A 57497-nucleotide genomic window follows, 5' to 3' on the forward strand; every position below is an offset into this window, starting at 1 on the left:
ACAGGTTTGCCGTTACATTCCACCAGCTTGATCACAATATTGAGCGGCTTAACCTGGGGAATATCACAGGTTAAACGTGTGCCAATACCAAAACTCAACTGCACACGAGAAGAGAAGTGGCGGTAGAGCTCAATCGCTTTTTTCAAATCGAGGTTATCTGAAAACACCAGCGTTTTGCTCAGCGGATCAATGCCCAGTTTTTCATAATGGGCGATGGCTTTTTCACCCCATTCCACCGGGTCGCCTGAGTCATGGCGTAAACCCTGATAGCGGGTCGCAAACTCGACGCCAAAGTCACGTAAAAACGCATCCATGGTGATGCAATCGGTCAGCGCAATGCCGAGTTGGTCAGGATATTCATTTAACCAGGCGGCCAGGGCAACGCGCTGGCTGGTGGCAAGCTCAGGGCTGATTTGCTGATGAGCCTGGAACCACTCATGCGCCTGCGTGCCCATTGGGGTTAATGACAGGCGGCGGGCCAGATCGTAGTTACTGGTGCCGACAAACCAGGGCTCTCGCTGCAGGCGTTTAACAATAGCCTGCTGTACTTCACGTGAAAAACGACGACGCGTACCGAAATCCATCAGATGGAAGCGGGACATATCGACATCTTTCGTTAAAGCAGAGAATTCTACTAGTTTGCTTTCCAGCTCATCGAGTGCCTGCGGGACGCCTGATGCGGGCGAACGGTAACGGTGTACCATCTCACTGATAACCGCTAGCAGCGGGACTTCCCACATGATCACTTCACGCCACGGCCCGGTTAAGCGGATGTTCAGCTTACCGTTATCATTGGTGACGCAAACCTGTTCCGGGTTATAGCGGAAATCACGTAACCAGGTGAGGTAATCAGCTTTAAAGAAAGGCAGGTCGGAGAGCCACTGGTACTCGTCCTCCTGCAGTCGCAGGTGTTGCATAGCATTCACCTGCTCACGAATAGAATCGGCATAAATACCGAGCAGGTCATCGCCACGGCAACGAAATTCAGCCGCTACTTGTACATCATAGTAGTGGTGAAAAACGGCTTGCTGCATATGCAACTTATAAGCGTCTGTATCCAGCAGCGAGTGCAGAACAGGAGAAGCGAATTGTGTCATAGGTGCGCAGTAGCATCCTCTCACGGGAGCGTTTAGTACAATAAACAACTAAGAAAACCGCTGGAGTATACCTTGTTTAGCGATTTATTGAACCCCGATCACACCATAAGCTGTCTTTCTGGTCGAGGGCAATTCGTGCCGCGTGTTATAAAAATGTAGCAAAAAGGGTGTTTGTGCCTGAAAAGATGAACATTCTGCGTAGCGCGATTTACGCAACAGGAATAGACTGAAGCCGAGACTCTACCAAAGATGCTAAAGGTTTTTTATGACACAACAGCCACAAGCCAAATACCGTCACGACTATCGTGCGCCGGATTACCAGATTACTGATATTGACTTGACCTTTGACCTGGATGCTGAAAAAACCGTGGTCACCGCCGTGAGCCAGGCTGTCCGTCATGGCGCGTCCGATGCGCCCCTGCGCCTGAATGGTGAAGATCTGACCCTGGTGTCGATCCACGTGAACGACGAGCCGTGGGCAGAGTATAAAGAAGAAGAGGGCGCTCTGGTCATCAGTCAACTGCCGGAACGTTTTACGCTGCGTATCGTGAATGAAATTAGCCCGGCGGCCAATACCGCGCTGGAAGGACTGTACAAGTCCGGCGACGCGCTGTGCACCCAGTGTGAAGCGGAAGGGTTCCGCCATATTACCTGGTATCTCGACAGGCCGGATGTTCTGGCGCGTTTTACCACCAAAATTATCGCCGATAAAACCCAATATCCGTTCCTGCTCTCCAACGGTAACCGTGTGGCGCAGGGGGAACTGGAAAATGGTCGTCACTGGGTACAGTGGCAGGATCCGTTCCCGAAACCGTGTTATCTGTTTGCGCTGGTAGCCGGTGATTTCGACGTCCTGCGCGACACCTTTACCACCCGTTCCGGGCGTGAAGTGGCGCTGGAACTGTACGTCGATCGCGGCAACCTGGACCGCGCGCCGTGGGCGATGACCTCGCTGAAAAACTCCATGAAATGGGATGAAGAGCGCTTTGGCCTCGAATATGACCTCGACATTTATATGATTGTCGCGGTCGATTTCTTCAACATGGGGGCGATGGAGAATAAAGGTCTGAACATCTTTAACTCCAAATATGTGCTGGCACGTACCGATACCGCCACCGACAAAGACTACCTCGATATTGAGCGCGTCATCGGTCACGAATATTTCCACAACTGGACCGGCAACCGCGTGACCTGTCGCGACTGGTTCCAGTTGAGCCTGAAAGAGGGGCTAACCGTGTTCCGCGATCAGGAGTTCAGTTCCGATCTCGGCTCACGCGCGGTAAACCGGATCAGCAATGTGCGCACCATGCGCGGCCTGCAGTTTGCCGAAGATGCCAGCCCAATGGCGCATCCTATCCGTCCGGATATGGTCATTGAAATGAACAACTTCTATACCCTGACCGTGTACGAAAAGGGCGCTGAAGTTATTCGTATGATCCACACCCTGCTCGGTGAGGCTAACTTCCAGAAAGGGATGCAGTTGTACTTTGAGCGTCATGACGGCAGCGCTGCAACCTGTGATGATTTCGTGCAGGCGATGGAAGATGCGTCCAACGTCGATCTATCGCATTTCCGCCGCTGGTACAGTCAGTCCGGTACGCCGATTCTGACCGTGCGTGATGACTACAATCCATCCACTGAGCAGTACACGCTGACTATCAGCCAGCGCACGCCGGCCACGCCGGATCAGGCCGAAAAACAGCCGCTGCATATTCCTTTCGCCCTCGAGTTGTATGACAACGAAGGGAAAGTGATCCCGCTGCAAAAAGGCGGGCACCCGGTGAATTCCGTACTCAATGTCACTCAGGCTGAGCAGACGTTTGTCTTCGATAACGTCTACTTCCAGCCGGTTCCGGCACTGCTGTGCGAATTCTCCGCACCGGTAAAACTGGAATACAAATGGAGCGATCAGCAACTGACCTTCCTGATGCGTCATGCGCGTAACGATTTCTCTCGTTGGGACGCGGCGCAAAGCTTGCTGGCGACCTATATTAAGCTCAACGTAGCCCGCCATCAGCAGGGACAGCCGCTGTCGCTGCCGGTACACGTGGCCGATGCATTCCGGGCGATTTTGCTGGATGAGAAAATCGATCCGGCACTGGCGGCAGAGATTCTGACGCTGCCTTCGGTGAATGAAATTGCTGAACTGTTCGACATCATCGATCCGGTGGCGATAACGGAAGTACGTGAAGCGTTAACTCGCACGCTGGCGGCCGAACTGGCGGATGAATTCCTCGCCATCTATAACGCTAATCATCTTGATGAGTACCGCGTTGAGCATGCCGATATTGGCAAGCGTACGCTACGTAATGCCTGCCTGCGTTTCCTGGCCTTTGGCGAAACCCATCTGGCCGACACGCTGGTCAGCAAGCAGTACCGTGAAGCAAACAATATGACCGATGCGCTGGCGGCGCTGTCCGCGGCAGTCGCGGCGCAACTGCCTTGCCGCGACACGCTAATGCAGGAGTATGACGATAAGTGGCATCATGACGGTCTGGTGATGGACAAATGGTTTATCCTGCAATCCACCAGCCCGGCGAGAAACGTGCTGGAAACGGTACGTGGCTTACTGAAGCACCGTTCCTTCAGTATGAGTAACCCGAACCGAATCCGATCTCTGATTGGCGCCTTTGCGGGCAGCAACCCGGCGGCATTCCATGCGGAAGATGGCAGCGGCTATCAGTTCCTGGTCGACATGCTGACTGAACTCAATAGCCGTAACCCGCAGGTGGCGTCACGTCTGATTGAGCCGCTGATTCGCTTAAAACGGTATGATGCAAAACGTCAGACGCAGATGCGCGCGGCGCTGGAACAGCTGAAAGGTCTGGAGAATCTCTCCGGCGATCTGTTCGAGAAGGTAACCAAAGCGTTAGCCTGAAACGTTGACCTGTCGTTTTGTAAGCCGGATTAGGCGGTAACGCCGCCATCCAGCAAAAGGCCCGGTGGCGCTTGCGCTTACTGGGCCTGATTTTTCTAAATGCTTATCCATGCCGGCGGATCGGCTGTTCCGTTTCGCTACGCTGCATTACCCGGTTCAACACTTCTGTTTCCAGCTCTGCCAGACGCACCGAACCAATCCGGCGTGGTCGCGCAATATCCACTGTTAAATCCAGTCCGATTTTTCCATCTTCAATAAGCAACACGCGATCGGCCATTGCCACCGCTTCACTGACGTCATGGGTGACCAGCAGTACGGTAAAGCCGTGCTCTTGCCATAAAGAGACAATCAGCTCCTGCATTTCAAGGCGGGTTAAGGCATCCAGCGCACCGAGGGGTTCATCCAGCAGCAGCAGACCGGGACGATGAATTAATGCCCGCGCCAGGGCCACGCGCTGTTTTTGTCCACCGGACAGGGCGGCAGGCCATTCCTGAGCACGATTCTCCAGCCCAACTGCGGCCAGCGCGTCCCGGGCCGCATCGCGCCAGTGACCTTTCAGACCCAGACCCACATTATCGATAACCGTCTTCCAGGGTAGCAGACGCGCATCCTGAAACATCATTCGCGTATCCTCCTGAATTTCTGCCAGCGGGGTGGTTCCGGCAAGTAATGCACCTGAGGTAGGAGACTCCAGCCCAGCCAGCAGACGCAGCAGAGTGCTTTTACCTCCTCCGCTGCGGCCAACCACGGCAACAAACTGTCCGGCCTGAATGTGCAAATCTAACTGATTGAGCACCGTATTGGCGGCGTATTGTTTCGTCACGGCACTCAGTAAAAGCGGCGTGCCTTGGTTCAAACGAGCGGTATTCATACGGTAGCCTCCTTCACATGGTAAGCCGGCTTCCAGCGCAGCCAGATCCGCTCCAGCCATTGGGCGCTGACGTCGGCAAGTTTGCCGAGCAGGGCGTAGAGAATAATGGCCACCACGACCACATCGGTTTGCAGAAATTCGCGGGCGTTCATTGCCAGGTAACCAATGCCGGCATTGGCTGAAATGGTTTCCGCGACAATAAGCGTCAACCACATCAGCCCGAGAGCAAAACGCACGCCAACCATAATCGAGGGCAGGGCGCCGGGGAGGATCACATGAATAAATAGTGAAAAACCAGACAACCCATAGCTGCGAGCCATCTCTACCAGACCGCGATCGATATTGCGGATCCCATGCCAGGTGTTGATGTAAATCGGAAAAAGCGTGCCCAGCGCGACGAGAAAGATCTTGGCGGATTCATCAATGCCGAACCACAAAATCACCAGTGGGATCAGCGCCAGATGCGGCACGTTACGCAGCATCTGCACCGAAGTATCCAGCAGGCGTTCTCCCCACCGCGAAAGACCGCTAATCAGTCCCAGCGTCAGGCCAATCGATCCGCCGATGGAGAAGCCTACCAGCGCGCGCCAGGAGCTGATCGCCAGATGCTGCCAAAGCTCGCCGCTGGCGGAAAGCGTCCAGAAGGCTTCGACAACGCCCTCCGGAGAGGGCAGGATGCGGGTGGACAACCAGCCCATTGATGATGCGAGCTGCCAGAGCGCGACCAACCCAACCGGTAAAAACCAGGGCGCGAGGCGCAGTAACCACCTGTTTTTCGGCGTTGCCATCAGCAGGCTCCTTAGCTTTGCGCGATTTTGCGTGGGATAAATTCGTTTGCCACCGCTTCGCCTTGTTGATGCTGGCGCTGCGGCTGTGGAATTTCTGGTATAGCGACATCCAGATGTGGGAACAGCAGCTCGCCAACCTTGTATGCCTCTTCCAGATGTGGATACCCGGACAACACAAAACTGTCGATTCCCAGTGCGGCATACTCGTTGATACGCGCCGCGACCGTTGGACCATCTCCGACCAGCGCGGTACCCGCGCCACCGCGCACCAGTCCTACTCCTGCCCACAAGTTCGGGCTGATTTCCAGTTTGTCGCGTTTACCGTTGTGCAGCGCAGCCATTCGCTGCTGACCAACCGAATCCGTTCTTGAGAAGGCGGCCTGGGCTTTGGTAATGGTGTCGTCATCCAGATGGGCTATCAGACGATCCGCTGCCTGCCACGCCTCTTGTGTTGTCTCCCGGACGATCACATGCAGACGAATACCAAAGCGGATCTTGCGCCCGAGCGCCGCCGCTTTGGCCCGCACCTGTTCAATCTTCTCTTTCACCTGTTCAGGTGGCTCGCCCCAGGTCAGATAGAGATCAACCTGCTCGGCAGCAAGATCTTGTGCAACATCAGACGAACCGCCGAAATAAAGCGGTGGCCGGGGTTGTTGTACAGGAGGGAAAAACAGTTTCGCGCCGCGGACATGAATGTGTTTGCCGTTGAAATCCACGGTTTCACCTTGCAGCAAACGCCGCCAGACCTGAGTGAATTCAGCAGAGGCTTCATAGCGCTCGGTGTGATCAAGGAACACGCCGTCACCCGCTAGCTCTTGTGGATCGCTGCCGGTTACCAGGTTGAATAACGCCCGGCCGTTAGAGAGTCTGTCGAGCGTCGCAGCCTGGCGGGCGGCGACCGTCGGCGAGGTTACGCTTGGACGAAGCGCGACCAGAAACTTTAATCGCTGGGTGACCGGGATCATCGACGCTGCGATCAGCCAGGCATCTTCACAGGAGCGACCGGTTGGGATCAGAACGCCAGTAAATCCCAGACGATCGGCTGTTTGCGCAATTTGTTGCAAATAACCGTGATCGACCGGGCGCGAACCTTCTTCCGTCCCCAGATAATGACCGTCACCGTGGGTGGGTAAAAACCAGAACATGTTCAGACTCATAATTTTTCTCCTGCCTGCTGAGTGGGTTGCCAGATACGCTGGCGAATATCGATTTTTTTCGGCACCAGACGGTTGTCATAAAACAGATCCGCGGTTTGTTGTTGTAGGGCGGCAACCGAGGCGCTGACGGGCGTAATGGTGGTTGGCGGACGGTGATCCAGATAAGACGCAATTACCGGCTCGGGCAGACCCATGGTTTTAGCCAGCAGAGTAATACTTTGCTGGCGTTGGCTGAGAGTTAACGCATCCGCCTGGCTAAAGGTATCCAGTACGCCAAGAACAAAAGCGCTATTTTTTTCGGCATAAGGACGTGCAGCGAGATAAAACGAACCGGTCTGCTTGAGGTCTGAGCCGTCTTTCAGCACGCGCACATCACCTTGCAGTAATGCGGCCGAATAGTAGGGATCCCAGATAGCCCACGCATCGACGTTTCCTTGCTGGAAGGCCGCTCGCGCATCGGCGGGGGTCAGATAAGTCGGTTGAATATCGGTAAATTTCAACCCTGCCTGTTGCAGCGCCCGGAGCAGTAAATTGTGGGCGCTGGAACCTTTCTGGAAGGCGACTTTATGCCCTTTGAGCTGCGCAACGCTCTGGATCGGGCTATTTTTCGGCACCAGAATCACTTCGGCTTTCGGTTTGGGCGGTTCGACGCCCACATAAACCAGATCGGCTCCGGCGGCCTGGGCGAAAATTGGCGGAATGTCACCGGTACTGCCGAGATCGATACTGCCGATATTGAGTGCTTCCAGCATTTGCGGTCCAGCCGGGAACTCAATCCACGAGATTTTGGTCTGTGGGTAGCGTTTCTCCAGTAGCTGATGACTTTTTGCCAGCACCATGCTGACGCTTCCTTTCTGATACCCAATGCGCAGGGCATCCGGAGCCGATTCTGCGGCATGCACCAAGGATGACAGTGACAGCAGCCCGGTTAATGCCAGCCATGAGGTATGACGCTTGAGCAGATTAAGCATGGGCGGCACCTCGCAGGGCGTTCAGTTGCGGGAGTTGGAGATCGCGACGATGCAACGCCAGCCAGAAAGTGTCGAGCGCACTGTCCAGGCGCTGCTGCAGGTTGGGCGTAAACTGCGGTTTATGCTGATAGTCGATGACCTGTGAATCATCGGCAAACACGCCGTGCAGGATCTCCTGAGCCTTTAGCGCGCTCAGCACCGGTTTCAGCGCGTAATCGACGGCCAGTAAATGCGCCACGCTGCCGCCGGTCGCCAGCGGCAAAACCACTTTTCCTTCCAGCGCCCGCTCGGGGAGCAGATCGAGCAGCGTTTTCAGTGCGCCAGAGTAAGCTGCTTTGTAGACCGGCGTTGCGACAATCAGCCCGTCAGCATCCTGTAGTTGTTCGATAAATGTCTTCAGCGCCGGACTGTCAAAACGGGCATAGATCAGGTCTTCCGGGGCAAAGTTGTGCAGGTTCCAGTGAAAGACTTCGACATCCTGGCCGTTCAATTTTTCTCGGGCATATTCCAGCAACGCGCTGGAGCGAGAGGGAAAGCGTGGGCTTCCCGCCAGAGTGATGACGCGCATAATGTTATTCTCCCCTTATAACCAATTGTTTGCTTTTGATTAACATTGATAACAATTTGTGCAGTCTGGCAGAGAGACTTTGTTTATCGAAATGATTTATACGGGATAGAAAAGTTGAAAAATGAATAAAAAGGAGGAAGCAGGAAAACGATTGCTATTTATTGCCGCAGGTCAATTCCCTTTTTGCTCGCGATCGCACATAATACGCCCCCGGTTTGCACACCGGGAATCCAGGAGAGTTCATGTACTACCCCTTCGTTCGTAAAGCCCTTTTCCAGCTCGATCCAGAGCGCGCTCATGAATTGACATTCCAGCAATTACGTCGCATTACCGGCACGCCGCTCGAAGCGCTTGTCCGCCAGAAAGTACCCGCAAAACCGGTTACCTGTATGGGGCTGACGTTTAAAAATCCACTCGGGCTTGCTGCCGGACTGGATAAAGACGGGGAGTGCATTGATGCGCTCGGCGCGATGGGATTTGGTTCCATTGAGATTGGTACCGTGACGCCGCGTCCTCAGCCGGGTAATGATAAACCACGTCTGTTTCGTCTGGTCGATGCAGAAGGTTTGATCAACCGCATGGGGTTTAATAACCTGGGGGTTGATAACCTGGTTGAGAACGTTAAAAAATCGCATTTTGACGGTATTCTGGGGATTAATATTGGTAAGAATAAAGATACTCCGGTAGAGAACGGCAAAGATGACTATCTGATTTGTATGGAAAAAGTCTATGCTTATGCTGGTTATATCGCGATTAATATCTCTTCACCGAATACGCCGGGATTACGTACGCTGCAATATGGTGAGGCGCTGGATGATCTTCTGACGGCAATTAAAAATAAGCAAAATGATCTGCAAGAGATCCATCATAAATATGTTCCAGTGGCGGTTAAGATCGCACCGGATCTTTCTGTGGAAGAACTGATCCAGGTTGCTGACAGTTTAGTTCGTCATAATATTGATGGCGTAATTGCGACTAACACCACTCTCGATCGTTCTCTCGTTCAGGGAATGAAAAATTGCGATCAAATGGGTGGCCTGAGCGGTCGACCGTTACAATTAAAAAGTACAGAAATTATTCGCCAGTTGTCTCAGGAATTAAAAGGTCAGCTGCCGATTATTGGGGTTGGTGGTATCGACTCAGTAATCGCCGCGCGTGAGAAAATAGCTGCCGGTGCTTCTCTGGTACAGATTTATTCGGGCTTTATTTTTAAAGGCCCACCGTTGATTAAAGAAATCGTCACCAATATCTGAATGCTACCTTAATCACAATCCAGGGCTTTATTTCTGGCCCTGGTTGTTTTATATTCCTTTACTGTTGCTTATTTAAACATTCTGAGCTTTTATTATTAAGGCAATAAACGAAGCGGCAAAAGGATACAGTCGTAATGGTGATGATTAAGGAAAGGAGAGAAACTGATGCGAATTAAACCCGACGATAACTGGCGCTGGTATTATGATGAAGAGCACGATCGTATGATGCTCGATTTAGCCAATGGCATGTTATTCCGTTCGCGTTTTGCTCGTAAAATGCTCACTCCGGATGCATTTTCTCCGTCGGGTTTTTGTGTTGATGACGCCGCGCTTTATTTTTCCTTTGAAGAAAAATGTCGCTACCTGGATTTAGCCAAAGAGCAAAAGGCGGAACTGGTGCTTAATGCGCTGGTGGCGATTCGTTACCTTAAACCGCAAATGCCAAAAAGCTGGCACTTTGTCGCACACGGTATTAACTGGTCGCCAGTCGTGGGGGATGCTGCTTGTGTGGATTTAAGCGATACGGATGAACAGGTAAACCTGTTAGTGGTTGAACCGGGTGAAAATGCCGCGCTTTGTCTGCTTGCACAACCTGGTGTGGTTATTGCCGGGCGCACAATGCAGCTTGGCGACGCGATTAAAATAATGAATGACCGACTGAAACCGCAGGTTATTGCCGACAGTTTCAGCCTTGAACAGGCGGTTTAACTCTCCAGCCTGATTGTCGTTTTGGGAACGCAACTGCAGCACAGAATCGTCCCGTCATCCCCAATCGCTGATTTTTTCAGCGGACTAACTTCGCCTTCCAACAGTCGAATTCGACAGCATCCGCAAATTCCTGCCCGGCATGAATAGGGCACCCGGATACCCTGGTTTTCCAGTTGTTCAAGCAATACCTGCTGATTATTTCCGCGAAAGGTCTGGCCCTGCCAGTCAATAAGTACCGTGGCATCGGGCTGTTGTTCCAGTGCGGTATCGTCTGGCTCCGCCGCACCGTAAGCTCTGGCGGGACCGGTTGCCAAAATTTCTACCTCATCGCCGACGCGAATAACGCCACTGTTGCGTGCGATAAGATTCTGGCCGAAATCGACGTCGCCGTTATCCACCGCTGTCCGGAAGGTTTGCAGCGTGGCGAGCGGCTCGCCAGACGGATGTTTCTGGCCTTTTTCTGGACTAACGGTAGTGAAAATGCAGCGGCTACAGGGTTTTGCCACATCAAAAATGACGTCGCCAATGCGAATCACTTTCCACGTGTCTTCTGCCCAGGCGTCAGCCCCCGAAACCACCAGGTTGGGGCGAAACTGTTCCATTTTGACGCTTGCTGGACAGCGCTGTTGCACATCGCGCAGAGATGCTTCGTTGGCCAACAGGTAGGGATAACCATCGGCGAAGGACAAAGGAACATCAGCGTGGCGCTTCACCCGGCGTGTCAGTTGCGGACCCACCCAGCGCAACTGCACGTCACGGGAGAAAAAGCCGCTCAGCCACAGGTTGATAGCCGCTGGGGCAATACGCGCGGTAAAATGGTTTCCCCACACCTCTGTTGGCGAATCCTGGGTAGCGAAGTCTGCGAATCGCACGAGCGCGCTGCTGCCGTCTGGAGCCGTGAGATGAAGTCCATCGTGGAAAGGGGAAGGGGTAAAGCGGACCATTTGCGGGAACTGTCGGGCGGTAATGAACGTCCCGTCGGGTTCGGTAATCATAAATATACGATCCAGGGCGAGACCGCTCACGTCTGCCAGGGCGTGCGTGAGTCCAATTCCACGCATTGATTTAACCGGATGAATAAAAAGTCGGGTCAACGTTACCACTGCACAGCCCCTTGAACGAAAATAAGCCTTCAACTTTATGACATACAGCCCATATTAGCTATAATGCGCAGCAATTTTCTAGGAGTAAAAGTGACATTATGAATTCTCTGTTTGCCAGTACGGCCCGCGGGCTGGAAGAGCTGTTAAAAACTGAACTGGAAAACCTCGGCGCGCTGGAGTGTCAGGTCGTTCAGGGTGGGGTCCATTTTAAGGGCGACACGCGGCTTGTTTACCAGAGCCTGATGTGGAGCCGCCTGGCCTCGCGCATTATCCTGCCGATGGGAGAGTGCAAGGTCTACAGCGATCTTGATCTGTACCTCGGCGTTCAGGCAATCGACTGGACAGAGATATTTAATCCTGGTGCTACGTTTGCCGTCCATTTTAGCGGCCTGAACGAGACCATTCGTAACAGCCAGTACGGCGCGCTGAAGGTCAAGGATGCGATTGTCGATGCCTTTACCCGCAAAAATCTTCCGCGTCCGAATGTGGATCGTGAATCTCCGGATCTGCGAATCAACGTCTGGTTGAACAAAGATACCGCCAGCATTGCGCTCGATCTGAGCGGAGACGGTTTGCATCAGCGCGGTTATCGCGATCGCGCGGGCCAGGCGCCGATTAAAGAGACGCTGGCCGCCGCTATTGTTATGCGTTCTGGCTGGCAGCCGGGCACACCGTTACTCGATCCGATGTGCGGCTCCGGCACGCTGCTGATTGAAGCGGCGATGTGGGCAACCGATCGCGCGCCGGGCCTGCACCGCGGGTACTGGGGCTTTAGCGGTTGGGCACAGCACGATGAAGCCGTCTGGCAAGAGGTTAAAGCCGAAGCTCAGGTGCGTGCGCGTAAGGGACTAGCTGACTATACTTCGCACTTCTATGGCTCCGACAGCGATGCGCGCGTGATTGAAAAAGCGCGTAGTAACGCCCGCCGCGCAGGTATTGCCGATCTGATGACATTTGACGTTAAAGATGTCGCCAAACTGAGCAATCCACTGCCGAAGGGACCGTATGGTACGGTGATCAGTAACCCACCCTACGGCGAACGTCTGGATAGCGAACCGGCGCTGATTGCCCTGCATAGCTTGCTGGGCCGTACGATGAAAAACCAGTTTGGCGGCTGGAACTTGTCGCTGTTCAGCGCCTCTCCGGATTTGCTCAGCAGCCTGCAATTACGTGCTGACAAGCAGTTCAAAGCGAAAAACGGTCCGCTGGATTGCGTACAGAAAAACTATCACGTTGCAGAGACCACTGCGGACAGCAAGCCAGCCACGGTCGCTGAAGATTATGCCAACCGCCTGCGCAAGAATATCAAGAAGCTGGAAAAATGGGCGCGTCAGGAAGGAATTGAATGCTATCGCCTGTATGATGCTGACCTGCCGGAATACAACGTTGCAGTGGACCGTTACGGTGAGTGGGTCGTGGTTCAGGAATACGCTCCGCCGAAGACGGTCGATGCGCAAAAAGCACGTCAACGCCTGTTCGATATCATTGCCGCAACGTTGTCTGTCCTGGAAATCGCGCCAAATAAACTGGTGCTGAAAACCCGTGAGCGGCAGAAAGGGAAGAACCAGTATCAGAAGATGAATGAGAAGGGTGAATTCATTGAGGTAAGTGAGTACAACGCCCGCCTGTGGGTCAACCTGACAGACTATCTTGATACCGGTTTGTTCCTCGATCACCGTATTGCGCGCCGCATGCTGGGCCAGATGAGTAAAGGTAAGGATTTCCTTAACCTGTTTTCCTACACCGGCAGTGCCAGCGTTCATGCCGGGCTGGGCGGTGCACGTAGCACCACGACGGTTGATATGTCGCGTACCTACCTGGAGTGGGCTGAGCGTAACCTGCGCCTGAACGGCCTGAGTGGTCGCGCTCACCGTTTAATTCAGGCCGATTGCCTGGGCTGGCTGCGCGATGCCAATGAACAGTTTGATCTGATTTTCATCGATCCGCCGACGTTCTCTAACTCAAAACGTATGGAAGACTCGTTTGATGTACAGCGCGATCATCTGGCGCTGATGAAAGATCTGAAACGTCTGCTGCGTAAAGACGGCACGATCATGTTCTCCAACAACAAGCGTGGGTTCCGTATGGATCTCGACGGTCTGGCTGAACTGGGATTAAAAGCACAAGAAATCACCCAAAAAACGCTTTCCCAGGATTTTGCCCGTAACCGTCAGATCCACAATTGCTGGCTGATTACCGCAGCCTGAAAGGATAAATAAATGTCATTGATCAGTATGCATGGTGCATGGCTGTCGTTCAGCGATGCGCCGCTTCTTGATAATGCAGAACTGCATATCGAAGATAACGAACGCGTCTGTCTGGTTGGCCGTAATGGCGCAGGTAAGTCGACGCTGATGAAGATCCTCAACCGTGAACAGGGTCTTGACGACGGGCGTATTATTTATGAGCAGGACCTGGTTGTGGCGCGTCTGCAGCAGGATCCGCCGCGTAATGTTGAGGGCAGCGTCTATGACTTCGTTGCCGAAGGTATTGAGGAACAGGCTGAATATCTGAAGCGTTATCACGATATTTCGCGCCTGGTGATGACCGATCCCAGCGACAGAAACCTGAATGAAATGGCGCGGGTTCAGGAAATGCTCGATCACCATAATCTGTGGCAGCTCGAAAGCCGCATTAATGAAGTGCTGGCACAACTGGGACTGGATCCTAACGCCGCGCTTTCTTCGCTTTCGGGCGGCTGGCTGCGTAAGGCGGCGCTGGGCCGCGCGTTAGTGAGCAACCCGCGCGTACTGCTGCTGGATGAACCAACTAACCACCTGGATATTGAAACTATCGACTGGCTGGAAGGGTTCCTGAAATCCTTCAATGGGACAATTATTTTCATTTCCCACGACCGTTCATTTATTCGCAATATGGCGACGCGTATTGTCGATCTCGACCGCGGCAAGCTGGTGACCTATCCGGGGAACTACGATCAGTATCTGCTGGATAAAGAAGAAGCGCTGCGGGTGGAAGATCTCCAAAACGCGGAATTTGATCGCAAGCTGGCTCAGGAAGAAGTCTGGATCCGTCAGGGCATCAAAGCGCGTCGTACCCGTAATGAAGGCCGCGTGCGGGCGCTGAAAGCCATGCGTCGCGAGCGTGGCGAACGTCGCGAAGTGATGGGCACGGCGAAGATGCAGGTCGAAGAGGCGAGCCGCTCTGGCAAGATTGTCTTCGAAATGGAGAATGTTGATTACCAGGTTGATGGAAAGCAACTGGTAAAAGATTTCTCCGCGCAGGTGCAACGTAGCGACAAGATTGCGCTAATTGGACCTAACGGCTGCGGTAAAACAACGCTGCTGAAGCTGATGTTAGGTCAGCTTCAGGCTGACAGCGGACGCATTCACGTCGGCACGAAGCTGGAAGTGGCGTATTTCGATCAGCACCGCGCCGAACTGGATCCGGATAAAACCGTGATGGACAACCTTGCTGAGGGTAAGCAAGAGGTGCTGGTTAACGGTAAACCTCGCCATGTGCTGGGCTATCTCCAGGATTTCCTGTTCCATCCGAAACGGGCGATGACGCCAGTACGTGCGCTCTCTGGTGGGGAACGCAATCGCCTACTGCTGGCGCGTCTTTTTCTCAAACCCAGTAATCTTTTGATTCTCGATGAACCAACGAACGATCTGGACGTCGAAACGCTGGAACTGCTTGAAGAGCTGATTGATAGCTACCAGGGCACCGTGCTGCTGGTGAGCCACGACCGTCAGTTTGTGGATAATACCGTAACCGAATGCTGGATCTTCGAAGGCGGCGGTAAAATTGGTCGTTATGTCGGCGGTTATCATGATGCCCGCAGCCAGCAATCGCAGTATGTGGCGTTTAAACAGCCAGTTGCGAAAAAAACAGAGGAAACCGTTGCTCCTAAAGCAGAAATTGTCAAACGCAGCACGAGCAAACTAAGCTATAAACTGCAGCGCGAACTGGAGCTGCTCCCCGCGCTGCTTGAAGAACTGGAAGCTAAACTGGAAGCATTACAAGCTCAGGTAGCTGACGCCGCTTTTTTCAGTCAGCCGCATGAGCAAACGCAACAGGTATTAGCTAATCTGAACGAAGCTGAACAAGAACTTGAGCAAGCCTTTGAGCGCTGGGAGTATCTTGAGTCTTTGAAGAACGGCGCATAATTTAAAGGAGCACATATGTGCGAACATCACCATGCCGCGAAGCATATTCTGTGCTCGCAGTGTGACATGCTGGTGGCGTTACCTCGCCTTGAGCATGGTCAGAAAGCGGCATGTCCACGATGTGGCACTACGTTAACGGTTGAGTGGGACGCGCCACGGCAGCGTCCTACCGCCTATGTGTTAGCAGCATTATTTATGCTGCTTTTGTCAAACCTCTTTCCCTTTGTGAATATGAATGTTGCGGGGGTGAGCAGCGAAGTGACGCTGCTGCAAATCCCCAGCGTTCTCTTTTCGGAAGATTACGCCAGCCTCGGTACCTTCTTTATCTTATTCGTTCAGTTGGTTCCCGCTTTTTGCTTGTTGACCATTTTGCTGTTGGTGAATCGGGTTCATATGCCTGAGCGGCTTAAAACATGGCTGGCGCGTATTTTGTTTCAGTTAAAAAGCTGGGGAATGGCAGAAATTTTCCTCGCGGGCGTGCTGGTGAGCTTTGTTAAGCTGATGGCCTACGGCGATATCGGCGTGGGCAGCAGCTTCATCCCGTGGTGCATGTTTTGTATGCTCCAGTTGCGGGCTTTCCAGTGTGTGGATCGCCGTTGGTTGTGGGATGATATTGCCCCTATGCCAGCCATTAAGCAGGAATTAAAGCCTGGTGTGCCCGGCATCCGACAAGGGTTGCGTTCCTGTTCCTGCTGCACCGCTATTCTTCCTGCAGACGAGCTGGTATGCCCACGCTGTCAGACGAAAGGTTATGTGCGGCGTAAAAACAGTCTGCAATGGACATTGGCATTACTGTTTACGTCGATCATGCTTTATCTTCCTGCCAATATTCTGCCGATCATGATCACCGATCTGCTCGGGTCAAAGCTGCCTTCGACGATACTCGAGGGCGTGGTTTTAATCTGGAGCGAAGGCTCTTACCCGGTGGCTGCGATTATCTTTATCGCCAGTATTATGGTGCCGACGTTGAAAATGATCGCCATTGCCTGGCTGTGTTGGGATGCCAAAGGGCACGGCAAACGCGACAGTGAACGAATGCATTTAATTTATGAGGTTGTAGAATTTGTCGGTCGCTGGTCAATGATCGACGTTTTTGTAATTGCCGTACTCTCTGCGCTGGTGCGCATGGGAGGGTTAATGAACATTTATCCTGCAATGGGTGCTTTGATGTTTGCTTTAGTCGTCATTATGACAATGTTTTCTGCGATGACATTTGATCCCCGTCTGTCGTGGGACCGTGAACCAGATCATGAGGAGTCCTGACAGCATGGAATCTAAAAGTGGGGAAGCCAAAGTGCAAAAGGTAAAAAACTGGTCGCCCGTGTGGATATTCCCTATAGTCACTGCCCTCATTGGCGCATGGGTCCTGTTTTATCATTACAGTCATCAGGGGCCACAAGTCACGCTGATTACCACCAATGCCGAAGGTATTGAAGGGGGCAAAACGACCATTAAGAGCCGCAGCGTGGATGTCGGCATCGTCGAGAGCGCAACCCTGACTGATGATTTGACCCATGTGGAAATTAAAGCTCGTCTTAACTCCGGAATGGAAAAGCTGCTGCATAAAGATTCTGTCTTTTGGGTGGTGAAGCCGCAGGTTGGGCGTGAAGGTATCAGTGGGCTCGGCACGCTATTGTCCGGGGCTTATATTGAACTGCAGCCAGGCAATAAAGGCAGCAAGCTGGAAAATTACCAACTGCTGGATTCACCGCCGCTGGCACCGCCAGATGCGAAAGGGATCCGTGTGATTCTGGACAGCAAAAAAGCCGGTCAGTTGAGCCCGGGCGACCCGGTTCTGTTCCGTGGTTATCGTGTAGGTTCGGTTGAAACCAGCACATTTGATGCGCAAAAGCGTACGATTAGCTACCAGCTATTTATCAATGCGCCTAACGATCGTCTGGTGACCAGCAATGTGCGTTTCTGGAAAGACAGTGGGATCGCCGTAGATCTTACTTCGGCAGGTATGCGCGTGGAAATGGGATCTCTCTCCACGCTGTTTGGCGGTGGCGTAAGTTTTGATGTGCCAGAAGGGCTGGAACAAGGCGAACCGGTCGCACAACAGTCTGCGTTTAATCTTTATGACGACCAAAAAAGTATTCAGGATTCACTGTATACCGATCATATTGATTACCTGATGTTCTTTAAAGATTCAATTCGTGGCCTGCAGCCCGGCGCGCCACTGGAATTCCGTGGCATCCGTTTGGGTACGGTAAGTAAAGTACCTTTCTTCTCCCCGAATATGCGTCAGGTCTTCAACAATGATTACCGCATTCCGGTGCTGGTACGTATCGAACCAGAACGTCTGAAGGCACAGCTGGGAGAAGATACTGATGTTGGCGCTCATCTGGCAGAATTGCTTAAACGTGGCTTACGGGCATCGCTGAAAACCGGGAACCTGGTGACTGGCGCTCTGTATGTCGATCTCGACTTCTACCCGAAAGAACCGCCGATTACCGGTGTGCGCGAATTTAATGGTTATCAAATTATTCCGACCGTGAGCGGTGGTCTGGCGCAGATCCAGCAGCGACTGATGGAAGCGCTGGATAAGATTAACAATCTGCCGTTGAACCCGATGATTGAGCAGGCGACCAATACGTTGTCGGAAAGCCAGCGCACGATGAAGCATCTGCAAACCACGCTGGACAACATGAATAAGATCACGTCCAGTCAGTCGATGCAGGATCTTCCGGCGGATATGCAGAATACGCTGCGTGAACTGAACCGTAGTATGCAGGGCTTCCAGCCGGGTTCCGCCGCCTACAACAAGATGGTGGCGGATATGCAGCGTCTTGATCAGGTGCTGCGAGAACTTCAACCGGTACTGAAAACGTTGAACGATAAGAGCAATGCGCTGGTATTTGAAGCGAAGGACAAAAAAGATCCAGAGCCGAAGAGGGCGAAACAATGAAAAAGTGGCTAGTGGCGATGATGGCGGTCTGGCTGACGTCATGTAGCTCCAGCGGAGAAAATAAAAGTTATTACCAGCTTCCTATCGCGCAAGGGGGCGTACAGAGCTCAGCTAACCAGGGTAACCGTCTGCTGTGGGTTGAACAGATTGCGGTCCCGGACTATCTGGCGGGTAATGGGGTGGTTTACCAGACCAGCGATGTGCAATATGTGATAGCGAATAATAATCTCTGGGCCAGCCCCTTAGATCAGCAATTGCGCAATACCCTGGTTACGAACCTCAGTATGCAGTTGCCTGGCTGGGTTGTCGCTTCGCAGCCGCTGGGAAGCACTCAGGACACGTTGAACGTTACCGTGACCGGCTTCCACGGTCGGTACGATGGTAAGGTCATCGTGAGCGGTGAATGGCTGCTGAATCACCAGGGGCAGTTGATCAAGCGTCCATTCCACATCGAAGCTGTACAGACTAAAGACGGCTACGATGAGATGGTGAAGGTTCTGGCCAACGCCTGGAGCCAGGAAGCGACGGCAATGGCTCAAGAGCTGAAACGCATCCCTTAAGCTTAAATAATTGTAAATTATGCCGCCCCTGGTTCATTGCCCGGGGCGGTTTTTTTTATTTTTTTAGCCGTGGAGATAGCTGTTCTGACAGACTATTTTTGTACAAATGATTTTGCGGGTAGCTCACAAATATGACACTGGCGTGAATTTTGCGCATTGACGAGCCTGATGTTTAGGGGTATTCGTTTTAGTGTGATTGCACACTTAGTAATCACTGTTTTCTTTTCCACCAGACCCAAAAGATGAGGGAAACGAGGCATGAAGAGACAAAAACGAGATCGCCTGGAACGGGCACATCAACGTGGATATCAGGCCGGCATTGCCGGACGATCAAAAGAAATGTGTCCCTATCAGACGCTGAATCAGAGGTCATACTGGCTGGGAGGCTGGCGAGAAGCCATGGGGGATAGGGTTTTAATGGCCTGATTCTGTCTCTTTAGATAAAAGAAACCTCCGCAGAGCGGAGGTTTCGCCTTTTTGCCCACCAGACAAGACGAATAAACGTTAATGTCTGGCGGCTACGCTGACCTTGATTAGAACGCAGAAGTGTCCTGGAACAGACCCACTTTCAGATCGTTTGCGGTATAGATCAGACGACCATCAACCAGCACTTCACCATCAGCCAGGCCCATGATCAGGCGACGATTAACGATGCGTTTGAAGTGAATGCGGTAAGTCACTTTCTTCGCAGTCGGCAGAACCTGGCCGGTGAATTTAACTTCGCCTACGCCCAGCGCGCGGCCTTTACCTTCGCCGCCCAGCCAGCCGAGATAGAATCCAACCAGCTGCCACATGGCATCCAGACCCAGGCAGCCCGGCATCACCGGATCGCCGATAAAGTGGCATCCGAAGAACCACAGGTCCGGGTTGATATCCAGTTCAGCTTCAACATAACCTTTGTCAAAGTTGCCGCCGGTTTCGGTCATCTTGATGACACGGTCCATCATCAGCATGCTTGGTGCAGGCAGTTGTGGCCCTTTTGCGCCAAACAGCTCACCGCGACCAGAGGCAAGAAGGTCTTCTTTTGTATAGGATTCGCGTTTATCTACCATGTTCTCTGTAAGCCTTATTTTATTGAAGCACGCAGGATAGCTAACACGTGTACGCTGAACAAGTCCGATCAGTTCGGAATAATCCAGTTCAGCCAACGTAGCGGCCAGGGAAAACGGTGACGACCTTCCTGCTGCGTTGCCGTAGCAATACGCTCCTGGATAGTTTGCATCAGCGTTGTCTGGCCTTCACCATCCCACACCAGATTTAATAACAGTGGCAGCGCATCGGTCACGTCGTCCACCGCCCAGATAGTGAATTTTTCTTCTTCTACGGCCTGTAGCAGTGCGGGATGCAGGCTCAGGTGTCTGACATTCGCTGAAGGAATGATAACGCCCTGTGAGCCTGTCAACTCACGCTGCTGACAGATGGCGAAGAAGCCTTCAATCTTCTCATTCAGACCACCAACAGGTTGTGCCCGACCAAACTGATCGACAGAACCGGTAATGGCGATGCTTTGATTAACAGGAACGTCGGCGAGGGCGCTAATCAATGCGCAAAGTTCTGCCATGGACGCGCTGTCGCCGTCTACTTCGCTGTAGGATTGCTCAAAGGTCAGCGAGGCAGAGAAGGGGATTTGCTGCTCAAGCTGGAGTTCCGACATCAGGAACGCCTGCATAATCATCATACCCTTCGCATGAATATTTCCGCCAAGCTCGGCTTTGCGCTCAATATCCGTAAATTCGCCGTCGCCAATATGAACCACACAGCTGATACGAGAAGGCTCACCAAACGCGCGGGGGTGGCCAGGAAATTCAATCACCGACAGGGCGTTAATTTGGCCAATACGCTCGCCTTCCGTCTCGATCAGGATCTGTTCCTGCAGGATCTCATCCTGCATTCGTTCGGCGAGGAAACCTTCCCGCCATTCACGCTGGGTTAGCATCAGACTGAACTGCTCAGCGTTGCAGGTTTCGACCTCGCATAACGGGGCCACTTCTTTGAACTGCCGGGTGATCCACAGCGGGTTAAGCGGCAATGTATCCTGTTCGCCGGTATAACGAACGGCTTCACGGATTAGCACTTGCCATGCATCAGGGGCCGGGTAGGGCAAATTGTTGCGCGTAGCGGTATGTGTTACCCACTGACACCACTGCGTCATGGTTTCGGCATCCACTATCTGCAGATTATCTTCAAACTCGCTATAAATAGCCTGCTCAGCCAGCTCCGGCTCCATGTCCTGGAAGTCTGCCAGTGATTCACGTTCACCGACTAATACCACTTTGAGTTTAAGCGGCATAGGTGGAACGGAGACGGGCAGCGGGCGAGACTCATCAAAAGCTACCCAGTCAAAACGCTCGTGGCTGACAATGGCTTTCAGGCGCATCCACAGCAGCGGTTGGGCCAGTAGCGTGCGCAACGAAATAACCAGCACACCACCGTTGGCCTGATGCACAAGGCCTGGTTGTAGGGTAATTTCGCCATTGAACTGACGCAGACAGCCAAACAGTTGTTCGGCTTCAACCCAGTCAGCGCAGACTACCTGGGTTAATGTCGCAAAATTGTCTTCTGCTCTCTCAGCTGTACGATAGCGGATAGTGTGACCGGAGATATCATAATGACCTCCGGTGAGACTTCCGGCATCAGAGTGCAGAGGCCGCGCGGCCTCTGCAATAAGGTTGATGTACTCAAGCTCTTCCGGCGCTTTTACCAGCATGAACGAAGACGTCGTCCAGTGCTGAAGAAGCTGCTCCAGCGCAAATTGTAAACGTGGCTGAGTATCACTAAGTAAGGTATCGGTGTCGTCAGTGACGTGCGGCTGTGCAAATACTTCCTGATAACTATCGGTGTCAGGAACCAGATCACGCCATGCAAGTTTCGTAATGGTCAAAGTTGATGTTTTTTAGTCTGTTGTAAAAAACGAGATTATACCGTAACCATCATCACTGCACACGTGGAAAGCGCTGTGAAACGAATGCGATGACGCGCGACAGTTCACAGGCTGGATATTCTTTTCTTCAGATGCCGAAAAAGCTGATATTCTGATAAGAGTTACACGGTAACATTGAGATCGCAATGAAATATCAACAACTTGAAAACCTTGAAAGCGGCTGGAAATGGAAGTATCTGGTGAAGAAGCATCGTGAGGGGGAGTTAATCACCCGTTACGTAGAGGCCAGCGCTGCCGAAGAAGCCGTTGATTTGTTGCTAACCCTCGAAAATGAACCGGTTCGGGTCAATACCTGGATTGAAGAACACATGAACTCTGCGCTGCTAAATCGTATGAAACAAACCATACGAGCGAGGCGTAAGCGGCACTTTAACGCGGAGCATCAGCATACGCGAAAGAAATCTATCGATCTGGAATTTATGGTCTGGCAGCGCTTAGCGGGGCTTGCGCAGCGGCGCGGCAAAACGCTTTCTGAAACCATTGTGCAACTGATTGAAGACGCAGAGCATAAAGAGAAGTACGCGAATAAAATGTCGACCTTGAAGCAGGATTTACAGGCGCTGCTGGGAAAAGAATAACCACAGAGTGGCTAAATGTGTTGTGTACAGGCGTGCTTTGATTGATAAAAAAGTGAAAAAAAACCCCGCAAAGCGGGGTTTTTTTATAAGACGATAACTTAAGCCTGAGGCTGAGTTACAACGTCTTTGATACCTTTAACTTCGATCTCAACACGACGATCCGGAGCCAGGCAGTCGATCAGTGCAGCGCGAGCTTTCACGTTGTCACAGGTGTTGCCAGTAACCGGGTTGGATTCGCCCATGCCACGTGCAGAGATTTTGTCAGAAGGAATACCTTTAGAGATCAGGTAATCAACAACGGACTGAGCACGTTTCTCGGACAGACCCTGGTTGTAAGCGTCAGAACCGATGCGGTCAGTGAAGCCCAGAACCACTACGGAACCGTCTTTCGGATCCAGGTTGCTCAGCTGGCTGTACATCTGATCCAGAGCCTGCTGGCCTTCTGGTTTCAGAGTTGCTTTGTTGAAGTTGAACAGAACGTCAGACTTCAGAGTGAAGTGTTTGGTCTGTACTTCCGGAGCCGGAGCCGGAGCAACAACTACTGGAGCTGCTTCTTCCTGCTGACCGAAACGGTAGGAAACACCAACGCTCAACAGACCGTTATCCGGACGACCGCCAACGGTGTTCGCGTCACCGATGTTGTTGGTCCACTGGTATTCCAGACGGGTAGCGATTTCAGGAGTAATTGCATACTCTACGCCACCTGCGAATACTGGGGAAACACCAGTGTCGTGGTCTTTGAAGCCTTGGTTGTTTTTAGCGTCTGCACGCCAAACCATACCACCCAGACGGGTATAAACGTCCAGATCGTCAGTGATTGGGTAACCCAGTTTAGCGGTCAGCTGAACGCCCTGAGCTTTGAAAGCGCCATTATTGTGGGTAGTATCGGTGGCGCCTTTGTACGGCATACGACCTAACCAGTCGTAACCCATTTCGAAACCAACGTACGGGTTAACCTGATAACCACCGAACGCACCAGCACCCAGTTGGCTTTCGTGGGTAGGACCGGAGTTGTTGATCTGGTTGTTGCCAATATCATGGTACTGAGACCAGCCCAGTTTAGCACCAGTGTACCAGGTGTTATCTTTCGGAGCGGCCTGCGCCACGGTAGCGAAACCAGCCAGTGCCACTGCAATTGCGATAGCTGTCTTTTTCATTTTTTGCGCCTCGTTATCATCCAAAATTCGCCATGAATATCTCCGAAGAGAGATAACACGGTTAAATCCTTCACCCGGGGACCAGTTCAATAGTTACTCTACCGATATCTGCGGCTTATGCCGAGCACCCCTGGCGATGTAAAGTCTACAACGTAGTTGAAAACTTACAAGTGTGAAGTCCGTCAGGCATATGAAAAAAAAAGGCTTGTGTACACATTATTTAACATTTATAGATGAATAAATGTACTGAGGATTTCCTGAAAACCGCTTCAGACAGGCCTTCAGCCGGAAAACGCGTTACAGCTCAATGGCAAATTAAAACATGAAAAAAAATTCCAGGATAATTCCTAATTTTACTCAATGATACAAATTCGAGTGAATTTTTAGCCCGGAATGCTGTCTCCCCGCAAGTGTCTGAGCGCGAACAGGACGCATGATAAATCCCATCGCATTACCTTCATCTGCCGCTTTTACCAGCTCGGCATGTTCATCTTCGGTTAATTCTTCCGTCAACCAGCCGATGACGACGCTGTAGTTACCCGTGCGCAGCGCACGAACCATCGATTCCAGCGTATTGCAGGGGGAGAGCTGGCTGATTTGCATGACTTTGGTCAATGGAAGCCCGGCCGACTGCACCCACTCACGGCTTAATTTTTGCTGAGGCGTCAGCCACAGCTGCCAGCGTGATTGTTGCCCTAACTGTTGCAGCAGGGGAAGCAGCAGGAGCTGCGTCATCATGGGCTGGTCCTCGCGATAGACCACTTCACTGATAAGCCCAGCGGTAGCGTTCTCTGCTGAAACGCGCGCAATGCTGCTCGATGCGGAAGAGAACGACGAAGAACGATTTGCATAACCTGAAGTGTACATAATCAATCCAGCCCTGTGAGTTACTGTATGGATATACAGTAACCCCGCCATCAATAAAGATCAACCTTATTTTCGGAAACAGGTTCGCAATTTTTAGTCATCATCACGGGAAAAATAAAATTCATCTTGCCCCATACGCATAAGTTGCCTATTTTCGTCATTAACGGATCTGCTACTGCAAATTATTTGCTTACGTTATGATTTAAAAGGATTTTTATGAAAGAAAAGTCTTATGCAAGAATCTATAAATCACAAGAATATCTGGCTTCTCTGGGAACAATTCACTACCGCTCACTGTTTGGCAGCTATAGTCTGACGGTTGGTGATACGGTCTTTGCCATGGTTGCCAGCGGTGAGTTATATCTTCGCGCCTGTGAGCAGAGCGCCCATTACTGTGTAAACAATTCTCCTGTCTGGCTAACATTTATCAAGCGCGGGCGTCCGGTTGTACTCAATTATTACCAGGTGAACGATACCCTGTGGCAGAACCAGCAGCAGTTAGTGTCGCTATCACAATTTTCACTCGATGCAGCCGTTAAGGAAAAACAGAGTCGCTTTGCACAACATCGCCTGCGGGAATTACCGAATATGACGTTTCATCTCGAGACCTTGCTAAATGAAGCAGGAATTAAGGATGAGGGGACATTGCGATCGCTGGGAGCTCAGATGTGCTGGTTGAAACTTCGGCAAAATAACCCTGCCTTAACGGTAAAAATACTCTATGCCCTTGAAGGGGCGGTTGACGGGGTGCATGAAGCCGCGCTCCCGGCGACGCGTCGCCAGGAGCTGGTGGAGTGGGTGAGTTCTCTTACGCCGGAACCGGGGTATTAGATGGCAGCACAGCAATTTGTTGCTGTAATCGCCGAATCTCCGGGAGCAGGGCAATCAGTAACCCAACTTGCTGTACGACCAGCGGCTCTTTACTGTCCGGACGAGGCTCGAGATGCTGAATTCGCTGCTTCAGATCTTCCAGCGCCTGGTATACGCGCTGCTCATCAGCAGGTTGATGGTGAAGCGCATCATCTACATAGCAGACGGCATCATCCAGCAATGCCAGGACGTCAGGATTGGTTAACTGCTCGCGATGTGCGCCGAGGGCGGAAATATAGCTGGTAAACGTATGGTTAAGACACAGCAAGCGGAACGCCGTTTCGCGTGTTTGGGCCGTGACATCCGGTTCACTCGACATGTTCGACACCACCGAAGCAAGTTCCGCATCACGATTGTGCGCGTCACGGCGGGCGATACGGTATGCCAGACGATTATCACGCCCCTGATGATATTGTTCGAGAATAGCATCAAGATAACGACAGTTAGCGTCAGTGGCCCGTTCAATCACTCGCGGCAGATTCCGAAAACGCCAGTCTGGCCAGATAAAGCTGACAGCAGCCCAGGCGATGGCACAGCCGATCAACGTATCGATGACGCGCGGAAGTGCAACTTCAAAACCTTCACCGAGCAGGTTAAAGCACAGCAGCACCAGCAGCGTGATAAACATGGTGGCATGCGCGTACTGGACGTTACGAAAGGCAAAAAACAACACGCCGGTGATCACCAGAAGGATCAATTGCCCTTCGAGAGAAGGTACAAACCACAGGATCGGTAACCCAATAGCGATCCCGACTAATGTGCCGATTATCCTTAGTGCCAGACGATGTCGGGTGGCGTTGTAGTTTGGCTGGCAGACAAACAGACTGGTCAACAGGATCCAGTACCCGTGGTTCATTCCGGTTATCTGGATAATGGCATAGCCGACGCAGAGCACCAGCGACATGCGAACAGCATGACGAAACAGGGCGGACTCAGGCGTGAAATTACGGCTCAGACGCAACCAGATATCACTGAACCCATGCGGGCTGTCATCGGCAAGCTGATTTTCAGACTCATTGCGCGAAAGTACCTGAGCCTGTTCGGACTCAATGGTAGCCAACTGGGCATCAATGGCCCGCAGGTTTGACAGCAAAAATCCCAACGTGTTGAGCAGGTCGGCAGGCTCACCACTCGCGCGCATGCGCTCAAGTGCAGCATCAATATGGGTGAAGACGCGCTCAAAGTGCGGATCGTGCTGATAAGGCGTGCGTAATAAAATACAGCGAGACAGTTGCGAACACGCTTGCCCCTGCATCGACATCAGGCGCTGGAAGCGGAACATCACGTCGCTGTGGCGGAAATGGTCGCGCAGCGTTTGATATTGAATATGCGAGGAGCTTGCGCGTTCGTGAATATCCTGCGCCACAAAATAGTAATGTAGCGTGCGACGTGTTCCTCGCTGTCCGCGGTCGCCGCGCAGGCGGGTCAGCAGTGACACCTTTGTCTGGTTTAGGGTCGCCATCAGTTGCCCATTCGCAAGAGCCAAATCATACAGCGGCGCCTGGCTTTCATCTTCTATGTCGGGATCAAAAAGACGCGATTTCAGTTCCAGATAGTGCGCTAACTGTTCATAGCTACGCGCCAGATTGTCCTGCAAGGGGCGAATAGGGAACAGAAGATGTCCGGTCAGGGTTAACAGGTTGTACCAAATGGCGCCCGCGAGCAGCAGGATCGGTTGCTGATACCACTGATCGTAAAGCGAGGTGCCGAGCATCGTGTAAATGGCGATCAGCAACGCGCCAAAGGCGATGGTTGCATAGCGCTGCCCTAATCCCCCCAGCAGTATAAAGCCGCTGGTGGAGAGCGTTAACCCAAGGGCAAACAGCCATGGCCATGGGAAGAGCAGTTCGACCGAGGCCGAGGCAATGAAAAAGCACACCAGCGTGATGATCAAATTGCGCAGGCGACCTGCAAGACGATCGTCCAGGTCAGTAAGCGCGGCTGCGACCATACCCAGCGTGAGCGGGATGGTCAGCTTAACGTCACCCAGCCACCAGGGCAGCGCTGTTGTGCCGCAAAGCGCGATAAAAATCCGCACGTAGTACAGCCAGGTGCTGTTCCAGGTATAGCGTTTGAGCAGAGGACTTAACATAAAGGCCATCGGTCCTGATTATTCGAAGCGACGACGCGCGTTGGCTTCACGCGCTGCGCGAGCAACTTCAACTGACACTACCCGGCGACCCACCGGCCACAGTGCAATCGCCGCGATTTTGAAATTCGCAATGCCAACCGGGATACCAATAATCGTAATGCACTGGGCAATACCGGAGACAATGTGCATCAGGCACAACCACCAGCCGAAGAAAATCAGCCAGAAAATATTGAGCACGGTGCCTCCGGTATTCAACAGGACGTTTTTGCCCGCTGGATTAAGCTCATCGACATGAATCGCTTCGTTACCGTAGGGAAACAGCGAGAGTCGGGTAATTTCCCAGCATGAGCGGGTCAGGGGGAGAGTAAAAATCAGCACAATACTGACCAGCGTAGCCAGTAACCAGGCTAAGGTGGTGGCGAATCCCCCGAGCACAAAATTTAAAATATTCAGAACAGTACGCATAAACCCTCGGTTAACTCTGGTTTTCTGTGAATTCGGCAATTGTAACGTTTTTTTGGGCTGGAGCACGTTTTCTCTGGCGGTTACACTGATAAGCAAACCTCTTCGTGTGGATCCGCTTGAGTCTTATGGAACTGAAAGCAACTTCTCTTGGAAAACGTCTGGCACAACACCCTTACGATCGGGCCGTTATTCTCAATGCCGGGATTAAGGTTTCCGGCGATCGTCACGAGTATCTTATTCCCTTCAATCAGTTACTGGCTATTCATTGTAAACGCGGCCTGGTATGGGGTGAGCTGGAGTTTGTGCTCCCGGATGATAAGGTAGTACGTCTTCACGGTACTGAATGGGCAGAAACCCAGCGCTTCCATCACCATTTGAATTCGCTCTGGCAGCAGTGGAGTCAGGAAATGAGCGACGTCGCTGCGGGAGTTTTACAGCAGCAGTTGGAGGCGATCGCCACCCGCACCAGTGAGAATAAATGGCTGACGCGCGAACAGACGTCAGGACTACAGCAGCAGATCCGCCGCGCCTTTGCCGCATTGCCGCTCCCGATCAACCGGCTGGAAGAATTTGAAAATTGCCGTGAGGCGTTACGTCAATGTCAGGCATGGTTGAAGGACATTGAAGCTTGTCGCTTACAGCACAACCAGGCGTATACCGATGCCATGCTGGAAGAACATGCCGATTTTTTCCAGCAAATTGAGTCCTCGCCGCTGAATCCGGCCCAGGCGCGGGCGGTGGTGAACGGCGAACAATCATTACTGGTTCTTGCGGGGGCCGGAAGCGGCAAAACATCCGTATTGGTCGCCCGTGCGGGCTGGCTACTTGCGCGAGGGGAAGCGGCGGCCGAACAAATCCTGCTGCTGGCGTTTGGACGCAAAGCGGCCCAGGAGATGGACGATCGCATCCGTGAACGTCTGCATACGGAAGAGATCACCGCGAGGACGTTTCATTCACTGGCGTTGCACATTATTTCGCAGGGGAGCAAAAAAGTCCCGACGGTTAGCAAGCTGGAAAATGATGTTGCCGCGCGCAGCAAACTTTTTATCACGACCTGGCGTCAGCAGTGCAGTGAGAAAAAGGCACAGGCCAAAGGCTGGCGGCAATGGTTAGAAGAAGAGATGCAGTGGTCTGTACCCGAAGGTAACTTCTGGGATGACGAAAAATTACAGCGCCGGCTGGCTTCCCGGTTGGATCGTTGGGTTAGCCTGATGCGTATGCATGGCGGAGCGCAGGCGGAGATGATCGCCAATGCTCCGGAGGAGATTCGCGATCTGTTCAGTAAACGCATTAAGCTGATGTCTCCCCTGCTCAAGGCCTGGAAGGGCGCCCTGAAGGATGAGAATGCCGTCGATTTTTCCGGGTTGATTCATCAGGCTATTGTCATTCTGGAAAAAGGCCGGTTTATCAGTCCGTGGAAACACATTCTGGTCGACGAATTTCAGGACATTTCTCCTCAGCGTGCCGCCCTGTTAGCCGCACTGCGCAAGCAAAACTCACACACTACGCTGTTCGCCGTAGGGGATGACTGGCAGGCAATTTACCGGTTTAGCGGAGCACAGCTTTCGTTGACCACCGCATTCCAGCAAAACTTCGGTGAGGGCGACCGTTGTAATCTGGATACGACTTACCGTTTTAATAGCCGCATTGGTGAAGTTGCAAACCAGTTTATCCAGCAAAACCCTCATCAGCTTACGAAACCGCTCAACAGTCTGATGGCAGGCGATAAAAAAGCCGTCACGTTGCTCGATGAAAGTCAGTTGGATCTGCTACTGGATAAGCTGTCGGGATTTGTGAAGGCAGAAGAGAGAATTCTTGTGCTGGCGCGATACCATCATCTGAAACCTGCCAGTCTGGAGAAAGCTGCCACCCGTTGGCCTAAGCTACAGCTGGATTTCATGACGATCCATGCCAGTAAAGGACAGCAGGCAGATTACGTTATTGTTGTGGGGCTTCATGATGGGAATGATGGTTTTCCCGCCCCGGCCCGCGAGTCGATTATGGAAGAGGCGTTGCTTCCGGTGGTGGAGGATTTCCCGGATGCTGAAGAGAGACGCTTGCTGTATGTGGCGCTAACGCGTGCACGGCATCGGGTATGGCTGCTGTTTAATAAAGAAACACCGTCGTGCTTTGTGGATGAGCTTAAACAACTGGATGTTCCGGTAGCAAGAAAACCCTGAATAGCAGGCGGCAATTGCCGCCTGCCCGGCGTTTATTTGAGGCGCTCTGCCAGATAGCGGGCGTAATCTGGGATCAAGATGTCCGTTGCATCGTTGAAGTTTGGCGACTGGATAATAAAATCGGCGGTCGACACGTTGGTGGCAACCGGAATGTTCCATACCGTCGCCAGACGCAGCAGGGCTTTGACATCAGGATCGTGAGGTACGGCGTTCAGCGGGTCCCAGAAGAAAATCAGCACATCAATTTTCCCTTCTGAAATCAGCGCGCCCACCTGCTGGTCACCCCCCATCGGACCGCTCAGCATGGCGTTGACGTCCATTCCCGTCGCGCGTTGGATTAAGTTTCCCGTTGTTCCTGTGGCGTACAGAACGTGCTTTTCCAGCAACGGCTGGTGGCGTTCCACCCAGCTCATCAACATCTTTTTACAGTGATCGTGTGCAACCAGCGCAATATGTTTACGCGCTGGCAATGTGCGAGTTGTTAATTCCATAGTACAGCTCCCAAGTTAACCTGGTTACAGAGTACTGGAAGCTCTTGACGCTGCAAGAGAAAGACAAAAAAAATGCGTATGCGAACATAAATGTCATGAAGGAGGCTGTTTCTGAGCCCATTGCAAAAAGTTACTTCGCGTTTGTGCGTCGGCCTGTTGGTACCAATATTTTAAGCGCTGTTCGGTCAGCGTTTGCGACTGAGGCGGCACGCGATCCAGTTCAGATACCCCGGAAAGCAGCGAGCTGTCATCGGCCATCATCGTAGCAAACTGCGGTAATGACGCATGTTTAGCCGCTTTGTTATAGCGTTCAGTTTCCATTTCATAATTCACGATTTTCGCTGTGGATGTGATTGACAGAATATCCAGCTTGACGGGGATAGGCATGGAGTCCCCATCCAGCAATTCCACGCGTGGAGCGTCATCAAAATGCGCTGTGTCCCGCTCATTGTTCAGACGCGGGAGGTGAAAATTAACCTGGCTGACGAGTTGGGTATCAAAGCTGATGACCAGCGGAGGCGAAATATACAGACGTTCTTCGTGGCTGGACAAGCGAATGGTTTTTTCTACGCGAAATACGAGCTGGTGGCGACCATTTTCCAGCTCGATACTGTCGGCGCCACGCAGTAATGAGCTGGAAACTTTTTTTCCGTCCAGCACCAAAAGGTCAATATCATTAGACAGGCGTAATGAGGTAGCAAAAACGGTTACCGGCAAACACAGGGCAATTAAGGCTGTCACAATGCCGGCTTTCATAGGTTTCTCCTGTCCAGAAAATAGCTGCAAACATGTATCTAAATTTTTCGATAATCACGTTTACTAACATATAGACATATTTTTGAGTTTAGCTCTCATACGCCAGTATGGGATGAATGGTTGCGGGGGCAGGTTTGTCGTACACTTTGTTAAACAGCCTGGAGGAAAACGATGAAAGAGACCGATATTGCTGGCATTTTGACATCTACCCGCACGATTGCACTGGTTGGCGCAAGCGATAAACCCGATCGCCCAAGCTATCGCGTGATGAAGTATTTACTCGATCAGGGCTATCACGTTATTCCCGTTTCACCGAAGGTTGCCGGAAAAATGCTACTGGGGCAGCAGGGCTATGCAACGCTGGCGGATGTGCCAGAGAAAGTGGATATGGTCGATGTCTTCCGTAATTCTGAAGCGGCGTGGGGCGTCGCTCAGGAGGCTATCGCCATTGGCGCGAAGACGCTATGGATGCAGCTTGGCGTAATTAACGAGCAGGCGGCCGTGCTGGCGCGTGATGCGGGGCTGACGGTGGTGATGGATCGTTGCCCGGCGATTGAGATCCCGCGACTGGGACTGGCGAAGTAAAGTTTGACTGTCGCCGGATGAAACGTACAGGCCCGATAAGCGAAGCGCCATCGGGCCTGTGTTATTATCAATTACGCAGGCGTGGAGCCTGAAGCTGTTTACGGATTGTGCGCGCCAGTTCATCCATTGACGGTTGCTCCGGATGTTCTTCCTGTAGCTCGCTACTCAGTTGCGCTTCGGCCAGATACGTATGCACTGGCAGACCATTATCGTCTTCCATCACCACGTGATACCAGGGAGCGGCGCGAAGTTCGCTGTTAACCGCCAACTCATCGGCTGACGGCTCATCAAGCGAATATTCCGGGTCGATATCCACGACCACTCCGAGGTAACCTAACAGGGAATGGCGGACCTGCTGGCCGATACCGAATTTGCTGGCAATCATAGTCACCTCCCGGGAAATACATACCCTCTATGTAAGGGTAATATTCCACTTTTCAAGTTACATGATGCGACAGGCAAACCCTTTCAGATACAGCCCTTCCGGGTAGGTAGCGATCACCGGATGATCGGCGGCCTGACGGAACTGCTCTATAAATTGTACATCACGACCAGCATCTATTGCGGCATCAGCGATGATTTTCTGAAATAAATCGGTCGTCATCAGCCCGGAGCAGGAAAATGTCAGCAGTACGCCGCCTGGGTTCAGCAACTGAATAGCCAGCATATTGATGTCCTTATAACCGCGGCAGGCGCCCATCAACTGGCTTTTGTTTTCGACAAATTTCGGCGGATCCATCACGATGACATCAAATTTCTCTCCGCGATCGCGATAGGCGCGCAGCAGTTTGAACACATCATCACGCACGAACTCGGCTTTACTCAGATCCAGCTTGTTCAGTTCCACGTTCTGGCGGGCAATATCGAGTGCTTCCTGAGAGGTGTCGACGCTGACCACCTGACGGCATCCGCCCATTAATGCGGAGACCGCAAAGCCGCCGGTATAGGAGAAACAGTTCAGGACACGCTGGTTTTCCACATAACGACGCGTCGCCAGGCGGCTATCGCGTTGATCGAGGTAATAGCCGGTTTTGTGACCGTGCTGAATATCAACCAGCAGCTTCATCCCGTGTTCTTCGATAGGCAGCAGAGCAGGCGGCAGTTCGCCCGTGACGGGCCCTTGGGTCAGCGCCATACCTTCTTTTTTACGCACGGCCACATCGCTACGGTCATAAATAGCGCAGTCCGGGAAAACAATTTGCAGAGCACTAATCAGCGCGGCGCGTTGGTATTCAGCCCCCGCGCTGAGCAACTGCAATACCAGGAAGTTGCCGAAGCGGTCAATAGTGACACCCGGCAGGCCGTCGGATTCTCCGGCGATCAGACGGTAGCTGTCCAGACCGTCCTTTTTCGCCAGCCAGTCACGCCATGTCAGCGCCTTCTGCAGACGACGGGTAAAGAAATCAATGTCGATGGATTCAGACTTATCGAAGGTCCAGACGCGCGCACGGATCTGCGACGCCGGAGAGAACGCACCGCGCGCTATCCATTTCCCCTGGTGGTCAACAATATCAACGGTTTCACCGAGGTTGGCTTTACCTTCCATACGTGCGACCGCACCGGAAAATACCCATGGATGGCGGCGAAGTAATGATTTTTCGCGCCCCTTGGCTAACACTAAACGAGGATAATGTGGAATTGTAGATTCAGTCATGCGGAGCAACCTCTCACAAACAGTGACGCGGGTTGGATGAAAGTACCAACCTGAAACCATTAAAATAAAATGGCGCGTAGAGTAGCACAGATGATGAGGTCAATCATCAGCGTCTGGCGCTACTGCATGATGGTATGGCGGGGCCTCTGCTTATCGAGCGACGGTTTAATCTCACTGAACAGGTGCGACAACTTATTCAGTTATCCCCTGCTAATCTATGGACAGCTCAGGAGATTGCCGGTCATCTGTCCATCGGTACCTGTTCTTTCATTTATGTTGATAAGGAGAACCGCAATGTCGAAAGTCTGCATCATCGCCTGGGTCTATGGCCGGGTTCAGGGGGTAGGATTTCGCTACACCACCCAGCATGAAGCGCAACGGCTGGGGTTGACCGGCTATGCTAAGAATATGGATGACGGCAGCGTAGAAGTTGTCGCCTGTGGTGAAAGCGAGCGGGTGGAACAACTGATGAAGTGGTTGAAAGCCGGGGGACCGCGCAGCGCCAGGGTTGATCGGGTTCTCAGCGAACCGCACCGCCCTGGCGACGAGCTAAAGGGATTTAGTATCCGCTATTAAATACATTTCACCGGTTTCGGCAGGCCGGCAATTTTAGTTGCCTGCTTAGCTGGGCCTTTCGGAAACAGGCGATAGAGATAACGGCTGTTGCCTTTTTCTTCGCCAAACTTGTTGGCCATCGCTTTTACCAGCATGCGGATAGCGGGGGAGGTATTAAACTCCAGATAAAACTCGCGAACGAAACGCACCACTTCCCAGTGTTCGGGGGAGAGAACGATACCTTCGTTTTCGGCGATTTTCTCCGCCAGCGGCTCGCTCCATTGCGTGGTGTCTTTCAGATAGCCTTCGCTATCGGTCTCAATTTCATGGCCTGCAAAAATGAACATAGTGCTCTGTCGATAAAGTAAAAACCGCCCTTAGTTTAGCAAATAAGGGGCGGTGTGAGAAACCTCGACCTACAGAAGTAGCTGTAGCAGATTGTTGGCATTAAGCTTCTTCAGCGCGTTGCATTTATACGTCGAAACCTGTTTTTCGCTAATCTGCGTCATATGCGCAACATGTTTTACCGATTGACCGTTAACCAGCCTGTCGAGAACATTGAACTCCATGCCAGTCAGGCAGCAATTCAGACTGCGTACCCGACGGGGCTCTTTAGCAAGCAGATACGCCGCATCCACGACGGCAATTCTGTCATCAATGATATGTAAGGTCAGCGTGGCAAAACGCTTTCGTAAATGCGTGGCCAGTGCCCAGCCTTTTTCATTGCACACCAGATAAACCGTTCCCTCCCAGCGCCTGGCCTCCAGTTGAAGCAGAATGTCGACCAGCGCCAGATGCGTCCTCGCGACGGAAAAGCGGCAACGCACAACGAGGGTGTCGCAGGCCAACAGCGAACGGTGCCACTGTAACGCGCCGCTCTCAACTTGAGTGTGAGCGTTACGGCGCAGAAGGGCGTAGCGCAACCCTTCGGCATAAAAACGATTATTATCAAGAATGACGTAATTCACGGCGGCCTCTTTATAACGTACTGGGTGTGTAGATGATGCGTAGCGTGCCGGTGTAATCCCCGGCGTTTTTACTGCTGGCTGCAAACGCTGGGGTTTTCAGAACAATAGGGGCAGGTACGCACAGTACGCTCTCACGTCCGCCGGGCAGGACGACCTGACGCAGATGCTGCGGATCGTTGGTGCCTTGCCATACCAGGGTTTTACCGTTGGCGACGGTTTCGGTTGCGCCCGTGACGGGATTAGTGACGAAAACCTGATAGTCGAGACGATCCCGCGCATCGGTCTGACTTCCGCCGCGTCGCCGGATTGAAAATGCCTCTTCAGCACGGTCCGTTGAGGGGAGTCCGTCGTCTTCAAACCGAAGATAAGTGCGGGTGCTGGTACTGTTTTTGCCGTCGTACAGGCACATATCCAGCGTGTTTTCACCCTGGATTTCACTGCCACCCGGCCGCCCCGGGAAGTTGGTCAGGTTGAGGTTAACGATAGGCGTTGAGTGCGGAAATGCCGGCAGATAAATCTGCTGATTACCCGGATCGACAACCTCAATGCGCATCGTGGCCTGCCAGCTAGCAATGGCGCGATAGCCTGGACATCCGGTATTGGGGTCAGCGAAGTTCCCGCCGCAGTTGCCACTATCCCATTGACGCAGGTTCTGCTTCAGCGTTGCGGTCCAGATACCCGGCAGAGCGAGCTTTTCCAGTTCGCTTTTCACGATATAGAAATCGAAGTAGGGTTCTCTGGTCCAGTTTGCAACAATCTCTGTCCCTCCCGTGATAAAACTGGGATAGGTAAAGACTTTATTATTGAAAAACATGTAGTGGTCGCCATAGACCTTAAGATCCACCGTTTTGCTGGTAAGGGCATGCGTAAAACGTAAATTGATGGCATAAGGTGTCCCCGGGTTCGCCGTGAACCAGGCCGGGGCGGTCATGCAGGCGCCAACTGCGGAGTCGGTACGGGACAGACACGTCAGAGTATTACGTCCCCACTTTTGCGGATCGGCGACATCATAGCCGCTCGGTTCATGAACCCAGATATCAAAGCGCGCGGGGGGGGCCATGCGATCGAAACTGATATCGACGCTGGTGTTTCTTCCGGCAGGGGCCGCTGCCTGGGTCTGGCCCGCCCACAGGCTTAAAAAAAGTAAAATAATTAAGTGCTTGTTCACATCATTTCCCTTTTGTGATGTTGTCTGCATTCATGGCAGTTGGACCCGTTGGTACCGATCGTCCGGCGAGCATCAGCTGTGCCTGTTGCTGGACAGTATCCGGCAGGGCAGAGAAGGTTAATTCCCGGCAAGGGATCGACCCGACGTAACGCACGACGTCGCGCATACTCTTTACGTTCAGCTCGCACTGATAAAACTGCTGCTGACGCACCAGGTAGAGGTTATGCAGCAGAGCGTCGCTTTGAGCGCTAAACCCGCCGTTGCCAAGGTCGCTCCAGCCGTTAACGTTCAGTGGCACGCCGCCGATAAACGGCGAATGTCGCTCGTCAGTTAACTGGCCGAGCCAGGTGTAGCTTGCCGTGGTTTGCACGTCCCGGCGGAGCAGTTTGCCAGGCACCATAAACAACGTTCTGCTGCCTGAACCTTGTGTGATTTCACTGCTGGCACCCCGCGAGACATCCAGCGATTCGTTAATCGTCAACGTAGTCTGCTGATAGCCCGGCACGGCGAAGAGGGCGCGGCTATTGCCTGGAATGTCTGCACTGCCGCCGTTATCCAGCGACACGGCAATACTCGGATCCTGGGAATCTTCCGGTGTGGCAACGTTAACCGCGATGGCTGAAGCAGGACGTCCGTCGCTCCAGCGGCCCAGCCACAGACCAGAGCGCGACAGCGCAAGCGTGGAGTTGTAATTGCCGCTGCTGCTCAGGGTATGGCGCCGATCCTGACGATCCCAGGCATCGCTGACTGTCAGGCTCCCGTTGCCATATCGTCCGCCCTGGCGCGTGTAGGCAGAGGTATTGAGTGAATCGCTGTTAATACCTGATGCGCTCAGTCCATACTCATTTTCACCACGTGCGTCGGCATACCAGTTGTGCGCCACGTTATAGCTCAACTGGTTTTTTTCATGCTGCTGGTGCTGCCATGTCGCGCCCAGAGAGGTATAGCTTGTCGCATTGCCCTGATGGTTATGCGCCATTGACAGGCTCACGCTCAGGTAGCCGCCTTTATCCCTGCCTTCGCGTGAGTCATCGTTACGCATGAAAAGGTTAATGCTGCTGTTGATGTTCAGACCACGCGTGCTGAAAGCCGTACTCAAGCCACCCTGCCAGGCCCGCGTGCGTGAGCGGGTCATATAAACCGACTCCCAGGGCAAGCCTGCATCGTGGCGATCGTCACTGTCCGGGAGTTCCCGACGAGAAACGTACCGTCCTTCGTTGCGGTTATCCGAATATCCCAGGCTGGCGTACCAGGTGCCGACAGGGACGGAGAACATCACCGACAGGCTTCGGTAACAGCCATTTACGGCGTCATATCCCGCGCTTCGGGTATTGCAGTTTTCCGCTGATAACGCGTTGCGATAGAAGCTCAGTGAAAAGCCGTCGTTATAGCTGATTTGCTGAATATTGCCGCGTTGTCCTTCGCTGCCGTAAAGGTAGCTAAACCGGGTCGAGAGTACGCCATCGATCGGACCCGCATTGAAACCACGACTCCAGTCGAGTGCATTTTCCAGAAAACGTTGGTTTTTCTTTATCGCTGCGCCACTGGTGAGTGCCAGCGTTGGAGTGACTGGCAGGCGGACACCCGCCTGAGCGACCGCGCTACGTTCATCGTTTTGATTGTTATTGTCGGTTTCGCCTGCCTGCAGGAACCACTCGACGCGGTCAAACGGCGTAATACCGGTGCGGGTAAACGGTATCTGCTCGGTACGTGTCAGCCGGTTATTTTCATAGACGGACAGCGTCACGGTATAGCTCCCGTCGGGGAACGATCGCGTGTCCAGAGTCTGGGCCCCAGCATTGAGATAAAAACTGGCCAGCAGCTGATTGCCCCGGCGGGCGTCAATACGCGCATCATGGGAAAGCAGCACGGTGATGGGGGTACCCTTTGACTGCTGAACCGGATTGATCCATGCCCTTGTCGAGCCTGCGCGCAGGCCGCGAATTTTGCCCAGCGGCAGTTGGCTGAGGTTGATATTCCCACCAGCATTACTGAACAGATCGCGGGTATCCATCTCGCCTAACTGAATATAGTACTGACGCCAGATATCCTGGCGAAACCAGGCATTGTTGACGGTTATTTCTTGTTGCTGCTGGTGCCTTGAACGCTGCCCCAGCCAGGTCCAGTCGAGATTAAAGTAGCCGTCCTGCGTCATGGCCAGCGCGCCATTGCCCTGAACGGTGGCTGACTGGTAATCCCTGTCGGCAACAAAATTGATATTTTGTTGATGGATCAACGCATTCTCAGTGCCCTGCGTAGGCTGATACCACTGGTTTTCTGTGGTCTGTTTAGGCAGAAATTTCTTGTCCAAAAACAGGCTAATGCGCGCGTTATTCTCATCATAGATAATGGCCGCGCGATGGGTATCAATGTAATCACATCCCGTTGCGGAGCCATTGCTGCTGCACGCCAGGTTGCCGTTACGGGCAAGTGGAACGGCGAGAGCTGCAGACACGGTGGCAACGAGGGCAGGAGCGTCATTAAACTGACGTTTGATAGCCGCGACCACGGTTTCGGGTGCGACAAAACTGACCGATTCAAGTGTGATATCCGTTTCAAAAAGGCCAAGCGATTCGCCATAGAGGTTAACCTCTATCCACAGGCGCTGCGTTTTCGCCAGATCTTCAAACCCTGCCGGGACGGCCATCTCGGCGCAGGCGAGTTGGATGGATGCGGGTAATAAAGCAACTAAGAGGAGAGTATTTCTGTGAAACGCCATGACCAAGCCTCGACATCATCCTGACGTCAGACGGTGGGCACCCTCTGACGTTATCCCTTATGTACTGTGGTGTTACGCACCGCCTTCCGTGGTCGTCGCCTGCGTCAGCATCAGGCTGACAACGCCGCTGTACTGACCGGTTTTCAGAATGCCTTTGGTGGTCTGAGAAATGGTCAGTGGCAGTACCGCTGAACCGTTTTCAATGCTGCCTGGGAACAGTTCAGTTCCGGTAAATTCGGCATCGGTGGTAGACAGTGTTTTATCACCCAGAATCACCGTCATCGGTACAGTCTCGTCGCCATCCATATTGGTGAGCTTAGCTGCGCTAACGAGGCGCACTTTGACATTGCTGGTGGCGGAGTTAGACCACACCTTGGTGTTCAGGCGGTAGCTTTCCAGCCCACGACCTGGCAGGTACTGCATGTCGATGCTGGCCGGCAGTGGCGTGTTATCGGCCTGAGTCATATCCAACTGTGAGTCAACGCTGGCGTTGACGGTAATATCTTTTTGAATCGCCAGCGCGCTAAAGGACGAGGCCATCGCGGCAACAATCATCAGAGGTTTAATATAGTTACGCATTGATATCTCCATATTTACAAATGAGCACCTTGGCTCTTTAAACAAACTACGTGGGTTTTTACTGTGCCGTCGTGTTATTGCACGACGGGTAAATCAGCTTCTTCAGCGGTTTTATTCACCCAGTTGAAGTAGCGGAACTTATATTTCTGACCCTGTTTCATAGTGAGCGTTTTTAATTTCCGTTCAGTGTCCGGATAAATCGTCGCGTCTTCTTTTATCCATTTACACGATGAAACAGCATCACAAATACCAATCTCTCTGAGCGGCACACGCAATGTGCCGTTGTTTTTTAACGTTCCCCGGCGAGGGTCAATCGACAGTGAAATTACGTTTTCTTCTGGAGCAATGTGGACCAGTGCGCCCCAGATCACATTGACACCTAATGTCGCCATTGCTGCAGGGGTTTCTGCCTTGCCCGGAATAATGCTGTCAGGTTGTTTTACCCCTTCAAAATAGACACGCCAGGTGGTCTCTTTTTTCGGCGGTATAAGCGATACCAGACGAACAACGCGCATCGCGCCTGCAGCTAGAGCAAATTTCTCGGGCGTAACCACCACGCCACCTTCTTTCCACGAAGCGACGTCAATTTCTTTTTCCTGGGCCGTTCCGGGATTAAGAATTTTCTTTTGCCTCACCCGAATGAACTGAATATCATCCGTTTTTGAAGCCACCTTTATTTGCGCCGCACCGGATCTGTCTACATTTAGTTCCATGGGATACACGCTCATATTGGCCATTGTCATTTCTGAGAAAAATGGCAATGACAGCGCGGCGACATAAAAGGCGGTTGTCATGCTCACTCTTTTTTTCTGTTTCACAATCAGTCTGCCTGCTCTGAGTTTAAAGGCGGCGCGTTAACACCAGGACACCGTCTGCTTTCGTATCGCTTCAGGGCAGGGAAACTTTAACCAGAACAGCGGTTTGTGAAAATTTGTATTAGTTAACTCGTTATATACAGTTTTTTATCCTGCTTTTCTGGCTTTAAGGTTGTATAGTTAAGCGAAAATACCGCGGCCAAGGATGGGAGGAAAATTCCTTCTGATGAAAAAATAAGCAGGTCAGGGGGCGGTTTTCATATCGACGTACCAGGGAATAAAAAGCATGCGGTAACAGCCGAGAATAAAAGATGTTTTTTATATGCAATAATTCGTTGTTATTTGATCCTGAAGCACATGCAATAAGTCTTGTTGGACAACCCGAGTCTGTATTAACACTTTCGGCGCCAGCCGTTCGTCTTTTACAGGAATTCATTAAACACCGAGGACGCGACTTAAGCCGGGAGGAATTGATCGCTCGCGTGTGGGAAGAATTTGGCTTTACGCCATCAGGAAATAATCTCAATAAAGCGGTAAGCGAACTGCGTAAAAGCTTCCAGTCTCTGGGAGAGGGGCACGAATTGATCGTCACTGTCCCGCGCTATGGTTTCCGTTTTGATGCTGATGTGATTTTTCAGCCTGGAGAGAAAATTCAAGCCGTTGATCCGCAACCCCCCTCAGCGCAACAAGACGTTCTGCCCCGGCGAGTATCCCTGAAAAAGTGGTTCAGAATAGGGGCATTGATTGCCGTGCCGTTGGGAGCGATCTTTTACGTTAGCCGCCCGCAGGAGATAACTGTTCCGGCGAAATTAAAGCCGGTCCAGGAAAAAATCGCGCGTTGTAGTATCTGGGTCATCGAAGATCATGGACGGCCGTTAGTGCTATCAAAATTAGCTGAGCGACTGGAGGCCAATGACGTGGCTTGCGAGCGCGAGGAGTATGCTATTTATTTTTTCAGCGCCCGTTTTTCGCTTGCAACTGCTGATGAACTGTTTATCGGGGCCTGCCCGGTCAATAAAACACGTCTGTGCAAGACCATTCGCTATAAAAACGGGGCTGGAAAATGAAAATAAGGCTTCTTTTTGGACTGGGCGGAGCCTTGGTCGGCGGCGCGCTGGCGCTGTTTTACTATTGCGGCGCGACGGGAAAAAGCGATGTGCTGGCCTGCAGCACTGAATTTAACTTTACGCGCAATGAAGGGAAAGCAAGTGAAGTGAAGGTAAATGCCCTTGCTCAGTTCTATTTTCATCGGGACGGTACAGGGTTGACCACCTATAAAGGTGCGGCAAGAGCTGGCGGGCAAAATTTTATCGTTGACAGGGATGTAGACTTTACGTGGGAGCAGCGGGACGATGACAACGTCATTGTATTGACCTACACCAAAACCTGGCTTCGCCACAGTGACAATACGCCGAATGCCCAATGGGGGAGCTTCGCCTATCCGACCTCACGCTACTACCTGACGATCTCTGAACTTTCACCTGCTGTGTGGCTTATTCAGGACCGGCGCTATCCTACCTATATCTGCCGGGGTCAATAAGGTATAAAAAAAGAGAATGCCATTGGCATTCTCTTTTTTCGTATCAGTGATGCTGATTAATCGCGGCTGGCGAAGCCCAGAATGCTCAGCAGGCTGACGAAGATGTTGTACAGCGAAACGTACAGGCTGACGGTGGCACGGATGTAGTTGGTTTCACCACCACGGATGATATTACTGGTTTCAAACAGGATTGCGCCTGAAGAAATCAGAATAAACACCGCGCTGATCGCCAGATGTAAAGCCGGCAACTGCAGGAAAATATTCGCAACCATACCAATCAGCACCACCACGATCCCTGCCATCAGCATACCGCCGAGGAAGGACATGTCTTTCCGCGTGGTCAGCACATAGGCTGAGCAGCTGAAGAAGACCAGCGCCGTACCGCCCAAAGCCATGGCGATAACATCACCCATGCCCGCAGACAGGTATGTGTTCAGGATCGGTCCCAGAATGTAGCCCAGGAAGCCGGTGAAAGCGAAAGCTGACAGAATACCAACCGGTTTATCCGCCGTTTTATAGGTCAGGAACATCAGACCATACATACCCACCAGCGTCAGGATAAGCCCCGGAGAGGGCAACATCAGTACGGTACTGGCAGTCGCAGTGAGCGCCGAAAATGCTAGCGTCAGGCTGAGCAGGAAATAGGTATTGCGCAGCACCTTATGCGTGCTGAGTAGCGATGTACGATCGCGTGAAGAACTAATAATACGATCCATGAGTCACTCTCTTATGACAGATGTAATTAATGATGGAGGATAATGAAATCAAGGGGAATGACACAGCGGTTTTACCCATCTTTACGCATTTTAACCCGCCAGGCTTAAGCATATTATTTCAACAAAAGCTCCCGAATCAGATGTTAGCACTATATGTGTAAAAATGCCTGTTAGATATCTGCCAGGTAACTGAAAAATATTGCGTTATTCCTGTTTCTCTCTGACAGTGACAGCGGTGTCTACATAAAACAGAGCAATAAGGTAAAGGGAATGATTCAACATAAATCGAAGATATTGACGTTTACGCTGTTGACTGTCTGTTTGATGTCTATCAACGGCGCGGCGATGGCGGCAAATGTTCCCGCAGGAACAATTCTTGCAGAAAAACAGGAACTGGTCAGAAACAATGGCAGTGAGCCAGCGTCGCTGGATCCGCATAAAGTCGAAAGCAACGTTGAGTTTAATTTAATCAGCGATATGTTCGACGGACTGGTGGCGGTTAAGTCGGATGGGTCTATCGAACCCCGGCTGGCCGCGTCCTGGGAGAACAAAGACAACACCGTCTGGACCTTTCATTTACGTCCGGGCATAACCTGGTCAGATGGGTCTGCCATTACCGCACAGGATGTCGTCTGGAGCTGGCAGCGTCTGGTCTCACCGCAAACAGCTTCACCTTATTCCTCGTATCTGGGCAATATGCACGTAGCAAACGCCCTCGATATTGCCCAAGGGAAAAAAGATCCTGCCGATATCGGGGTCAAAGCCCTGGATGATAGCACGCTGGAAATTACCCTGACGCAGCCAACGGCGGCGTTTCTGGCGATGCTGGCGCACCCGTCACTGGTTCCGCTGGATAAAGTGCTGATCGGCCGCTTTGGTGATAAGTGGACCCGGCCAGAACATTTTGTCTGCAGCGGGGCGTACAAGTTATCGCAGTGGGTAGTCAATGAGCGCATCGTTGCCGTGCGTAACCCGCATTATTGGGACGATCGGCACACCGTCATTGATAAGGTCACTTATTTGCCCATCAGTTCAGAGTCCGCAGACGTTAACCGCTATAAGGCCGGCGAAATCGACATTGTGTATAGCGTCCCGGTCAATCAGTTTGCGCAGTTGAAAAAGACGATGGGCGATGAACTCTATGTCTCACCTCAGCTTTCAACCTATTACTATCAGTTCAATACGACGCGAGCACCGTTTAATGACCCGCGCGTGCGCCGGGCGCTGAATATGGCGTTAGATAAAGACATCATCGCACAAAAGGTGATGGGGCAGGGACAACGCGCGGCGTGGGTTATCAGCCAGCCGGAAATAGGGGGAGTGCAACTGCATGCGCCGGAATATGCGGCGTGGCCGCTCGAAAAACGCATTGCCGAAGCTAAGAAACTGCTGGCTGAAGCCGGTTATGGCCCTGAGCATCCGCTTAGCTTAAATCTGCTCTATAACACCTTCGAAACGCACCAGCGTATTGCCATTGCCGCATCGTCAATGTGGAAGAAAAACCTCGGCGTAGAGGCGAAGCTGCAAAATCAGGAATGGAAAACCATGCTGGATACCATGCACACCGGTAATTTTGACGTCGTGCGCTACGCATGGATCGCCGATTATGATGATGCCTCAAGTTTCCTCAATATTTTCCGTACCGGCGATAGCGAGAATACCACCAGGTACAGCAATCCCGCTTTTGATGACGCGATGCGCAATGCGGCGAAAGCAACTTCGCTGGAGGAGCGAGGCAAATACTACCAGCAGGCTGAAGACCTTTTAGGAGAGGATGTGCCAGCGATTCCGGTTTACCACTATGTCCGTACGCATCTTGTGAAGCCGTGGGTGGGAGGATTTGCGCCAGATAACCGGGGAAATTACTACACCAAAGATATGTTCATCAAAAAACATTAAGCGCTGTAGCCAGTATTTGTGCTGAATAAACGGTCAATCTGTTGTTATTTCAGTCGATTAACAATATTTTGGCTGTTTTTCAGGCAAACGAACGCATTGGTGCTTTACAGGTCCGTTCGGGATGTTTATAGTGCGCCTCATTGGAAGCGTGGCCGAGCGGTTGAAGGCACCGGTCTTGAAAACCGGCGACCCGAAAGGGTTCTAGAGTTCGAATCTCTACGCTTCCGCCAAACATAAACCCCGAGCTATTTAATAGCTCGGGGTTTTTTCGTTTTGTGCAGTTTATGTCATGCCATCTTTCACCAGCCTTAGTCGCGCAAGGGCAACTCAGCGCTGCTGCCCGGCGGAAAGCTGACGAACTGAATCATCTTCATATCTGGCAATGCCTACATGAGCGAACGCCTTTTCATTCGTCGTAATATCCATAGCAGCCCCAGCATAAAGGCCAGGTAGCCCATAACGTAATATCCCTGCTGTCTTCGTTCTGCGAGCGTTGGGTCGGCCGCCCATGCCAGAAAGGCGGTAACATCCCTGGCATATTGCTCTTCCGTTTCAGCTTGTAGCGACGCCGGGCGCCATTGAATCTCTCCGCTGGTCAGCGGTTTCGGCATGTTAATCACGCCACCGGGAAAATAGCGATTAGCCTTAAGTTCGGGATCGGCAGGTTGATAACCGGTTAGCAGTGCGTAGACGTAATCTGCTCCCTGGTCCGTGTAGGGCAGAAAAGCATCCAACAGAAATTGCGGGAATCCGCGATCGTATGAGCGGGCACGCACGATATAGCTCAGGTCAACGGGAGAAGCACCATTGTTAAGGTATCGTGCTTCCTGCTCGTTTAGATACGGCGAGATGAAGCTGTCATTTAGCGTCCCGTCTCGCTCGCCAATCTGGCCGTCATCCTGAATCTCAGGAAACTGATAGCCGCTGGCGATACTTCTTGCTTCTTCAGCCGTGAGTTCCGGACCGCCGGGCCTGGTCAACGACCGAAAGCTAAGGTGCTTTATGCCGTGACAGGCGCGACACTTCTCTTCATAAACCTGCAGGCCACGTCGAAGCTGCGCTTTATCATACTGGCCATTGATGCCGCTGAAGCTCCATTCCTGCCGTTCAGGCGTGGCTTCCTGCGCATATGAGGAACCCAGTCCCAACAGAGAAAAGGACAGAATGCTGATTTTCAATAGTTGTTTCATCATCAATCCTGCTTTTCCAGAAAACGACGGCAAGGTAATACGATTAAAAACCAGGCAAACCAAATCAGAGTCGAAAGCTGCGATGCGGCACGGATCCAGCCCTCTTCGTTACGGAAACCGTCAATAAGATCGGGGCCAACCAGCGCTTTCGACCCTAACCAGCCTAAAAAGCAGGCATTAATGACCCACAGCCAGAATCCGCATTTAACCAGTTTGCTGTAATGGCGAAAACGAGCCCGGGAAGTATCAAGCCAGGGAAGGAAATAGAAAATCAGTACCGAGCTGCACATTGCGGCTAAGCCAACGAATTCATTTGGGAAGCAACGCAAGATGGAGAAGAAGGGGAGAAAATACCATTCCGGCGCAACAATCGCGGGTGTAACTGTTGGATCCGCAGGAATAAAGTTATCGGCGCTGCTCAGATAATGCGGCGCGAAGAATAAAAACCAGGCGAAAATCATCAAAAAAAGGATGATTTTGATGGCATCAAGATCGGTAATTTTGTAATCGAACAGCAGGCTCCTGGACTCTTTCTCGCTAAACCTCTTTTTCATCGCCTGCGCAAACGCCGACTGTACGGTGCGAATATGAAAAACCGTTGCGCCGACAATCACAAAGGGAAGAATAAAGTGGAGAACAAAAAAGCGGCCAAGCATCGGCGTTCCCGGAGTATGGCTGCCGACTAAATATGCGTAAAGGGTATCGCCCACCAGCGGAATGGCCTGGGCAAAGCGGGTAATTACCGTAGCCGCCCAGTAGCTTTTTTGCCCCCAGATAAGGCTATAACCAAGAAATGCGGTCATCATCAGCAGGATATACAGCGTCACGCTAATCATCCACATTGTCGTCCAGGGCTTGCGGTAAACGCTGTAGTACATGCCACGAAAAATATGCAGATAACAGGCAAAGAAAAAGAGCGACGCGCCAATAGCATGCATGTTGCGTAATAGTTCTCCATGGCGAACCGCACGCATAATATGAATAATGGAGTCAAATGCCAGCTCGGCCGTCGGCACGTAAAACATCGCCAGCACGATACCCGTAAGGATCTGCACGGCGAGTATAACGAGCAGGATGGCGCCGATTGCGAATACCCAGAGTCCGGCAATCGAGCGAGGAAACGGGATACGCCAGCGAAGCGAATAGACGCGCTCACTCCTCATTTCAGGCTTCCTTCGTGCCGATACGCACGGCCTGACCATCCGAATGAATAACGTAGTCCGGAATTGCCAGGTTGGTCGTCGCGGGGCCGCGCGTCACGCGCCCGGACGTATCAAACTCTGAACCGTGGCACGGACAGATCCAACCCACCCCTCCTGGTCGGGCGTTGGGTACGCACCCGGCATGTGGACAATACCCTTGAACCACCAGCCATTGAGGATGAGTAGCAGAGACCCTCTCGCTGTCCGGTTGTGGGTCGATAAGCGTATGCCAGTCGGCACTTCTGGCAGTAATAATCTCATCCTGGGTGCGATGGTGAATAAGAATCAGCTTTCCCTGCCATACGCGTCTGACGGTTTGTCCAGCAGCAACCCCCGCAAGAGAGACATCAATCGGTTCATTTTCCGCAAGAGTCTTCTCATCCGGGCCCAGGGCCGAAACCAGCGGCCAGACGGCAGCAGCGACGCCTGCCGCACCGACGAATTTTGTCAGTTTACACAGACATTCCCGGCGCTGTTCCTGGATTTCGCCATCTGCAAGTTTGTTCTCTGTCACCTCGAATTTCTCCCTGAGTATCGCGGATTAACGTTTGTCGATACGCGCGTAAATTTCCTGAAAGCGCTTATCAGCAATACCCGGTGCTTTGAATGCCCGATAGCTTGCTGGTAACGTGGCATCTCCTACCTTAATCAGCATCACCATGCCCTGAGCGTAATGCGGTGTACATTTGATGCCGTAAAATCCGGCATTGTCATAAGTTACTTCGATCTCTTCATCTATTTTTCCCAAAAAACCGGGATAGTTAGCCGGAGACAATTCAGCGATTGAAGCCGCGTTGTGGCTCTTATGTTTACGGATAAACTTCACCGTATCCCCGGGCTGGATCTCCAGATAATCCGGCTCATAGACCATTGGACCCGCAGACCCACGATTTTTCATCAAAACGTCGTGAGTTTGTGCGAAGGTTGAAGAGGCGAGGGCGAGTAAACATAAAACTTTCAGACTCTGTTTGAGATATTTCATCGATTCTTCCTTAAAATTCATCAGGTCTTTGATAACGGATAAAACAGTTTTCAGCGCCTGTTTCATGTTCAACAATGGCGTCGATACCAAACCAGGCATGGAGGTTTTCGCGGGTAAACACGGCGCAAGGAGTCCCCTGCATCGCCATATGCCCGGATGTCATGACGATGATGCGATCGCAGAACATCGCGGCATGATTGAGGTCGTGCAGAGCGGCAATGACCGTGAGCTTTTCACGTTTAACCAGACTAAGCAGGCCAATCTGATGTTGAATGTCGAGATGGTTGGTGGGTTCATCCATCAGTAACAACTGCGGCTGCTGCGCCAGCGCCCGGGCGATATGCAGGCGCTGTTTTTCTCCCCCGGAAAAGGTATGCCAGCATCGGTGCTGTAATTCACGGAGATCGACCTTCTCCAGCATAGTTTGCACGATATCGTCATCTTTGGCGGACCAGGGCGAGAGCAGGCTAAGCCAGGGCGTGCGCCCCAGAGAAACGGCTTGTAAAGCGGTAAGACGCTCGCTGGTTTCTGCCTGTTGTTCGACCAACGCCACCCGCTGCGCAAGGTGACGGCGCGAATAATGCTGGAGCGCCTTTTGCTGCAGGGTGATACGCCCGGAAGTTGGCTTCAGCAAACCGGCCAGCAGTGAAATCAGTGACGTTTTGCCCGAGCCGTTGGGACCGATGATGCCGACAAACTCGCCGGGCGTTACGCTGAGCGAAATATCTTCAACAATCGTCTTACCTTTTACCTTCCAGTACAAATTACAGGCTTCAATAACGACTTGCGCAGAGGTAACGAGTGGCTGTACGAGATTCACCGTCATTTGTTCTGGTTTCCTCTAATCAGAATGATTGAAAACGCAGGAGCGCCAACCAGAGCCGTGATCACGCCTATTGGTAGTACCTGACCGGGTAGTAACGTGCGGGAAATAACATCAGCGATAATGAGGAAAATAGCTCCGGTAAGCGCACTAACCGGCAGCAGTCGATGATGCTGGTTGCCGACCAGCAGACGAGCAGCATGAGGGATCACCAGACCGACAAAGCCGATCGCACCCACAATGGAGACCATAATCGCCGTCATGCCGGTGACGGCGGCAATCAGTACTGCACGGGTACGTTTTACCGGAATGCCCAGCGATGCCGCAGACTCCGCGCCAAAGGAGAAAGCATCAAGATGGCGGGCATAACAGAAGCACAGCGCGATACCGACCAGAGCGGTAGGAATGGCTAAGACTACATCGGGCCAGCGTACACCGCTCAAATTGCCCAACAGCCAGAACATAATACCGCGTGCTTGCTCGGCGTTTGCTGAGCGGGTGATGATAAGCGATGTAATCGCATTGAAAAGCTGGGAGCTGGCGATCCCGGCAAGGATGATTTGGGTTGTTACACCCCCACCTTGTCTACCGCCAGCGGCCATCGCCAATAGCGCAACGAACAGAAATGCCGTCAGCGCACCAATGAAAGCGCCCAATGACATACTGATGATGCCAGCCCCAAGTCCAGTGAGAGCAATCAGCACCGCTCCGGTGGACGCTCCGGCAGAAATCCCCAGTAGATAGGGTTCGGCGAGCGCATTGCGTAGCAGCGACTGTAACACTACGCCGGAAACAGCCAGGCACGCGCCGCAACTGGCCGAGACCAGCGCTCGGGTCAGGCGGTAGTTCCAGACGATCCCTGCATCCAGCGCATCGACAGGATAGTGTGTATCAAAAAGATGATTTGCCAGCGTGCTGAGAACATGCTGCCAGGGGATAAGCGTTTCGCCGATGGAAATCCCCGCCAGCAGCACGCCACACATTAGCGCACTGACCCAAACGGCATGCCCACTGACTCTCACCGCAAGCTGACCAACAGCGCGACGCATCCTGCGTGAATCACTCATGATTATCTGCGTTCCTGAGTAACGGAGATGCGCTATACCGTGTGAAGATATAGCGCAAAACGTAGATTAATGAGCAGCCTGCGGATGTGCTAAGCCATATTCAACAAGGGCATCAGCCAGTTTTTCCACACCATCAATAGTTCTGATCCCGGCATTCATGGTCTGTACGTCAATGACCGGTAGATGGTTTTCCTTGACGGCAGGAACCAGTTTGGCGACAGGATCGGACTTGAGGTATTCCATCTTGACCTTCCAGTCATCCGCCGGGAAGCGGCGACGGCTCATCTCACCGAGCACAATGAGTGAAGGATTCGCTTTTGCGATGGTTTCCCAACCCACCGTTGGCCACTCTTCAGCAGAATCAATCACATTCTTCACTCCCAGCGTTTGGGCGATCCATGCCGCCGGACCAAACTTCCCGGCAACGTAAGGGTCAAGCTGGAGATCGGCGCTTGAGAACCAGAACACGGCGGAAACATTCTCACCCATTCCGGTAATTTTATTTTTCGCTGCGGCTTCACGTGCTTTAAGGCTGGCAATCAGCGCCTCGCCTTTATCCTGAACATCGAAGATTTTCGCCAGATCGGCGACTTCCTGATACACCATGGCAATATCAAACATGCCCTTACGGACACCATCACCACCATCTTCGTTATCTTTCGCACAGTCAGCTGGCGCGGTGTAAACAGGAATTTTCAGTTCACTAAACTGTTCGTAAGAGGCAACCGTGCCAGCAGGGCCGATTTGCCACTCAAATTGACTGGCGATCAGATCCGGTTTTTTCGCCACGATCCCTTCAAAGCTTGGAATATTTTGCGCGATAACGGCGACTTTTTCATTTGCTGTTTTATAAGCCTCCAGTACCGGGCCAAACCACAGCGAAGTACCCACGACGCGATCGGCCAGCCCCAGTGAATAGAGAATCTCGGTACTGTTCTGACCCACCGTCGCCACGCGCGTTGGTGCCTGATTGAAGGTAATATCGCGGCCACAGTTTTTAATCGTCAGAGGATATTCGGTTTTTGCTGCCTCGGAAAAACCGGAAGTAAGCAGGAGAGCAGTCGTGCCAAAAATAGCCAGAAGCGTTTTTTTAGAGAAGTAAAAGGTAGAATTAGCGTTCATTATCATCGTCCCGTTGATGCCAGAATCTTAAGGTCTGGTCATGGCTTATTTCATTCCATATATCGGGAGGAGACATGAAGATAGATGACATTGAATCGTGAAATTTAAGAATGAAGATATGCAAAAAATGCAAATAAGCTTTACTCAGCCAAAATCTTATTCATAAATACACTACCGCTTGCGTCAAATAATTCATCCCATGGACCATCCCGTCCACTCAATGGCATACACCTTTGACAGCAGGTCTCCTGACTCACGGTAATCAGAATATCGGCCTTCCCATAAAGATGAACTTTACAGTGACCTGTGGTTTATGAGCCACACAGGGATATTCTGCATCCGCCTACAGTTGCGGGGGCAGTTATGGAATTGAATTGAATAATTCTCACCATATTCCTATTCATATACAAAAATGTAATGAAATGCTGTCGAAAGCGACTCTAGCGGCAATTGTTAACAAGGTCAACCATAGAGGGCAAGAGATGAAAGGCAGTGGTGTGGGGAAAAATACCCATTTAATACAGTGGGTTATGATTTTGTTGGTTACTGCGATGTTGTAAATGAAAATAGCAACAGGAAGCTAAATGAGAATTGGTTGATATTGATCAAATTACACGCATGCTGAAATTTCTGTGTATGAAACATATTGATCACCATCAAAAGTTCCGCATATCAGCGCTTGACACTTTTTTGTGTACTCTCCATATGTACCAATTGCCATTCATCCTGCATATCCATAATCACGTTAAAATTGTTACGCAACCAGAAATAATACCCTCCGGGTAAAAAATGATGTGTGTGGAGATACAAAGTCTTATATTGATGTCGCTGACAGAATACCTCAGCTAAAGCAAACAACTGACTTCCGATCCCCTGTCTGCGGTAGCGCTCATCCACGTAGCAACGACAAATTTCCGCCGTTTCAGACAAGGTATAGCGACCACGTAGTTCAGTAATACGATCATCATATTGACATACCGCCAGTGTAGCGATTAATTCCTGGTTTTCACTCCACGCGCAAAGCAATGAATTCCTTTCCTGCAAGATATACTGTTGTGCGAGATCAAAGAGATCTTCTTCGGCAGAAGGCATTGCTCTACCGGTATTGAAGTATAAATTAAGATGCTCAACAAGAAACGACTGAACAGCAGGAATATCGGCGGGAGTCATCTCACTAAACCTAAATGGGATCATGGCAGCATAACTCAAATTTAGAACGGAAAATGATAATAACAATAAGACCACTTTAAAAACAATATTGAGCAGTAGGAGACAGACTCGCAATTGCATACGGAGCTATTCTCATTACGGGTTATAAATGGGTGTTTGGGCGGTCTCCACAGAGTGCAATCAGGCAGAAACACTTAACAAAATTCTTCGCGCAGAAGGTCAGGCTGTCGCGAGAACTAAGGATTTCAGCGTCTTCTTGGGACAGAAAAAAGAATTGCATCCTATTGGGCTGCCAGACATTTGCAACTGGGCTGCATTTTTTTCTTCATTACCTGAATTGCCCTTATAGAAAAGCATCTGACATTTTGTTTTTGAAAACGACGTCTCAAAACATATCTGTATTCATTCTCTAAGCAGAATATTATAGAAACTAAATTATGAGTGGTAAGAGTAAATGTCACAACAAGGTGATTTACAATATGGATTATTTCATGCTGTAATAGTTGATTAAGGTTAGGGTTTAGAGTATCTTTAATCTAATCGTACATTTTCAAATAAAAGCAGATAATAACAGTATGAAAATCAGACTCTATAATTTTTCAGAAGACACAAATGAAGTTTTTGTTTTTAGATGGACTCGGAAGCACTATGAATTTTGCATGGATAACGATATCTTTTTGAATCATAGAGGTAAGAAAGTTTATAAAGAAAGAAATTTGTTACTGTTCTCGAAAGGTGACAAAATTAGAATTGAAGCTGATGTTATTGCTGAACAATATTCCACAATGCCAGTAAAAAGTTTTTCTAGCGTTGGTGCGTTTTCATTTCCAACCTGTTATTTTCCGGGTAATGTAAATATCGGAAGATTTTGTAGTATTGCATCAAACGTAAAAATCATGGGAGGGAACCATCCTATGAATCGTTTTACAACTCATATGCTTACTTATAATGGCGAGTTTGATAAATATGCTGCCAACGAGTTCGGACAAAACTGGGTATTGAAACCATTTATTACAAAGCCTAAAAATACAACGATTGGTAATGATGTCTGGATTGGCAATGATGTCGTTTTAAAAGGTGGTATTTCAATTGGTGATGGTGCTGTTGTTGCAGCAAATTCCGTTGTTACTAAAGATGTGCCTCCATATGCTATTGTCGCAGGGGTTCCTGCGAAAATTATCAAATACAGATTTGAGTCAGATATTATTGAACAGTTGTTAAAAATAAAATGGTGGAACTATAATTACACCGATTTACCCGATAACAGCAAGTGTGATGATATTATAAATTTTGTCACTGAAATGAGCACGTTGATATCGAATGGCACTATAAAAGAAAAAGCATATAAAAAATTTAATCTTACCGAAATATTTACAACTCTTTAGTTAAATATGTCATTGTTGGGACTATTATCCGGCGCAAGCAAAATGAGATAAGGACAACACGATGATAAAAGTTAGCATCTCGCTAGCGATGAGCGTCTTGCCATTGTCAGCATATGCAGCAACGACCGGACTAACCAGCCCGGCACCGAGCGTCTGTGTAGAAACGATCGCTATTTCGGGCCAGATGGTAAGCGTAGCGGGAAAGTGAATACTCGTTACACCGCTCTATTGTGCAGACAGAACGATAAATCCTGATAGTCCTGCGCGCTTTCCCTGCCTGCGCGGCGGGGACGCCGTTTTCTGCTTTTCCATCTGCCCGCAACACTAACTCTCAGAAATGAGAGGCCGATCCTCTGAGCAGGACTTTTGTCCTCAATCCTCTGCAAACCGCTGGTTACAATCCCTGCATATCTTCAATACCCATAATTCAGGAATTGTTATGACTGCACATATTAATGCTAAAGCGGGTGATTTTGCGCCAACCGTTATTATGCCGGGCGATCCGCTTCGCGCTAAGTTTATTGCCGAAAATTATCTAATGGATTACCGCGAAGTCACCAATGTACGCAATATGCTGGGCTATACCGGTCTTTATTTTGGGCAACCTGTTTCGGTGATGGGACATGGCATGGGTATACCGTCAATGACGCTTTATGCTCATGAACTGGTACATGATTTCGGTGTACAGAGAATTATTCGTGTCGGCAGTCTGGGGGCAACACAACATCATGTCAAAATGCGAGATATTATTCTTGCCATCGCCGCCGGAACGGATTCCGTCACAAATTTAAAACGTAGCGCGGGCTACACGATGGCGACATCTGCCCATTTTCCATTATTGCAGCAGGCGTGGGCATTGGCGCAGAAGGCCGGTATTGACGTTAAAGTCGGCAATGTCTTCAGTGGCGATCTTTATTACGATCCTGACGAAAATTTAATACCTGCACTGGAAAAGTTTGGTGTGCTGGGTGTGGATATGGAAGTGGCAGGGTTATACGCTTTAGCGCATCAGTTTAATATTGAAGCGTTGGCTATATTAACCGTATCCGATCATTGCCTGACAGGAGAAGAAACAACGGCGGAAGAACGGCAGTTAACCTTTAAAAATATGATAGAGCTGGCGCTAAATACAGCTGTTACGGCTTAGCATCAGCATTTAAATGAACCAATCAGAGATGGCATTATATGAAGAATAAAATAGCACTTACGCTGATTAGTTTTCTGGCAAATTTTATTATGGCAGGATTTGCCAGTCAGTTTGGCATGCTAATTGAACCGATTGCAGTACGCTACAGTGCCGATGTGAATACCGTCGCCTCGATATTTTCGTTGCTTAACGGTGGGGCGTTAGCTGGGACCATTGCCGCCTTTTTCCTGATTGAGAAAATCGGCGTTAAGCGTATGACGCTCATTATCTATTCGATAGTGTTCCTCTGCGCTCTGGCAATGCACTTAAGCCCTGGCTTATGGCCGGTGATGGTCGCCATGACCCTGGTGGGTTTCTGCGGCGGGATTGGTCTGTGCGTGGCCGGAACGATCGTGGTTTCGGTTTGGCAGGATCGCATTCAAAGTACGATGCTGGTGGTGCAGGACGCCACCTTTAACGTCGCGGGCGTAGTTTTCCCGCTGATTACCACCTTCGCCCTGACGCACAATATGTCGTGGAGTTACAGCTATCTGAGCGTAGGCATAGTGGCCTTACTGACGCTGGGCGTTGTGGCTCTCACCCGCTTTACCGCCTGTGAAACGGCTCCTGCAGCGGATAGCGCAGACCCGGTGAAATCCGAGTGGAATCCAGGGATTATCAGCGGAGGCATTGGCCTGTTCTTAGGTATGTTGGCGCTGTATACCTTCCTGACCTGGGCACCATTATTTGTGAAGAACAAATTTGGTATTCCCTTCGAAGAAGCAGGTAATATTATTACGCAATACTGGGGTGCTGCGCTGGTCGGCGCGTTAGTCTCAACCGTTATTGTTTCCCGCGTAAAGATACATTATTTCTTGCTTAGCATTATTTTGTTAGCTTGCGTTATTACCACCATCATTGTCACGAAGGAAAATATCTCCGGGCTTGATTATCTGGCCTATAGTTACGGGTTTGTCTGCGCAGCGCTGTATAACTCCTTTATTGCCTACGGGGTTTCTTTCGTGAAGCGCGCGAGTAGCCAGAACGTTTCTTATATTTTAATTAGCGGTAGTGCTGGCGCCATGTTTAGTCCGGCGATCAGTGCGCTAATGGAAAAAACTATGGGATTGCAGAAAATTATGTACGCAATACCGGTGTTGTATTTAATTATCTTTATTATGTTGATGGGTACATTAAAACTCAAACGTAATTAAACACAGTAATAACGCTTACCTCTTTAATTAGATAGCCCGCCGACACGCCATTTATCTGGTGGGACGACACTCAACCTTGCTCAAAGGAATTGAAAATGCTGAAGAAAAATAAATCAATGATGAAAAAAACAGTTCTGGGTGCGGTAATTGCGATGTGCTGTACGCAAGCGCTTGCGGCTGATTATGCCGATGGCAACATCCGCAAAAATGATTTTAACTGGATGCAGATGAACTTAATGCAAAGTGTGGATGCGAAAGTGCCTTATGGTATTCGTAATGACACCTATCTTGAGCTGGAGTTTGGCGCACGATCCGGGATTATCGATCTGTATGGTTATGTGGATTTCTTTGATATTTTGGATCGCGAGCAGGACGATCGTCACGGGGGAGATAACTTCTTTGCCAAGATATCTCCACGTTTTTCCCTCGACGCCATTTTTAATAAAGATTTATCCGTTGGGCCATTTAACGAATTCTATATCGCAACGGTAAATAACATTGGTGACCGGGAATTATTTGAGCATTACGTTGGTCTCGGCACGGATGTTAAAGTGCCGTGGTTTGGTCTGGTGGGAATGAACATTTATGCGCACTATGTACGTGAAAATTACGGTGCAGATAACGAAGGCAAGTGGGATGGTTACATGTTCTCGACCAACTGGTCGACGCCGTTCTATACGTTCGCCAACGGCAGTTATTTGAACTATCAGGGTTACTTTGACTACCAGTTCGCCGCGAACAAGATTGCTAACCAGCCGTTATATAGCAATAACGCGATTGAATGGTATAACGGCATCTACTGGCATTCAGAGCATTATGCGGTAGGTTATGGCTTAAAATATTTCCGCAACATGGCATTGATGGAAAACCACGGTGGAGCAGGGCGTACCACCGGGCTGGGTCACTATTTCAACCTCACCTATAAGTTCTGATTGCGCTGAAATGACACACCAATGCTCCGTTTGCCAGGGTTGGTGTGTCAGTCAATGATGTCATTGCCGAGAAATTTACGCAGCCCATCCAGATCCTTAATCTCCAGTCCTTGCTTCGTACGTGTTACCAGTCCGGCATCCGTCAGCGCTTTCACCGCCCGCCGATAGACCCGGTCGGTGGTGCCGAATCGCTCAGCTTCCTGGTATTTTTTATGAAAACCATCCATTGGCTGCTTGTCCTGATGCTGGCGATACAGGTCATACGCTACGTTATGTACGATAGGATAGAGCATCCGGTGCAGGAAGATTTCCAGCATATCCTGATAATCAACGGCCATTGCGCTGGCGAAAAATATCGCCAGTCTGGGGTGCTGGTTCAGCGCTTCCTCCAGACGGTCACAGCTGCATACCGCCACGGTCAGCGGTTCTTCGGCTACGATATCAAGCTGGCAACGATACCCGGTAAAAAACTCCATTTCGCCAAACAGTTGCTCATCACATTCCATTGCTCCCAGTTGAAAACGGCGACCATTCTCCGCGCTATAACGCAGAGAAATTCTTCCTGACTGCACCATGATTAGTCGATCGACTACCTGTCCCTGGCGGTAAAGATAGTCATCTTCCTGGATAATCTGTGTTTCAGAGAGCAACTCCTGGAATATCTTCTCAATTAAGGCATCATCTTGCTGCCAGATATTGT

The 57497-nt window shown here is 51.3% G+C and carries 54 protein-coding genes, 1 tRNA gene, 2 pseudogenes and 1 riboswitch (1 of these 58 running past the window's edge); of the genes and pseudogenes, 24 read left to right on the forward strand and 33 right to left on the reverse strand.

Annotated features, from left to right (window positions below; genetic code table 11):
* A partial coding sequence (pncB, locus tag KQJ19_RS04095) for a nicotinate phosphoribosyltransferase (protein WP_216403362.1) occupies nucleotides 1-1097 on the reverse strand: 1097 nt, incomplete at its 3' end.
* Nucleotides 1098-1362: 265 nt separating this feature from the next.
* Between pncB and pepN the strand changes: the two genes are divergently transcribed.
* Nucleotides 1363-3975, forward strand: coding sequence for an aminopeptidase N (gene pepN / locus KQJ19_RS04100; RefSeq protein WP_016152466.1), 2613 nt, complete (start codon nucleotides 1363-1365; stop codon nucleotides 3973-3975).
* 103 nt (nucleotides 3976-4078) lie between these two features.
* Here the strand turns inward: pepN and ssuB are convergent, their stop codons facing one another.
* The 5 genes from ssuB to ssuE are packed head-to-tail and all read right to left on the reverse strand — an operon-like array spanning nucleotide 4079 to nucleotide 8330.
* Nucleotides 4079-4846 (reverse strand): aliphatic sulfonates ABC transporter ATP-binding protein, encoded by a 768-nt coding sequence (gene ssuB / locus KQJ19_RS04105; protein WP_216403363.1) that lies wholly within the window; start codon nucleotides 4844-4846, stop codon nucleotides 4079-4081.
* Nucleotides 4843-5634, reverse strand: coding sequence for an aliphatic sulfonate ABC transporter permease SsuC (ssuC, locus tag KQJ19_RS04110; protein ID WP_216403364.1), 792 nt, complete (start codon nucleotides 5632-5634; stop codon nucleotides 4843-4845). The genes ssuB and ssuC overlap by 4 nt, the downstream gene beginning before the upstream one ends.
* A gap of 11 nt (nucleotides 5635-5645) precedes the next feature.
* Nucleotides 5646-6791 (reverse strand): FMNH2-dependent alkanesulfonate monooxygenase, encoded by a 1146-nt coding sequence (gene ssuD / locus KQJ19_RS04115; RefSeq protein ID WP_216403365.1) that lies wholly within the window; start codon nucleotides 6789-6791, stop codon nucleotides 5646-5648.
* Nucleotides 6788-7762, reverse strand: coding sequence for a sulfonate ABC transporter substrate-binding protein (locus KQJ19_RS04120; RefSeq protein ID WP_103766101.1), 975 nt, complete (start codon nucleotides 7760-7762; stop codon nucleotides 6788-6790). The genes ssuD and KQJ19_RS04120 overlap by 4 nt, the downstream gene beginning before the upstream one ends.
* Entirely contained in the window at nucleotides 7755-8330 is a 576-nt protein-coding gene (gene ssuE, locus KQJ19_RS04125) for an NADPH-dependent FMN reductase (protein WP_016152471.1), read from the reverse strand. Before ssuE ends, KQJ19_RS04120 begins: the two co-directional genes overlap by 8 nt.
* Before the next feature lie 242 nt (nucleotides 8331-8572).
* Here ssuE and pyrD point away from each other — a divergent pair, with 242 nt between their 5' ends.
* Nucleotides 8573-9583 (forward strand): quinone-dependent dihydroorotate dehydrogenase, encoded by a 1011-nt coding sequence (pyrD, locus tag KQJ19_RS04130; RefSeq protein ID WP_047501150.1) that lies wholly within the window; start codon nucleotides 8573-8575, stop codon nucleotides 9581-9583.
* A gap of 165 nt (nucleotides 9584-9748) precedes the next feature.
* Nucleotides 9749-10291, forward strand: coding sequence for a cell division protein ZapC (gene zapC / locus KQJ19_RS04135; protein ID WP_016152473.1), 543 nt, complete (start codon nucleotides 9749-9751; stop codon nucleotides 10289-10291).
* Here the strand turns inward: zapC and KQJ19_RS04140 are convergent.
* Nucleotides 10288-11394 (reverse strand): YcbX family protein, encoded by a 1107-nt coding sequence (locus KQJ19_RS04140; RefSeq protein WP_216403366.1) that lies wholly within the window; start codon nucleotides 11392-11394, stop codon nucleotides 10288-10290. The two genes, zapC and KQJ19_RS04140, sit on opposite strands and share 4 nt — an antisense overlap.
* A gap of 98 nt (nucleotides 11395-11492) precedes the next feature.
* On the opposite strand from KQJ19_RS04140, the gene rlmKL reads away from it, so the two are divergent.
* From rlmKL to rmf, 6 genes are all read left to right on the forward strand, one after another.
* The gene (rlmKL, locus tag KQJ19_RS04145; RefSeq protein ID WP_016152475.1) at nucleotides 11493-13601 is read left to right on the forward strand and encodes a bifunctional 23S rRNA (guanine(2069)-N(7))-methyltransferase RlmK/23S rRNA (guanine(2445)-N(2))-methyltransferase RlmL; all 2109 of its coding nucleotides are present in this window, start codon (nucleotides 11493-11495) and stop codon (nucleotides 13599-13601) included.
* A 12-nt stretch (nucleotides 13602-13613) separates the two neighbouring features.
* A complete protein-coding gene (locus KQJ19_RS04150) occupies nucleotides 13614-15521 on the forward strand; it encodes an ABC transporter ATP-binding protein (RefSeq protein WP_016152476.1) in 1908 nt (635 codons plus the stop codon).
* A gap of 15 nt (nucleotides 15522-15536) precedes the next feature.
* On the forward strand, nucleotides 15537-16784 hold the full coding sequence (gene pqiA, locus KQJ19_RS04155; protein WP_047501146.1) for a membrane integrity-associated transporter subunit PqiA: 1248 nt from the start codon (nucleotides 15537-15539) through the stop codon (nucleotides 16782-16784).
* 4 nt (nucleotides 16785-16788) lie between these two features.
* The gene (pqiB, locus tag KQJ19_RS04160) at nucleotides 16789-18429 is read left to right on the forward strand and encodes an intermembrane transport protein PqiB (RefSeq protein ID WP_003836843.1); all 1641 of its coding nucleotides are present in this window, start codon (nucleotides 16789-16791) and stop codon (nucleotides 18427-18429) included.
* Complete coding sequence (pqiC, locus tag KQJ19_RS04165; RefSeq protein ID WP_016152478.1) at nucleotides 18426-18989, forward strand: membrane integrity-associated transporter subunit PqiC; 564 nt, start codon at nucleotides 18426-18428, stop codon at nucleotides 18987-18989. The genes pqiB and pqiC overlap by 4 nt, the downstream gene beginning before the upstream one ends.
* A 258-nt stretch (nucleotides 18990-19247) precedes the next feature.
* A complete protein-coding gene (rmf, locus tag KQJ19_RS04170) occupies nucleotides 19248-19415 on the forward strand; it encodes a ribosome modulation factor (RefSeq protein ID WP_003035871.1) in 168 nt (55 codons plus the stop codon).
* 107 nt (nucleotides 19416-19522) lie between these two features.
* Here rmf and fabA read toward each other — a convergent pair whose 3' ends face one another.
* Both fabA and KQJ19_RS04180 read right to left on the reverse strand, forming a co-directional pair.
* Nucleotides 19523-20041, reverse strand: coding sequence for a bifunctional 3-hydroxydecanoyl-ACP dehydratase/trans-2-decenoyl-ACP isomerase (gene fabA / locus KQJ19_RS04175; protein WP_003035875.1), 519 nt, complete (start codon nucleotides 20039-20041; stop codon nucleotides 19523-19525).
* Between the two features lie 68 nt (nucleotides 20042-20109).
* On the reverse strand, nucleotides 20110-21870 hold the full coding sequence (locus tag KQJ19_RS04180; protein WP_216403367.1) for a Lon protease family protein: 1761 nt from the start codon (nucleotides 21868-21870) through the stop codon (nucleotides 20110-20112).
* Nucleotides 21871-22055: 185 nt separating this feature from the next.
* Here KQJ19_RS04180 and matP point away from each other — a divergent pair, with 185 nt between their 5' ends.
* Nucleotides 22056-22508, forward strand: coding sequence for a macrodomain Ter protein MatP (gene matP, locus KQJ19_RS04185; protein ID WP_016152480.1), 453 nt, complete (start codon nucleotides 22056-22058; stop codon nucleotides 22506-22508).
* A 98-nt stretch (nucleotides 22509-22606) separates the two neighbouring features.
* On the opposite strand, the gene ompA is transcribed toward matP, so the two are convergent.
* Together ompA and sulA are read right to left on the reverse strand one after the other, a co-directional pair.
* Nucleotides 22607-23665, reverse strand: a complete 1059-nt coding sequence (gene ompA, locus KQJ19_RS04190; protein ID WP_047501143.1) for a porin OmpA — start codon at nucleotides 23663-23665, stop codon at nucleotides 22607-22609.
* Between the two features lie 357 nt (nucleotides 23666-24022).
* On the reverse strand, nucleotides 24023-24532 hold the full coding sequence (gene sulA, locus KQJ19_RS04195) for an SOS-induced cell division inhibitor SulA (RefSeq protein ID WP_032931135.1): 510 nt from the start codon (nucleotides 24530-24532) through the stop codon (nucleotides 24023-24025).
* Between the two features lie 216 nt (nucleotides 24533-24748).
* On the opposite strand from sulA, the gene KQJ19_RS04200 reads away from it, so the two are divergent.
* On the forward strand, nucleotides 24749-25363 hold the full coding sequence (locus KQJ19_RS04200; RefSeq protein WP_216403368.1) for a TfoX/Sxy family DNA transformation protein: 615 nt from the start codon (nucleotides 24749-24751) through the stop codon (nucleotides 25361-25363).
* Here the strand turns inward: KQJ19_RS04200 and yccS are convergent.
* Both yccS and KQJ19_RS04210 read right to left on the reverse strand, forming a co-directional pair.
* Nucleotides 25341-27494 carry a YccS family putative transporter gene (gene yccS / locus KQJ19_RS04205; protein ID WP_016152484.1) on the reverse strand — a complete coding sequence of 718 codons (2154 nt, stop codon included), beginning with the start codon at nucleotides 27492-27494 and terminating at the stop codon, nucleotides 25341-25343. The genes KQJ19_RS04200 and yccS overlap by 23 nt on opposite strands.
* Before the next feature lie 18 nt (nucleotides 27495-27512).
* Nucleotides 27513-27959 (reverse strand): YccF domain-containing protein, encoded by a 447-nt coding sequence (locus tag KQJ19_RS04210; protein ID WP_016152485.1) that lies wholly within the window; start codon nucleotides 27957-27959, stop codon nucleotides 27513-27515.
* A gap of 125 nt (nucleotides 27960-28084) precedes the next feature.
* Between KQJ19_RS04210 and helD the strand changes: the two genes are divergently transcribed.
* Complete coding sequence (gene helD, locus KQJ19_RS04215) at nucleotides 28085-30139, forward strand: DNA helicase IV (protein WP_216403369.1); 2055 nt, start codon at nucleotides 28085-28087, stop codon at nucleotides 30137-30139.
* A gap of 32 nt (nucleotides 30140-30171) precedes the next feature.
* Here the strand turns inward: helD and mgsA are convergent, their stop codons facing one another.
* Together mgsA and KQJ19_RS04225 are read right to left on the reverse strand one after the other, a co-directional pair.
* On the reverse strand, nucleotides 30172-30630 hold the full coding sequence (gene mgsA, locus KQJ19_RS04220) for a methylglyoxal synthase (protein WP_016152487.1): 459 nt from the start codon (nucleotides 30628-30630) through the stop codon (nucleotides 30172-30174).
* Nucleotides 30631-30723: 93 nt separating this feature from the next.
* Nucleotides 30724-31386, reverse strand: coding sequence for a DUF2057 family protein (locus tag KQJ19_RS04225; protein WP_016152488.1), 663 nt, complete (start codon nucleotides 31384-31386; stop codon nucleotides 30724-30726).
* A 171-nt stretch (nucleotides 31387-31557) separates the two neighbouring features.
* Here KQJ19_RS04225 and KQJ19_RS04230 point away from each other — a divergent pair, with 171 nt between their 5' ends.
* Nucleotides 31558-31971, forward strand: a complete 414-nt coding sequence (locus KQJ19_RS04230) for a CoA-binding protein (protein ID WP_016152489.1) — start codon at nucleotides 31558-31560, stop codon at nucleotides 31969-31971.
* 67 nt (nucleotides 31972-32038) lie between these two features.
* On the opposite strand, the gene hspQ is transcribed toward KQJ19_RS04230, so the two are convergent.
* Nucleotides 32039-32356 (reverse strand): heat shock protein HspQ, encoded by a 318-nt coding sequence (gene hspQ / locus KQJ19_RS04235; protein ID WP_016152490.1) that lies wholly within the window; start codon nucleotides 32354-32356, stop codon nucleotides 32039-32041.
* A gap of 57 nt (nucleotides 32357-32413) precedes the next feature.
* On the reverse strand, nucleotides 32414-33625 hold the full coding sequence (gene rlmI, locus KQJ19_RS04240; protein WP_049283229.1) for a 23S rRNA (cytosine(1962)-C(5))-methyltransferase RlmI: 1212 nt from the start codon (nucleotides 33623-33625) through the stop codon (nucleotides 32414-32416).
* Between the two features lie 113 nt (nucleotides 33626-33738).
* On the opposite strand from rlmI, the pseudogene KQJ19_RS23935 reads away from it, so the two are divergent.
* Nucleotides 33739-33921: pseudogene (locus tag KQJ19_RS23935) on the forward strand (hypothetical protein); the annotation flags it as partial.
* Nucleotides 33920-34201: an acylphosphatase gene (gene yccX, locus KQJ19_RS04245; protein ID WP_016152492.1), complete on the forward strand. Its 282-nt coding sequence runs from the start codon at nucleotides 33920-33922 to the stop codon at nucleotides 34199-34201. The pseudogene KQJ19_RS23935 and the gene yccX, both read left to right, overlap by 2 nt.
* Here yccX and tusE read toward each other — a convergent pair.
* The 6 genes from tusE to KQJ19_RS04275 all read right to left on the reverse strand — a co-directional run bounded on the left by tusE (nucleotide 34198) and on the right by KQJ19_RS04275 (nucleotide 40432).
* Entirely contained in the window at nucleotides 34198-34527 is a 330-nt protein-coding gene (tusE, locus tag KQJ19_RS04250) for a sulfurtransferase TusE (RefSeq protein ID WP_016152493.1), read from the reverse strand. The genes yccX and tusE overlap by 4 nt on opposite strands.
* 69 nt (nucleotides 34528-34596) lie before the next feature.
* Entirely contained in the window at nucleotides 34597-35148 is a 552-nt protein-coding gene (locus tag KQJ19_RS04255; RefSeq protein WP_016152494.1) for a LuxR C-terminal-related transcriptional regulator, read from the reverse strand.
* Nucleotides 35149-35158: 10 nt separating this feature from the next.
* Nucleotides 35159-36316: a CfaE/CblD family pilus tip adhesin gene (locus tag KQJ19_RS04260; RefSeq protein ID WP_216403370.1), complete on the reverse strand. Its 1158-nt coding sequence runs from the start codon at nucleotides 36314-36316 to the stop codon at nucleotides 35159-35161.
* Nucleotide 36317: 1 nt separating this feature from the next.
* The gene (locus KQJ19_RS04265) at nucleotides 36318-39035 is read right to left on the reverse strand and encodes a TcfC E-set like domain-containing protein (RefSeq protein WP_216403371.1); all 2718 of its coding nucleotides are present in this window, start codon (nucleotides 39033-39035) and stop codon (nucleotides 36318-36320) included.
* Between the two features lie 72 nt (nucleotides 39036-39107).
* Nucleotides 39108-39614, reverse strand: coding sequence for a CS1 type fimbrial major subunit (locus KQJ19_RS04270; RefSeq protein WP_016152497.1), 507 nt, complete (start codon nucleotides 39612-39614; stop codon nucleotides 39108-39110).
* Between the two features lie 74 nt (nucleotides 39615-39688).
* Complete coding sequence (locus KQJ19_RS04275) at nucleotides 39689-40432, reverse strand: fimbrial protein (protein ID WP_047359363.1); 744 nt, start codon at nucleotides 40430-40432, stop codon at nucleotides 39689-39691.
* 308 nt (nucleotides 40433-40740) lie between these two features.
* On the opposite strand from KQJ19_RS04275, the gene KQJ19_RS04280 reads away from it, so the two are divergent.
* Nucleotides 40741-41496 (forward strand): winged helix-turn-helix domain-containing protein, encoded by a 756-nt coding sequence (locus KQJ19_RS04280; protein ID WP_016152499.1) that lies wholly within the window; start codon nucleotides 40741-40743, stop codon nucleotides 41494-41496.
* Nucleotides 41493-41969 (forward strand): hypothetical protein, encoded by a 477-nt coding sequence (locus KQJ19_RS04285; protein WP_016152500.1) that lies wholly within the window; start codon nucleotides 41493-41495, stop codon nucleotides 41967-41969. Before KQJ19_RS04280 ends, KQJ19_RS04285 begins: the two co-directional genes overlap by 4 nt.
* Nucleotides 41970-42025: 56 nt before the next feature.
* On the opposite strand, the gene yccA is transcribed toward KQJ19_RS04285, so the two are convergent.
* A complete protein-coding gene (gene yccA / locus KQJ19_RS04290) occupies nucleotides 42026-42685 on the reverse strand; it encodes an FtsH protease modulator YccA (protein ID WP_016152501.1) in 660 nt (219 codons plus the stop codon).
* Between the two features lie 270 nt (nucleotides 42686-42955).
* Here yccA and KQJ19_RS04295 point away from each other — a divergent pair, with 270 nt between their 5' ends.
* Together KQJ19_RS04295 and KQJ19_RS04300 are read left to right on the forward strand one after the other, a co-directional pair.
* Nucleotides 42956-44584, forward strand: coding sequence for an ABC transporter substrate-binding protein (locus tag KQJ19_RS04295; protein ID WP_216403372.1), 1629 nt, complete (start codon nucleotides 42956-42958; stop codon nucleotides 44582-44584).
* A gap of 142 nt (nucleotides 44585-44726) precedes the next feature.
* Nucleotides 44727-44814: transfer RNA gene (locus KQJ19_RS04300), tRNA-Ser, on the forward strand.
* A gap of 156 nt (nucleotides 44815-44970) precedes the next feature.
* Here the strand turns inward: KQJ19_RS04300 and KQJ19_RS04305 are convergent.
* The 8 genes from KQJ19_RS04305 to KQJ19_RS04340 all read right to left on the reverse strand — a co-directional run bounded on the left by KQJ19_RS04305 (nucleotide 44971) and on the right by KQJ19_RS04340 (nucleotide 52164).
* Nucleotides 44971-45774, reverse strand: coding sequence for a cytochrome c1 (locus tag KQJ19_RS04305; protein WP_200079703.1), 804 nt, complete (start codon nucleotides 45772-45774; stop codon nucleotides 44971-44973).
* Between the two features lie 2 nt (nucleotides 45775-45776).
* Nucleotides 45777-46937, reverse strand: a complete 1161-nt coding sequence (locus KQJ19_RS04310) for a cytochrome b N-terminal domain-containing protein (protein WP_103766114.1) — start codon at nucleotides 46935-46937, stop codon at nucleotides 45777-45779.
* A 1-nt stretch (nucleotide 46938) separates the two neighbouring features.
* Nucleotides 46939-47490 carry a ubiquinol-cytochrome c reductase iron-sulfur subunit gene (petA, locus tag KQJ19_RS04315; protein WP_049042414.1) on the reverse strand — a complete coding sequence of 184 codons (552 nt, stop codon included), beginning with the start codon at nucleotides 47488-47490 and terminating at the stop codon, nucleotides 46939-46941.
* 27 nt (nucleotides 47491-47517) lie between these two features.
* Entirely contained in the window at nucleotides 47518-47958 is a 441-nt protein-coding gene (locus KQJ19_RS04320; protein WP_047501117.1) for a pseudoazurin, read from the reverse strand.
* A gap of 10 nt (nucleotides 47959-47968) precedes the next feature.
* On the reverse strand, nucleotides 47969-48784 hold the full coding sequence (locus KQJ19_RS04325) for an ABC transporter ATP-binding protein (protein ID WP_153690541.1): 816 nt from the start codon (nucleotides 48782-48784) through the stop codon (nucleotides 47969-47971).
* On the reverse strand, nucleotides 48781-49848 hold the full coding sequence (locus tag KQJ19_RS04330; protein WP_016156150.1) for an iron ABC transporter permease: 1068 nt from the start codon (nucleotides 49846-49848) through the stop codon (nucleotides 48781-48783). Before KQJ19_RS04330 ends, KQJ19_RS04325 begins: the two co-directional genes overlap by 4 nt.
* A gap of 66 nt (nucleotides 49849-49914) precedes the next feature.
* A complete protein-coding gene (locus KQJ19_RS04335) occupies nucleotides 49915-50970 on the reverse strand; it encodes an ABC transporter substrate-binding protein (protein ID WP_216403373.1) in 1056 nt (351 codons plus the stop codon).
* Between the two features lie 220 nt (nucleotides 50971-51190).
* Nucleotides 51191-51415: riboswitch (cobalamin riboswitch) on the reverse strand.
* 227 nt (nucleotides 51416-51642) lie between these two features.
* Nucleotides 51643-52164, reverse strand: coding sequence for a GNAT family N-acetyltransferase (locus tag KQJ19_RS04340; protein WP_216403378.1), 522 nt, complete (start codon nucleotides 52162-52164; stop codon nucleotides 51643-51645).
* A gap of 551 nt (nucleotides 52165-52715) precedes the next feature.
* On the opposite strand from KQJ19_RS04340, the gene KQJ19_RS04345 reads away from it, so the two are divergent.
* The 5 genes and pseudogenes from KQJ19_RS04345 to KQJ19_RS04365 all read left to right on the forward strand — a co-directional run bounded on the left by KQJ19_RS04345 (nucleotide 52716) and on the right by KQJ19_RS04365 (nucleotide 56797).
* On the forward strand, nucleotides 52716-53525 hold the full coding sequence (locus tag KQJ19_RS04345; protein WP_047501112.1) for a CatB-related O-acetyltransferase: 810 nt from the start codon (nucleotides 52716-52718) through the stop codon (nucleotides 53523-53525).
* A 147-nt stretch (nucleotides 53526-53672) separates the two neighbouring features.
* Nucleotides 53673-53780: pseudogene (locus KQJ19_RS23940) on the forward strand (hypothetical protein); the annotation flags it as partial.
* Nucleotides 53781-53964: 184 nt separating this feature from the next.
* Nucleotides 53965-54672: a purine-nucleoside phosphorylase gene (deoD, locus tag KQJ19_RS04355; RefSeq protein ID WP_016156154.1), complete on the forward strand. Its 708-nt coding sequence runs from the start codon at nucleotides 53965-53967 to the stop codon at nucleotides 54670-54672.
* A 38-nt stretch (nucleotides 54673-54710) separates the two neighbouring features.
* Nucleotides 54711-55865, forward strand: a complete 1155-nt coding sequence (gene tsgA / locus KQJ19_RS04360; RefSeq protein WP_016156155.1) for an MFS transporter TsgA — start codon at nucleotides 54711-54713, stop codon at nucleotides 55863-55865.
* Between the two features lie 95 nt (nucleotides 55866-55960).
* Nucleotides 55961-56797, forward strand: a complete 837-nt coding sequence (locus KQJ19_RS04365; protein ID WP_016152568.1) for an outer membrane protein OmpK — start codon at nucleotides 55961-55963, stop codon at nucleotides 56795-56797.
* A gap of 47 nt (nucleotides 56798-56844) precedes the next feature.
* On the opposite strand, the gene KQJ19_RS04370 is transcribed toward KQJ19_RS04365, so the two are convergent.
* Nucleotides 56845-57497: the 3' portion of a Crp/Fnr family transcriptional regulator gene (locus KQJ19_RS04370; protein WP_094762255.1), read on the reverse strand. 34 nt of this gene lie beyond the right edge of the window; only the last 653 of its 687 coding nucleotides appear in the window; its start codon lies beyond the right edge, outside the window; it ends in the stop codon at nucleotides 56845-56847.

The organism is Citrobacter sp. S46_ASV_140, from assembly GCF_018919545.1.
Taxonomy (GTDB): domain Bacteria; phylum Pseudomonadota; class Gammaproteobacteria; order Enterobacterales; family Enterobacteriaceae; genus Citrobacter; species Citrobacter braakii.

Bases quoted from the DNA above. Each gene is read 5' to 3' on its own strand.
- pepN (WP_016152466.1), top strand. From the start codon at position 1,363: ATGACACAACAGCCACAAGCCAAATACCGTCACGACTATCGTGCGCCG.
- ssuB (WP_216403363.1), bottom strand. From the start codon at position 4,846: ATGAATACCGCTCGTTTGAACCAAGGCACGCCGCTTTTACTGAGTGCC.
- ssuC (WP_216403364.1), bottom strand. From the start codon at position 5,634: ATGGCAACGCCGAAAAACAGGTGGTTACTGCGCCTCGCGCCCTGGTTT.
- ssuD (WP_216403365.1), bottom strand. From the start codon at position 6,791: ATGAGTCTGAACATGTTCTGGTTTTTACCCACCCACGGTGACGGTCAT.
- KQJ19_RS04120 (WP_103766101.1), bottom strand. From the start codon at position 7,762: ATGCTTAATCTGCTCAAGCGTCATACCTCATGGCTGGCATTAACCGGG.
- ssuE (WP_016152471.1), bottom strand. From the start codon at position 8,330: ATGCGCGTCATCACTCTGGCGGGAAGCCCACGCTTTCCCTCTCGCTCC.
- pyrD (WP_047501150.1), top strand. From the start codon at position 8,573: ATGTACTACCCCTTCGTTCGTAAAGCCCTTTTCCAGCTCGATCCAGAG.
- zapC (WP_016152473.1), top strand. From the start codon at position 9,749: ATGCGAATTAAACCCGACGATAACTGGCGCTGGTATTATGATGAAGAG.
- rlmKL (WP_016152475.1), top strand. From the start codon at position 11,493: ATGAATTCTCTGTTTGCCAGTACGGCCCGCGGGCTGGAAGAGCTGTTA.
- KQJ19_RS04150 (WP_016152476.1), top strand. From the start codon at position 13,614: ATGTCATTGATCAGTATGCATGGTGCATGGCTGTCGTTCAGCGATGCG.
- pqiA (WP_047501146.1), top strand. From the start codon at position 15,537: ATGTGCGAACATCACCATGCCGCGAAGCATATTCTGTGCTCGCAGTGT.
- pqiB (WP_003836843.1), top strand. From the start codon at position 16,789: ATGGAATCTAAAAGTGGGGAAGCCAAAGTGCAAAAGGTAAAAAACTGG.
- pqiC (WP_016152478.1), top strand. From the start codon at position 18,426: ATGAAAAAGTGGCTAGTGGCGATGATGGCGGTCTGGCTGACGTCATGT.
- rmf (WP_003035871.1), top strand. From the start codon at position 19,248: ATGAAGAGACAAAAACGAGATCGCCTGGAACGGGCACATCAACGTGGA.
- fabA (WP_003035875.1), bottom strand. From the start codon at position 20,041: ATGGTAGATAAACGCGAATCCTATACAAAAGAAGACCTTCTTGCCTCT.
- matP (WP_016152480.1), top strand. From the start codon at position 22,056: ATGAAATATCAACAACTTGAAAACCTTGAAAGCGGCTGGAAATGGAAG.
- ompA (WP_047501143.1), bottom strand. From the start codon at position 23,665: ATGAAAAAGACAGCTATCGCAATTGCAGTGGCACTGGCTGGTTTCGCT.
- sulA (WP_032931135.1), bottom strand. From the start codon at position 24,532: ATGTACACTTCAGGTTATGCAAATCGTTCTTCGTCGTTCTCTTCCGCA.
- KQJ19_RS04200 (WP_216403368.1), top strand. From the start codon at position 24,749: ATGAAAGAAAAGTCTTATGCAAGAATCTATAAATCACAAGAATATCTG.
- yccS (WP_016152484.1), bottom strand. From the start codon at position 27,494: ATGTTAAGTCCTCTGCTCAAACGCTATACCTGGAACAGCACCTGGCTG.
- KQJ19_RS04210 (WP_016152485.1), bottom strand. From the start codon at position 27,959: ATGCGTACTGTTCTGAATATTTTAAATTTTGTGCTCGGGGGATTCGCC.
- helD (WP_216403369.1), top strand. From the start codon at position 28,085: ATGGAACTGAAAGCAACTTCTCTTGGAAAACGTCTGGCACAACACCCT.
- mgsA (WP_016152487.1), bottom strand. From the start codon at position 30,630: ATGGAATTAACAACTCGCACATTGCCAGCGCGTAAACATATTGCGCTG.
- KQJ19_RS04225 (WP_016152488.1), bottom strand. From the start codon at position 31,386: ATGAAAGCCGGCATTGTGACAGCCTTAATTGCCCTGTGTTTGCCGGTA.
- KQJ19_RS04230 (WP_016152489.1), top strand. From the start codon at position 31,558: ATGAAAGAGACCGATATTGCTGGCATTTTGACATCTACCCGCACGATT.
- hspQ (WP_016152490.1), bottom strand. From the start codon at position 32,356: ATGATTGCCAGCAAATTCGGTATCGGCCAGCAGGTCCGCCATTCCCTG.
- rlmI (WP_049283229.1), bottom strand. From the start codon at position 33,625: ATGACTGAATCTACAATTCCACATTATCCTCGTTTAGTGTTAGCCAAG.
- yccX (WP_016152492.1), top strand. From the start codon at position 33,920: ATGTCGAAAGTCTGCATCATCGCCTGGGTCTATGGCCGGGTTCAGGGG.
- tusE (WP_016152493.1), bottom strand. From the start codon at position 34,527: ATGTTCATTTTTGCAGGCCATGAAATTGAGACCGATAGCGAAGGCTAT.
- KQJ19_RS04265 (WP_216403371.1), bottom strand. From the start codon at position 39,035: ATGGCGTTTCACAGAAATACTCTCCTCTTAGTTGCTTTATTACCCGCA.
- KQJ19_RS04270 (WP_016152497.1), bottom strand. From the start codon at position 39,614: ATGCGTAACTATATTAAACCTCTGATGATTGTTGCCGCGATGGCCTCG.
- KQJ19_RS04280 (WP_016152499.1), top strand. From the start codon at position 40,741: ATGTTTTTTATATGCAATAATTCGTTGTTATTTGATCCTGAAGCACAT.
- KQJ19_RS04285 (WP_016152500.1), top strand. From the start codon at position 41,493: ATGAAAATAAGGCTTCTTTTTGGACTGGGCGGAGCCTTGGTCGGCGGC.
- yccA (WP_016152501.1), bottom strand. From the start codon at position 42,685: ATGGATCGTATTATTAGTTCTTCACGCGATCGTACATCGCTACTCAGC.
- KQJ19_RS04295 (WP_216403372.1), top strand. From the start codon at position 42,956: ATGATTCAACATAAATCGAAGATATTGACGTTTACGCTGTTGACTGTC.
- KQJ19_RS04305 (WP_200079703.1), bottom strand. From the start codon at position 45,774: ATGAAACAACTATTGAAAATCAGCATTCTGTCCTTTTCTCTGTTGGGA.
- KQJ19_RS04310 (WP_103766114.1), bottom strand. From the start codon at position 46,937: ATGAGGAGTGAGCGCGTCTATTCGCTTCGCTGGCGTATCCCGTTTCCT.
- KQJ19_RS04320 (WP_047501117.1), bottom strand. From the start codon at position 47,958: ATGAAATATCTCAAACAGAGTCTGAAAGTTTTATGTTTACTCGCCCTC.
- KQJ19_RS04325 (WP_153690541.1), bottom strand. From the start codon at position 48,784: ATGACGGTGAATCTCGTACAGCCACTCGTTACCTCTGCGCAAGTCGTT.
- KQJ19_RS04330 (WP_016156150.1), bottom strand. From the start codon at position 49,848: ATGAGTGATTCACGCAGGATGCGTCGCGCTGTTGGTCAGCTTGCGGTG.
- KQJ19_RS04335 (WP_216403373.1), bottom strand. From the start codon at position 50,970: ATGAACGCTAATTCTACCTTTTACTTCTCTAAAAAAACGCTTCTGGCT.
- KQJ19_RS04340 (WP_216403378.1), bottom strand. From the start codon at position 52,164: ATGATCCCATTTAGGTTTAGTGAGATGACTCCCGCCGATATTCCTGCT.
- KQJ19_RS04345 (WP_047501112.1), top strand. From the start codon at position 52,716: ATGAAAATCAGACTCTATAATTTTTCAGAAGACACAAATGAAGTTTTT.
- deoD (WP_016156154.1), top strand. From the start codon at position 53,965: ATGACTGCACATATTAATGCTAAAGCGGGTGATTTTGCGCCAACCGTT.
- tsgA (WP_016156155.1), top strand. From the start codon at position 54,711: ATGAAGAATAAAATAGCACTTACGCTGATTAGTTTTCTGGCAAATTTT.
- KQJ19_RS04365 (WP_016152568.1), top strand. From the start codon at position 55,961: ATGCTGAAGAAAAATAAATCAATGATGAAAAAAACAGTTCTGGGTGCG.